The 57,001-nt window shown below is 56.8% G+C and carries 55 protein-coding genes and 1 riboswitch (2 of these 56 cut by a window edge); of the genes, 29 read left to right on the plus strand and 26 right to left on the minus strand.

The features are described from left to right. From CDH48_RS03885 to CDH48_RS03900, 4 genes are all read left to right on the plus strand, one after another. Positions 1-174, plus strand: the final stretch of a protein-coding gene (locus tag CDH48_RS03885) for a PEP/pyruvate-binding domain-containing protein (RefSeq protein WP_100687415.1). It extends 2,403 nt beyond the left edge of the window; the window shows 174 of its 2,577 coding nt (coding positions 2,404-2,577); the start codon falls outside the window, past its left edge; it ends in the stop codon at positions 172-174. Positions 175-258: 84 nt separating this feature from the next. Continuing rightward, positions 259-1,527, plus strand: a complete 1,269-nt coding sequence (locus tag CDH48_RS03890) for a sensor histidine kinase (RefSeq protein WP_100687416.1) — start codon at positions 259-261, stop codon at positions 1,525-1,527. Beyond that, positions 1,524-2,054: a response regulator transcription factor gene (locus CDH48_RS03895; RefSeq protein WP_100687417.1), complete on the plus strand. Its 531-nt coding sequence runs from the start codon at positions 1,524-1,526 to the stop codon at positions 2,052-2,054. The genes CDH48_RS03890 and CDH48_RS03895 overlap by 4 nt, the downstream gene beginning before the upstream one ends. A gap of 55 nt (positions 2,055-2,109) precedes the next feature. Beyond that, a complete protein-coding gene (locus CDH48_RS03900) occupies positions 2,110-4,275 on the plus strand; it encodes a putative bifunctional diguanylate cyclase/phosphodiesterase (protein WP_100687418.1) in 2,166 nt (721 codons plus the stop codon). On the opposite strand, the gene CDH48_RS03905 is transcribed toward CDH48_RS03900, so the two are convergent. The 4 genes from CDH48_RS03905 to CDH48_RS03920 all read right to left on the minus strand — a co-directional run bounded on the left by CDH48_RS03905 (position 4,266) and on the right by CDH48_RS03920 (position 9,243). Continuing rightward, positions 4,266-4,925, minus strand: coding sequence for an energy-coupling factor ABC transporter permease (locus CDH48_RS03905; RefSeq protein ID WP_100687419.1), 660 nt, complete (start codon positions 4,923-4,925; stop codon positions 4,266-4,268). The genes CDH48_RS03900 and CDH48_RS03905 overlap by 10 nt on opposite strands. A 108-nt stretch (positions 4,926-5,033) precedes the next feature. After that, positions 5,034-6,776, minus strand: a complete 1,743-nt coding sequence (locus CDH48_RS03910; protein ID WP_100687420.1) for a SulP family inorganic anion transporter — start codon at positions 6,774-6,776, stop codon at positions 5,034-5,036. A gap of 7 nt (positions 6,777-6,783) precedes the next feature. After that, the gene (locus CDH48_RS03915) at positions 6,784-7,650 is read right to left on the minus strand and encodes an MBL fold metallo-hydrolase (protein ID WP_100687421.1); all 867 of its coding nucleotides are present in this window, start codon (positions 7,648-7,650) and stop codon (positions 6,784-6,786) included. An 84-nt stretch (positions 7,651-7,734) separates the two neighbouring features. After that, complete coding sequence (locus tag CDH48_RS03920; RefSeq protein WP_100687422.1) at positions 7,735-9,243, minus strand: sensor domain-containing diguanylate cyclase; 1,509 nt, start codon at positions 9,241-9,243, stop codon at positions 7,735-7,737. 236 nt (positions 9,244-9,479) lie between these two features. On the opposite strand from CDH48_RS03920, the gene cobS reads away from it, so the two are divergent. Then, the gene (cobS, locus tag CDH48_RS03925) at positions 9,480-10,256 is read left to right on the plus strand and encodes an adenosylcobinamide-GDP ribazoletransferase (RefSeq protein ID WP_227520930.1); all 777 of its coding nucleotides are present in this window, start codon (positions 9,480-9,482) and stop codon (positions 10,254-10,256) included. Between the two features lie 25 nt (positions 10,257-10,281). Here the strand turns inward: cobS and CDH48_RS03930 are convergent, their stop codons facing one another. Both CDH48_RS03930 and CDH48_RS03935 read right to left on the minus strand, forming a co-directional pair. Further along, positions 10,282-10,842: a lipid-binding SYLF domain-containing protein gene (locus tag CDH48_RS03930; RefSeq protein ID WP_100687423.1), complete on the minus strand. Its 561-nt coding sequence runs from the start codon at positions 10,840-10,842 to the stop codon at positions 10,282-10,284. 85 nt (positions 10,843-10,927) lie between these two features. After that, a complete protein-coding gene (locus CDH48_RS03935) occupies positions 10,928-11,596 on the minus strand; it encodes a DNA-3-methyladenine glycosylase I (protein WP_100687424.1) in 669 nt (222 codons plus the stop codon). Between the two features lie 226 nt (positions 11,597-11,822). Between CDH48_RS03935 and CDH48_RS03940 the strand changes: the two genes are divergently transcribed. From CDH48_RS03940 to CDH48_RS04000, 13 genes are read left to right on the plus strand one after another with little or no spacing between them, the layout of a single operon-like run. Further along, entirely contained in the window at positions 11,823-13,307 is a 1,485-nt protein-coding gene (locus CDH48_RS03940) for a YfcC family protein (RefSeq protein WP_227520931.1), read from the plus strand. A gap of 14 nt (positions 13,308-13,321) precedes the next feature. Then, positions 13,322-14,551 (plus strand): arginine deiminase, encoded by a 1,230-nt coding sequence (locus CDH48_RS03945; RefSeq protein WP_100687425.1) that lies wholly within the window; start codon positions 13,322-13,324, stop codon positions 14,549-14,551. Positions 14,552-14,569: 18 nt separating this feature from the next. Further along, complete coding sequence (locus tag CDH48_RS03950; RefSeq protein ID WP_100687426.1) at positions 14,570-15,571, plus strand: ornithine carbamoyltransferase; 1,002 nt, start codon at positions 14,570-14,572, stop codon at positions 15,569-15,571. Between the two features lie 34 nt (positions 15,572-15,605). Then, positions 15,606-16,529, plus strand: coding sequence for a carbamate kinase (gene arcC, locus CDH48_RS03955; RefSeq protein ID WP_100687427.1), 924 nt, complete (start codon positions 15,606-15,608; stop codon positions 16,527-16,529). Between the two features lie 19 nt (positions 16,530-16,548). Then, positions 16,549-17,925 carry a F0F1 ATP synthase subunit beta gene (atpD, locus tag CDH48_RS03960; RefSeq protein ID WP_100687428.1) on the plus strand — a complete coding sequence of 459 codons (1,377 nt, stop codon included), beginning with the start codon at positions 16,549-16,551 and terminating at the stop codon, positions 17,923-17,925. Further along, a complete protein-coding gene (locus CDH48_RS03965) occupies positions 17,922-18,332 on the plus strand; it encodes an ATPase (RefSeq protein WP_100687429.1) in 411 nt (136 codons plus the stop codon). The genes atpD and CDH48_RS03965 overlap by 4 nt, the downstream gene beginning before the upstream one ends. Continuing rightward, positions 18,329-18,631, plus strand: coding sequence for an AtpZ/AtpI family protein (locus CDH48_RS03970; RefSeq protein WP_100687430.1), 303 nt, complete (start codon positions 18,329-18,331; stop codon positions 18,629-18,631). Before CDH48_RS03965 ends, CDH48_RS03970 begins: the two co-directional genes overlap by 4 nt. Next, the gene (locus CDH48_RS03975; protein ID WP_227520932.1) at positions 18,628-18,942 is read left to right on the plus strand and encodes an ATP synthase subunit I; all 315 of its coding nucleotides are present in this window, start codon (positions 18,628-18,630) and stop codon (positions 18,940-18,942) included. The genes CDH48_RS03970 and CDH48_RS03975 overlap by 4 nt, the downstream gene beginning before the upstream one ends. Beyond that, entirely contained in the window at positions 18,942-19,640 is a 699-nt protein-coding gene (locus CDH48_RS03980; protein WP_100687431.1) for a F0F1 ATP synthase subunit A, read from the plus strand. The genes CDH48_RS03975 and CDH48_RS03980 overlap by 1 nt, the downstream gene beginning before the upstream one ends. Continuing rightward, positions 19,637-19,915 (plus strand): F0F1 ATP synthase subunit C, encoded by a 279-nt coding sequence (locus CDH48_RS03985; protein ID WP_022990721.1) that lies wholly within the window; start codon positions 19,637-19,639, stop codon positions 19,913-19,915. The genes CDH48_RS03980 and CDH48_RS03985 overlap by 4 nt, the downstream gene beginning before the upstream one ends. A gap of 8 nt (positions 19,916-19,923) precedes the next feature. After that, positions 19,924-20,694 (plus strand): F0F1 ATP synthase subunit B family protein, encoded by a 771-nt coding sequence (locus CDH48_RS03990; protein ID WP_100687432.1) that lies wholly within the window; start codon positions 19,924-19,926, stop codon positions 20,692-20,694. A 36-nt stretch (positions 20,695-20,730) separates the two neighbouring features. Further along, positions 20,731-22,323, plus strand: coding sequence for a F0F1 ATP synthase subunit alpha (locus CDH48_RS03995; RefSeq protein ID WP_100687433.1), 1,593 nt, complete (start codon positions 20,731-20,733; stop codon positions 22,321-22,323). After that, positions 22,307-23,224: a F0F1 ATP synthase subunit gamma gene (locus tag CDH48_RS04000; RefSeq protein WP_100687434.1), complete on the plus strand. Its 918-nt coding sequence runs from the start codon at positions 22,307-22,309 to the stop codon at positions 23,222-23,224. Before CDH48_RS03995 ends, CDH48_RS04000 begins: the two co-directional genes overlap by 17 nt. Before the next feature lie 19 nt (positions 23,225-23,243). On the opposite strand, the gene CDH48_RS04005 is transcribed toward CDH48_RS04000, so the two are convergent. The 6 genes from CDH48_RS04005 to CDH48_RS04030 are packed head-to-tail and all read right to left on the minus strand — an operon-like array spanning position 23,244 to position 28,290. Next, a complete protein-coding gene (locus CDH48_RS04005) occupies positions 23,244-24,227 on the minus strand; it encodes a hypothetical protein (protein WP_100687435.1) in 984 nt (327 codons plus the stop codon). 47 nt (positions 24,228-24,274) lie between these two features. Beyond that, positions 24,275-25,273 carry an LPP20 family lipoprotein gene (locus CDH48_RS04010; RefSeq protein WP_157807795.1) on the minus strand — a complete coding sequence of 333 codons (999 nt, stop codon included), beginning with the start codon at positions 25,271-25,273 and terminating at the stop codon, positions 24,275-24,277. Between the two features lies 1 nt (position 25,274). Further along, the gene (locus CDH48_RS04015) at positions 25,275-26,681 is read right to left on the minus strand and encodes a transglycosylase SLT domain-containing protein (protein ID WP_100687437.1); all 1,407 of its coding nucleotides are present in this window, start codon (positions 26,679-26,681) and stop codon (positions 25,275-25,277) included. Positions 26,682-26,684: 3 nt separating this feature from the next. After that, positions 26,685-27,272 carry a hypothetical protein gene (locus CDH48_RS04020; RefSeq protein ID WP_100687438.1) on the minus strand — a complete coding sequence of 196 codons (588 nt, stop codon included), beginning with the start codon at positions 27,270-27,272 and terminating at the stop codon, positions 26,685-26,687. Between the two features lie 25 nt (positions 27,273-27,297). Beyond that, entirely contained in the window at positions 27,298-28,056 is a 759-nt protein-coding gene (locus CDH48_RS04025; RefSeq protein ID WP_100687439.1) for an ETEC_3214 domain-containing protein, read from the minus strand. A 3-nt stretch (positions 28,057-28,059) separates the two neighbouring features. After that, entirely contained in the window at positions 28,060-28,290 is a 231-nt protein-coding gene (locus CDH48_RS04030; protein ID WP_100687440.1) for a hypothetical protein, read from the minus strand. A gap of 320 nt (positions 28,291-28,610) precedes the next feature. On the opposite strand from CDH48_RS04030, the gene CDH48_RS04040 reads away from it, so the two are divergent. Both CDH48_RS04040 and CDH48_RS04045 read left to right on the plus strand, forming a co-directional pair. Next, the gene (locus tag CDH48_RS04040) at positions 28,611-29,297 is read left to right on the plus strand and encodes a response regulator (RefSeq protein ID WP_100687442.1); all 687 of its coding nucleotides are present in this window, start codon (positions 28,611-28,613) and stop codon (positions 29,295-29,297) included. Beyond that, entirely contained in the window at positions 29,288-30,709 is a 1,422-nt protein-coding gene (locus CDH48_RS04045; protein ID WP_100687443.1) for an ATP-binding protein, read from the plus strand. Before CDH48_RS04040 ends, CDH48_RS04045 begins: the two co-directional genes overlap by 10 nt. Here the strand turns inward: CDH48_RS04045 and CDH48_RS04050 are convergent. The 4 genes from CDH48_RS04050 to CDH48_RS04065 are packed head-to-tail and all read right to left on the minus strand — an operon-like array spanning position 30,683 to position 35,101. Further along, positions 30,683-31,450: an ABC transporter ATP-binding protein gene (locus CDH48_RS04050; RefSeq protein ID WP_100687444.1), complete on the minus strand. Its 768-nt coding sequence runs from the start codon at positions 31,448-31,450 to the stop codon at positions 30,683-30,685. The two genes, CDH48_RS04045 and CDH48_RS04050, sit on opposite strands and share 27 nt — an antisense overlap. Then, positions 31,450-32,409 (minus strand): FecCD family ABC transporter permease, encoded by a 960-nt coding sequence (locus CDH48_RS04055; protein ID WP_100687445.1) that lies wholly within the window; start codon positions 32,407-32,409, stop codon positions 31,450-31,452. Before CDH48_RS04055 ends, CDH48_RS04050 begins: the two co-directional genes overlap by 1 nt. A gap of 36 nt (positions 32,410-32,445) precedes the next feature. After that, a complete protein-coding gene (locus tag CDH48_RS04060; protein ID WP_227520933.1) occupies positions 32,446-33,357 on the minus strand; it encodes a cobalamin-binding protein in 912 nt (303 codons plus the stop codon). 37 nt (positions 33,358-33,394) lie between these two features. Continuing rightward, entirely contained in the window at positions 33,395-35,101 is a 1,707-nt protein-coding gene (locus tag CDH48_RS04065) for a TonB-dependent receptor domain-containing protein (protein ID WP_227520934.1), read from the minus strand. Positions 35,102-35,355: 254 nt separating this feature from the next. Further along, a riboswitch (cobalamin riboswitch) is annotated at positions 35,356-35,563 on the minus strand. Positions 35,564-35,764: 201 nt separating this feature from the next. Between CDH48_RS04065 and cobT the strand changes: the two genes are divergently transcribed. After that, positions 35,765-36,832, plus strand: coding sequence for a nicotinate-nucleotide--dimethylbenzimidazole phosphoribosyltransferase (gene cobT, locus CDH48_RS04070; protein WP_100687448.1), 1,068 nt, complete (start codon positions 35,765-35,767; stop codon positions 36,830-36,832). Positions 36,833-36,846: 14 nt separating this feature from the next. Then, positions 36,847-37,473: a histidine phosphatase family protein gene (locus CDH48_RS04075; RefSeq protein WP_227520935.1), complete on the plus strand. Its 627-nt coding sequence runs from the start codon at positions 36,847-36,849 to the stop codon at positions 37,471-37,473. Here CDH48_RS04075 and CDH48_RS04080 read toward each other — a convergent pair. Further along, positions 37,463-38,581 (minus strand): porin, encoded by a 1,119-nt coding sequence (locus tag CDH48_RS04080; RefSeq protein WP_157807796.1) that lies wholly within the window; start codon positions 38,579-38,581, stop codon positions 37,463-37,465. The genes CDH48_RS04075 and CDH48_RS04080 overlap by 11 nt on opposite strands. A 269-nt stretch (positions 38,582-38,850) precedes the next feature. On the opposite strand from CDH48_RS04080, the gene CDH48_RS04085 reads away from it, so the two are divergent. Further along, a complete protein-coding gene (locus tag CDH48_RS04085; RefSeq protein WP_100687450.1) occupies positions 38,851-40,737 on the plus strand; it encodes a putative nucleotidyltransferase substrate binding domain-containing protein in 1,887 nt (628 codons plus the stop codon). Further along, entirely contained in the window at positions 40,730-41,467 is a 738-nt protein-coding gene (locus tag CDH48_RS04090; protein ID WP_100687451.1) for a 3'-5' exonuclease, read from the plus strand. The genes CDH48_RS04085 and CDH48_RS04090 overlap by 8 nt, the downstream gene beginning before the upstream one ends. A gap of 22 nt (positions 41,468-41,489) precedes the next feature. On the opposite strand, the gene msrB is transcribed toward CDH48_RS04090, so the two are convergent. Then, positions 41,490-42,659 carry a peptide-methionine (R)-S-oxide reductase MsrB gene (msrB, locus tag CDH48_RS04095; protein WP_100687452.1) on the minus strand — a complete coding sequence of 390 codons (1,170 nt, stop codon included), beginning with the start codon at positions 42,657-42,659 and terminating at the stop codon, positions 41,490-41,492. Between the two features lie 325 nt (positions 42,660-42,984). Between msrB and CDH48_RS04100 the strand changes: the two genes are divergently transcribed. Beyond that, the gene (locus tag CDH48_RS04100) at positions 42,985-43,584 is read left to right on the plus strand and encodes a hypothetical protein (RefSeq protein WP_100687453.1); all 600 of its coding nucleotides are present in this window, start codon (positions 42,985-42,987) and stop codon (positions 43,582-43,584) included. A gap of 65 nt (positions 43,585-43,649) precedes the next feature. Here CDH48_RS04100 and CDH48_RS04105 read toward each other — a convergent pair whose 3' ends face one another. The 3 genes from CDH48_RS04105 to CDH48_RS04115 all read right to left on the minus strand — a co-directional run bounded on the left by CDH48_RS04105 (position 43,650) and on the right by CDH48_RS04115 (position 47,784). After that, positions 43,650-45,047 (minus strand): sodium-dependent transporter, encoded by a 1,398-nt coding sequence (locus CDH48_RS04105; protein WP_100687454.1) that lies wholly within the window; start codon positions 45,045-45,047, stop codon positions 43,650-43,652. A gap of 143 nt (positions 45,048-45,190) precedes the next feature. Continuing rightward, positions 45,191-46,765 (minus strand): methyl-accepting chemotaxis protein, encoded by a 1,575-nt coding sequence (locus CDH48_RS04110; RefSeq protein ID WP_100687455.1) that lies wholly within the window; start codon positions 46,763-46,765, stop codon positions 45,191-45,193. A gap of 146 nt (positions 46,766-46,911) precedes the next feature. After that, positions 46,912-47,784, minus strand: a complete 873-nt coding sequence (locus tag CDH48_RS04115) for a carboxylate/amino acid/amine transporter (RefSeq protein ID WP_100687456.1) — start codon at positions 47,782-47,784, stop codon at positions 46,912-46,914. Positions 47,785-47,957: 173 nt separating this feature from the next. Between CDH48_RS04115 and CDH48_RS04120 the strand changes: the two genes are divergently transcribed. Beyond that, positions 47,958-49,361: an MATE family efflux transporter gene (locus CDH48_RS04120; protein WP_100687457.1), complete on the plus strand. Its 1,404-nt coding sequence runs from the start codon at positions 47,958-47,960 to the stop codon at positions 49,359-49,361. On the opposite strand, the gene CDH48_RS04125 is transcribed toward CDH48_RS04120, so the two are convergent. After that, complete coding sequence (locus CDH48_RS04125; protein WP_100687458.1) at positions 49,358-50,377, minus strand: GGDEF domain-containing protein; 1,020 nt, start codon at positions 50,375-50,377, stop codon at positions 49,358-49,360. The genes CDH48_RS04120 and CDH48_RS04125 overlap by 4 nt on opposite strands. A gap of 227 nt (positions 50,378-50,604) precedes the next feature. Between CDH48_RS04125 and CDH48_RS04130 the strand changes: the two genes are divergently transcribed. Next, positions 50,605-51,735: an HD-GYP domain-containing protein gene (locus tag CDH48_RS04130; protein ID WP_100687459.1), complete on the plus strand. Its 1,131-nt coding sequence runs from the start codon at positions 50,605-50,607 to the stop codon at positions 51,733-51,735. An 8-nt stretch (positions 51,736-51,743) separates the two neighbouring features. On the opposite strand, the gene CDH48_RS04135 is transcribed toward CDH48_RS04130, so the two are convergent. Beyond that, complete coding sequence (locus tag CDH48_RS04135; protein ID WP_100687460.1) at positions 51,744-52,175, minus strand: CBS domain-containing protein; 432 nt, start codon at positions 52,173-52,175, stop codon at positions 51,744-51,746. A 211-nt stretch (positions 52,176-52,386) separates the two neighbouring features. Here CDH48_RS04135 and CDH48_RS04140 point away from each other — a divergent pair, with 211 nt between their 5' ends. Together CDH48_RS04140 and CDH48_RS04145 are read left to right on the plus strand one after the other, a co-directional pair. Continuing rightward, positions 52,387-53,748, plus strand: a complete 1,362-nt coding sequence (locus CDH48_RS04140) for an alanine/glycine:cation symporter family protein (protein ID WP_100687461.1) — start codon at positions 52,387-52,389, stop codon at positions 53,746-53,748. Positions 53,749-53,964: 216 nt separating this feature from the next. Continuing rightward, complete coding sequence (locus CDH48_RS04145) at positions 53,965-54,618, plus strand: peroxiredoxin (RefSeq protein WP_100687462.1); 654 nt, start codon at positions 53,965-53,967, stop codon at positions 54,616-54,618. Between the two features lie 108 nt (positions 54,619-54,726). Here the strand turns inward: CDH48_RS04145 and CDH48_RS04150 are convergent, their stop codons facing one another. The 3 genes from CDH48_RS04150 to CDH48_RS04160 all read right to left on the minus strand — a co-directional run. Next, positions 54,727-55,509, minus strand: a complete 783-nt coding sequence (locus tag CDH48_RS04150) for a MetQ/NlpA family ABC transporter substrate-binding protein (RefSeq protein WP_100687463.1) — start codon at positions 55,507-55,509, stop codon at positions 54,727-54,729. A 167-nt stretch (positions 55,510-55,676) separates the two neighbouring features. Further along, positions 55,677-56,342: a methionine ABC transporter permease gene (locus tag CDH48_RS04155; protein ID WP_100687464.1), complete on the minus strand. Its 666-nt coding sequence runs from the start codon at positions 56,340-56,342 to the stop codon at positions 55,677-55,679. Then, a protein-coding gene (locus CDH48_RS04160) for a methionine ABC transporter ATP-binding protein (RefSeq protein ID WP_100687465.1) crosses the window boundary here: on the minus strand, positions 56,342-57,001 show its 3' portion. 348 nt of this gene lie beyond the right edge of the window; 660 of the gene's 1,008 nt are visible here — the last part of the coding sequence; its start codon lies beyond the right edge, outside the window — the gene reads right to left on this strand; it ends in the stop codon at positions 56,342-56,344. Before CDH48_RS04160 ends, CDH48_RS04155 begins: the two co-directional genes overlap by 1 nt.

Consider the following 57,001-nt stretch of genomic DNA (forward strand, 5'->3'; position numbering starts at 1 on the left):
TTCCCCAATGGCAGGAACTGCACCTATCAACCGCAACGGCTCCCCGGCATAAACACAAACACGACTCAGGCCTCTCCTGAGCAGGCAATACAGACCTTTGACCTGCGCGCAAAACCGCTGCAACTGACCGGCGATGTAATCAGCCAGGATCTGGCTTGCTACTATCCGGATTGATATCCGACAACTATTTCACCAAAAGCCGTCAAAAGCGGCTGGCTGCTGCACCGCTACAGGCTCAGCCCTGCTAGAATCCGGGCCATGGAATGGCTCACTCAGTCTCAAACCGGATTTCAACAGGCGGCCCGCTATCTGCTGGGTATGCGCCTGGCCATCGCTGCCCTCCAGCTTACCGCGCTGGCGGTGGCGGAGACCGTGGTAACGCTTGCCCACCGTGCTGAAGCCGTGGCGCTGTGTTTGCTCTATGCTGTTCTCGCGACGCTGGGCTGGCTCTGGTTTACCCGAAGGCCGCCACGCTCTCCTACCAGTGTCAGCGCCGGCCTCGCTCTTGACCTCGCTTTAATAGGTGGCTGGCTGTTTTTGACGGGAGGTTACACCAACCCCCTGGTGTCCCTGTTATTACTGCCAATTGCCGTGGCCATCATTCTGGTGCCACTGAGCCAGAGTATTGCCCTGACCGTCTCCGGCATCGCTGTCTACACAGCCCTGGTCGTATGGCATACGCCCATCACCAATGAACATCACAATGCCAACCTGGCGCAATTGCACCTGGCCGGCATGTGGGTCACCTTTGCCATGACGGCAGCCATCCTGCTTCTGGTGGTGGGCGCGCTGGCCAGGCGGTTGCGCCAGCAGCAGGAGCAACTGGCGACCATCCGGGAGACACGCCTGCGCGATGAACAGATCATCGCCCTGGGGCTTTCGGCAGCCGCTGTGGCCCACAGGCTGGGCACGCCGCTGAATACCATGACCCTGCTGGTTGATGAAATCCGGGCGGCTTTTCCCGACCCGGATCTCGCGGGGGACCTTGAACTGCTGGAAAACCAGCTTGCGGTCTGTGGAGACCACCTGCAACAACTCTCCAGCGCGGCGGTGCAGGCAAAAACAGCACAACTGGAAACACTGGACGCCCGGAGCTGGATGGCAAGACTGAGAGAGTCCGCAACGCTTTTGTGGCCGGCGGCGCCCATTGAGTGGCCGGTAATCGTTCCGGACTGTCGGGTTGCCGTGGATGCCACCCTGGATCAGGCCATTCTGAACCTACTTGCCAATGCGCTGACCGCCAGCCCCTCCTGGGTAGCCATCAGCATGCGACACGCCGAACACAACCGGATTGAGCTGGTTGTGGAAGATCATGGTGACGGGCTGGAAGATGCCTTTCAGAACACGCCCGGCGAGAACATTGTCGGTTCGGAAAATGGCATGGGTGTCGGCCTTTTTCTCTCCAATGCAACTATCCAGCGCCTGGGCGGCACGCTGAAGGCGCGCGTAGACCAACAGGGTACAACCATGATCATCGATTTACCCGTGGCAGAATCGCCACAGGCGCACACCGGAGGCCATCAATGAATCCCGAAAGCTGGCTGCTTATTGATGACGACACCGCCTTCCTGGAGGTACTCAAGCGCTCCTTGGCGCGCCATGGTATCGAGGCATCGGGCGTCCATTCCCACGCTGAAGCCCTGGCTACCCTGGACGGCGGAGAGTTTCAGAAATGTGTGCTGGACCTGAACCTGGCCGGCGAAAGCGGCCTGCAGCTGCTACCCGAACTGCTTGCCCGCCAGCCCGGCCTGGAAATCCTGGTACTCACGGGCTATGGCAGTATTGCCACAGCGGTGGAAGCCATGCGGCGGGGCGCGGTGAATTATCTGTGCAAACCGGTTAGCATCAGCCAACTCATGCGCGGCTTTGAAGCCCTGGCTTCAACCCCCGAACTGCGCCCAGAGCCGCCGTCTGTGGAAGAGATGGAATGGGAACACATCCAGCGGATACTCAACGAACATGAGGGCAATGTATCGGCGACCGCCAGAGCCCTGAACATGCACCGCCGAACTCTGCAACGCAAGCTGCAAAAACATTCCCGCTGGCGCAGCTGATAAATTCGGTGAATGAGGAAAACGAACTTTTCGTAACCGGAGTACAGAATCCACTATGTCAGACACCCCTCATCCGGAACACGGAAAGATTCCTTCGATCGGCCTGGAGCGGCTGTCACTGGTCGCCAGAGCCACTCGCAGTATGATTCTGATCCTTGATGCCTGCGGTTCGGTCCAGTGGGCCAACACCGGTTTCGAGCAGCAGACCGGCTATTTACTGCAGGATATGTCCGGTAAGCGCCCGAGAGACCTGCTGAGCGGCCCGGGTACCGATGCCGAGACCCTGAGGCGCATCACCCGCAGGCTCTATCAGGCTCAACCGTTTGACGAAAAAGTACTGATTTACACCCGTGGCGGAGAACCCTTCTGGGTTCATCTTGATTGCGTGCCGTTTGGAACGGAACAGAGCGTCGAGCCGGGATTTATCATTATCATGACAAATATCTCGGACAACAGGGAAAGCGAACGGAATTTACGCATAGCCGCCAGCGTATTTGACCGCAGCCATGAAGCTATCCTCATAACGGATCGGAACAACCGTATACTGGATGTAAATCCGGCTTTCTCCCGCATCACCGGTTACAACCGCAGTGACGTACTCGGGCTCAACCCCTCCATCCTCAGTTCCGGGCGCCATTCGCCAGCGTACTACCGCGCTATGTGGCAAAGCATTCAAGAGTCCAATTTCTGGCGTGGTGAAATCTGGAATCGTCGAAAAAACGGAGAAGAGTACATTGAGATGCAATCCATTACCCGGGTGCATCTGGACGAGCCGGGGGATTACTACCACGTTGCCACTTTCACTGACATAACAGAACTGAAGAACCATGCAAAAGAACTGGACCGTGCGGCCCACTTCGACCTACTCACAGGCCTACCGAATCGCCAACTGCTAGAAGAACGTTTACGCTCGGCACTGGCGCACGCCAACCGGAACCAGACAAGCCTGTCGGTGGGTTATCTGGATCTCGATGGTTTCAGATCCATCAATGAGCGTTATGGGCATGATGCGGGCAACAGAATGCTGCGGGTTCTGGCCGGGCGCCTGGCACAAGGCCTGCGCAGTGGCGATACTGTGGCACGGATAGGCGGTGACGAGTTTGGCCTGATTCTGCAGAGTGACAGTCATGAAAGCGCCTACGAACGGATTTTGTCCATCATCAACAAGCCTGTTGATCCGGGCACCGGTGCCGATCCGGTTAATCTGACAGCCTGCCTGGGTATTACCCGTTATCCCGATGATAACGCCGAGGCCGAAAGCCTGATCCGCCACGCAGACCAGGCCATGTACGCAGCCAAGGAAAAAGGCCGCAACCTGCTACACTTTTTTGATCCGGAGCTGGATGCTCATCGGCGCCAGAGGCGCGAGCAACTGACCGAAATCACCCGCGCACTGGAAAACGAGGAATTTGAGCTTCATTTCCAGCCCCAGGTGCGAATAGCGGACCGTCAGGTAACCGGTTTCGAAGCGCTTATTCGCTGGAATCATCCAGAAAAAGGCCTGCTTTACCCCGATTCCTTCCTGCCAACACTGGAAAACAGCCACCTGGAAGTACCTCTGGGCCAGTGGGTACTCAAAGAAGCGATTTACCAGATGAACCTCTGGCACGAAGCCGGGGAAAATCTGTCTGTCAGCATCAATATCAGCGCCCGGCACCTGATGGACAGGAGCTTCACGCGTTACCTTGAAAGCTACCTGCACAGCCATCCAAGGGTAAAGCCCGACAGGATTACCCTTGAAGTGCTCGAATCAACAGCTCTGGAGGATACCTGCCGGGCCAGAAACGTGCTTGCACGATGCCGGAAACTGGGGCTTCATATCGCCCTGGACGATTTCGGCACGGGTTTTTCCTCACTGACTTACCTGCGCACCCTGCCTGTGGATCTGGTGAAGATTGACAAAAGTTTCGTGATTAACATGCTGAACAATGTCAGTGACCGGGCCATTGTGGAGAGTGTCATTTTTCTCGGCCAGAGGTTTGCCCACCCGATTCTCGCCGAAGGCGTTGAAACCATGGCGCACGCCAGCGCCCTGCGCGATCTGGGCTGTGAGTACATTCAGGGTTACGGAGTGGCCCGCCCCATGCAGGCACATAAAATAGAAGGCTGGTTGCAGGAGTGGCGCAGACATACGGCCAGAAAACAAAGCCGTGAACGCCCTGCATCCACCAGACGGGGTCAAAAGCCAAGAGGCGTCCGCGCCGGGCGGAATCAACGATAACGGCGCTGATCCAGTGTTGTCAGCCTGTCCGGGTGGAACACCATCATGCCGGTGATGAAAGCGCCGTTCACAAAGCCCTCCGGTAACATGAACAATGGAAGGTACCTCAGGTAATCGTGGACCAGCTCTGAAAACTCGTACACCCCGCTGAACCAGAGCATCAGGCACATAACCAGGCCGGCAACAGCCACTGAAATACCGGCCCCGAAAAAGCCGCAGAAGAAGATATAGGCAAAGAAATTGCTGAAATTCCGGCGCCTTTCCCAGAGCATAATGGCCTGAGTCACAAGGGCTGGAATCATAACGGTCACCAGCCCGTTAGCAGCAAACATGGTGACCGGCTCACGGCCGGTGATGACCGTCAGAATCAGAGCCAGAAGCCCGGCGAATACAGCCAGGCCCCAGCCCAGCATCAATGTTGCTGCAGTAATGCCGAAGATATGAATGGCGAGGCCGGGATAGATGCCCGCACGCAACTGCCAGATGAACCCCAGCACCACAGCCGCGCCGAAAAACGAATGCTGCAACGCGTTGTCTGCACGCAAGGCACGCCAACGCACGGAGCGCGCTGCCTGCAAAAGAATGAGCAGAAACAAAGCCAGCGTTACCAGCCACTGCCCGGTGGATAGCAGATTATCGGTCATACCCATAGTGAAAACTACTCGCTGAAACCCGGAACCGCCCCATGATAACGGTGTTAGCGGCCCCTTAACCAATGCCCTTCAGTATACGCAGCATGATCGGGGCGGAGGCTTGCCTCAAGCGGTTTTTTTCAGTACGGGCCGGCTACCACCAATGCCAGTGAGCGCCTGCCAGGCCTCATAAGTGCTGAGAAACACCCGGCCACCTAGATGTGACAGCAGCTCAGTACTCTTCAGGCGATCCATAACGGGCCCTTTGACTTCAGAGAGGTGCAAGCGCACACCGGCATCCCGCAGGCGCTCGTTGATGGCTTCCAGGCTTTCCAGCGCGGAGGCGTCCACCAGGTTGACCGCCGGGCATACCAGCACCAGGTCTTTCAGTTCCGGCTCACTGATAGCCAGGTCCATCACTGTCTCCTCCAGAAAGCGTGCATTGGCAAAATACAGGCTTTCGTCAACACGCAAAAACGTGACCCTCGGGCACACTTCAACGTCGTGCCGCAGCACGTTACGAAAGTGTTCGGTTCCCGGAACCCGGCCCACAACGGCGCTGTGGGGCCGGCTGGTGCGGTACAGGAAGAGCCCGATGGAGAGGGCGACACCGGCAATAATGCCCGCCTCCACGCTGTGCCCGAGAGTCAGAATGATGGTGGCCAGCATGGCACCGAAATCTGTCCGTGAATAACGCCAGGTGCGACCCAGTGCCGGCAAATCAATCAGTGTTGCCACCGCAACAATAATGGTCGCTGCAAGTGTTGCCTGCGGGAGATAGGCAATGGCCGGAGTCAGGAACAGGGTTGCCAGGGCAATTCCGACCGCGGTATAGGCGCCTGCTGCCGGGGTTTCCGCACCGGCATCAAAGTTGACCACCGAGCGCGAGAAACCTCCGGTTACCGGCATGCCACCGGAAAAACCGGCGCCAAGGTTGGCGGTTCCCAGGCCGATCAGTTCCTGGTCCGGATCTATGCGCTGGCGCCGTTTGGCTGCCAGAGTCTGGCCCACGGAAACGGACTCGACAAAACCCACAATGCTGATCAGCAAGGCGCTCACCGCCAGTTGCTGCCAAAGCTCCCAATCGAGTGCGGGCATAGTCAGTTCAGGAAGCCCCCGGGGCACCACCCCCACCAGGCGCACACCTTGGGTGTCGAGCCGCAGCTGCCAGGCAATCAGGGTAGTCACCAGCACAGCAAGTATTGGCGCCGTTTTAGTGATGATATCCGCAGAACGGGCGCCCAGGCCCCAGCGCATCATGAGGGATTTCAAATACTTCCGGGAAAACACCAGGAACAGAAGTGCACCTGTGCCAATTGCCAGGGTCGGCAGGTTGGTGTCACCAATCGACTGCAGCAGGGACTGGCCGATGGTCAGAAGGTTATGCCCGGAAGCCTGCACGCCAAAAATATGCTTGAGCTGGCTGGCGGCAATCACAATTCCGGAAGCAGTAATAAAGCCGGAAATCACCGGGTGGCTGAGAAAGTTGGCGAGAAACCCCAGCCGCAGAATACCCATCAGGGTGAGCATAAGCCCCGACATAATTGCCAGCAGCACGGCTCCGGCGATGTATTCGGAACTTCCAGCCTCCGCCAGCGGCGCCAGTGCGGCAGCGGTCATCAGCGACGCCACCGCCACCGGGCCAACCGAAAGCGTTCTGCTGGTGCCAAAAATGGCGTAAATCACCAGGGGCAGAATACTGGCGTACAGCCCCACGTGCGCAGGCAGGCCCGCCAGCAGCGCGTAGGCCAGGGATTGCGGAATGAGCATCACGGTTACTATAACCGCAGCCACCAGATCGCTGGTGGCCTGGCTACGGCTGTACTGTGGCGCCCACTGGAGAACAGGCAAATAACGCTTGAGGTTCATCCGGCACTCAGAACAGGTTGACCGGAATTTTCAGATAAACCTGGCCATTGTCCTCAGCCGGCGGCATCTCCCCTGCCCGCATGTTTACCTGTACAGATGGCAGAATCAGCCGGGGCATGTCCAGGGTTGCGTCGCGCTCGGTGCGCATCTTTACAAACTCTTCTTCGCTAACGCCATCGTGCACATGGATATTGGCCTCACGCTGCTCCGCCACGGTTGTCTGGTGCACATACTTATCCCGGCCCGGCGCCTTGTAGTCGTGGCACAGGAAAATACGGGTTTGCGCAGGCAGCGACAGCACCTTGCGGATCGACCGGTAGAGCTCACGGGCATCGCCACCCGGGAAATCACAGCGTGCGGTTCCGTAATCCGGCATAAACAGGGTGTCGCCCACAAAGGCCGCATCACCGATCACATAGGTCAAACAGGCGGGAGTGTGGCCCGGCGTGTGCATTACACGGCATTCCAGGCCACCTATGGCAAAGGCATCGCCATCCTGGAAAAGGCGGTCAAACTGGCTGCCATCACGGGCAAATTCAGTACCCGCATTAAACGCTTTACCAAAAATCTCCTGGACATCCCGGATGTGTGCTCCAATCCCGGTTTTGCCTCCGAGTTTTTCATGGAGATAAGGCGCTGCGGACAAGTGATCCGCATGCACATGGGTTTCCAGAATCCACTCAACGTCCAGATTGTGTGACCGGACGTATTCGATGATCTCATCAGCCGAGCGCACATCGGTCCTGCCTGCGGCGTAGTCAAAATCAAGCACCGAATCGAGAATGGCGCAGGCCTTGCTCTGTGGATCACGGACCACATAACTGAACGTATTGGTGGGCTCGTCAAAAAAATGCTGAACGATGGGGTTGAGCATGATCGTCACCTCCGTCAGAGTGGAGCCTTAAAAATTAATTCTAAGGATATACCAAAACGGAATATTAGGTGAAATTCTCTTTATTTATATGCGCGATACCCCTGATGCATCCACAAGACAGTCACGCCCTTCCTGTTTTGCCTGGTACAGCCGGTCATCCGCCAACCGGATAAGCAGGTCCGGTGAGGACGGAACATCACCCAGTTCCGCGATCGCGGCAATGCCCGCACTGACCGTCAGTGGCAAAGTAGTGCCTTCAAAAATAAAACCCTGGTCGCGTACTGCGCGGATAATACGCCCGACCGTACATTTTACATCCGCCTGGCTGACACCACTGAATGCAACCACAAACTCCTCACCGCCGAATCGCGCCACCACATCGGTCTCTCGGGTTTGCTCCAGAAGAATGTCGGCAAACTTGCGCAGGCAGACATCCCCTCCAAGGTGTCCTATGGAGTCGTTAATGCGCTTGAACCGATCCAGATCGAACATCGCCAGCGTAAAATTTTCGCCGTAACGGCTGGCGCGGCCCAGCATCTCATCGAGCCGTGGCATCAGATAGCGGCGGTTGTGCAGAGTGGTCAAAGGATCGCGGATGGACTGGTTAAGAAGCTCCGTCTCCAGCCGGTTACGCTCAAAAGCTCCGGAGAGCAGGCCGGATACGATAATCAGAAGATCTGCCTGATCCTCACGCCAGGTGCGTTTGCGGTTCGAGTCCACTCCAAAGAAACCGGTAACCTTGCCTCTGACACGCACCGGCACACAGCACATGGAACAGACACCCTGCTGCTCCAGCATGCTACGCTCCGGGCCCGCAGGTATCTGTTCGATTTCTTCAATAAAAATGACCCGGTTGCCGATCACCATCTCATCGATCTTGCCTTGCCACCACTCGAAATCGTCCGTTGGTATGTCGCGCTGACTTTCGATAAGAGATGGCACACCGTCTGCGCACCATTCGTGGGTGTTATCCATAACACGACCGTCCGCTGAAAACTCATACAGGTAGGCGCGATCGACCCCGAAAAAGCTGCCAATCGCCCTCAGCAACTCGTTAATACTCTGGTCCATGGTGCCAAAACCCAGGTTGATAAACCCGGTAGAAAGCCTGGCGATCAGTTTCTGGAAATCTGCCTGGAAAGCCGACTCAGCCTCACGCTCTCTGAGCGTGTTTTCAAGTTCTTTGTAGTGCTGGATACTGTGAAACTGGCCATACCAGATGGTGCTTCCATCGGCCTGACGCTCGGGCGTAGCGTTGACTTCAAACCACTCATAATGACCGGCGCTCACTCGCAGTCTTGCCTGATATTGCCAGGATTTCAGCGATTGAACGGATTCTTCAATACTGGAGCCAACACCGTTGCTGTCCTCCGGGTGTACCGTTGCAAACAGCGCATCGGCGTTTTTGTGCAAAGTATCGGGATCTAACCCCAGAATGCCATGCACCTGCTCGCTGACAAACAGAAACCTGTGGGTCTCTCTGTCGGCGCTCAACCAATAGATGTAGAGAACACCGGAAATGCCCGAAGCCAGCTTTCTGAAAAAGTAATCAGAGCCGGTAAAACTTGGCCCCAGACCGGACTTTTTTGTCATGAACTGTTCCCCTTCCGGGCATGTATCATGTGTGCTCAACAAAAGTGTAGCCCACCGGGCCATGTGCAGCTATTTCCCGGCCTTCTGTGTTCATTCGCATCAGAGCGGCATTTGGATGAACCTCTGTAGGTAACTGATTAAGCCGGACTATAGTCTTAATTAGAATATGCTTATTTCATTAAGTGAATTACGCAACTACAGGGTAGAGTTGTCAGTAACCTCAAAGGAGCTCCACCATGAACCCGGACACCATGCATTCCGGCAACAGAATCACCCGTGAATGGCAGGCTTTCTGGCTGGCCGTTGGCTTTCTCACCCGCATCCCCATGCTGGTGCGCATCGACTACTCCCAGAAGTTGATGAACCAGTGCAGCATGTACTTTCCACTCGTAGGCCTGCTGCTGGGTGCCCTGTATGCCGGGCTGTTCGCCCTTCTCAGCCTGGCCTGGAGCCCGCTGGTCTGTGTCCTGCTGGTTATGTGTTTTCACCTGTTCATTACCGGCGCTTTTCATGAAGACGGTCTTGCCGACAGCGTGGATGCACTGGGTGGTGGCTATACCGTTGAGAAGCGTCTGGAAATCATGAAGGACAGCCGCATCGGTACCTACGGCACTGTGGCACTGGTGCTGGCTCTCGGCCTGAAAGCAGCGCTGTTGGTGGATGCCCGGAGTATCTGGCTGGCGCTGCTGCTTGCCCCTGCCCTCAGCCGCCTGGCACCGCTTCTGCTAATGGCCTGGCTGCCCTATGTGACCGATCCGGACAAAAGCAAAAGCAAGCCGGTGGCAGACGGCTTCTCGCGCAAGCGCCTGCTTGTCAGCATTGCGTTTAGTGCCGCAACAGCCCTGGTTTTCAGCCCCTGGCTGCCGGGATTGTTGCCGGTTGCCGTAATGGCAACTGTGGCGGTAGTACTGATTTGGGGCTGGTATCTGAGAAAAAACCTGAATGGCTACACCGGTGACACCTTGGGTGCCAGTGTGGTGTTTTGTGAGCTGGCCCTGCTGCTGGGAATGTAAGTGCCCGGCAGCAGGTTGCGATAGTTCAGCGGTTGATGCGGGATATTTTGGTGCCTTCAATACTCAACCCGGCCATCAGACCCTGCTGGCTGAAGATAAACGCATAGGCATCGTTTTTAAGCGAGGAGGTTGACAGGTTTTTCGCCACGCCTTCGTCAACCAGCACCACCGTCGGGCCGACACCAATTTCCCAGCCTTTCGATTTTTCCAGGTAGGACACCGCCTCATCCGTCATCAGAAAGACTGCGTAGGCATAGGACTGAGCCCCTGCCTGCAACCCCCAGGAGCCAGTGACAGAATTGTAGTAGTCCGTCACTTCCGAGTCTTTCAGCAAAACGCCTTCGCCGTAGCTGCCGCCAAATACCAGTCCGGCTTTAACAATATTGGGGAACACCAGTATGGCCTTGGCATCGCGGGACAACGTTTCTGCAACGGGATGGGATTTGTAGAGAGTGTCCAGCGCTTGCCTGGCATTGCGTTCGAGATCTTCCGCGCTTGCAGCCATTGCCTGGCTTGTGCCTGTGATCGCCAGAATCGACGTCAGCGCAAGTACAACTCCGAGAAACCTGTTATGTAGTGCGTTCATGACACAGCCCTCCTGCTCGTTCACCCGACTATAAATCAGCTGGGCAAAAAATGACCATTACGTCTATGACATGCAGCGTTCAGGTTCAACTGTCCGCCGCGCAAGAGACAATCCGCGAAAGATGACTGTAGGGCATACCCGTTTCCTTATGCCAGGTGTTGAACGCGTCTTGCGCCTGCTGCAGGCCCCTTTTGCTGCCTGGGGCTGCATCCAGCAGTTCTGCATGGCGCAAAACCGCTACCACGTCGCCCGACAGAATAAACCCGTCCCAGCCCACACGGCGCAGGAAGTACTGCGCGCTGGTACCACCCAGCCGTGACCCGTTGCGCTTGAGCCAAAGCAACAGGCCCGCCTGATCCTCGTACGGCCACTGTTTCAGGAAAGCGCCAAAGCTGCCGTATTCCCGCGCCGCATCCATAATCATACGGGCGTTGTCAGGTACCGTGCGGATTTTCTGCATGTTACGAACAATGCGCTCATCCTGGGCCAGTGCCTCCAGAACCTCCGGCGATACCTGCTGCCAGTAGGCGGGCACAAACCCGTGGAACGCAGCTTCGAAACCCGGCCATTTATTGTCAATAACCCGCCACACAAAGCCCGCCTTGAACACGCAGCGGGTGATTTCCGAAAGGTAGCGGTCGTCCGTTAACGCCGCCAGCGCATCGGAAGGAGGCAATGTGGGCAAGAGGGCGTTCAGCCCTTCAACGCCGCCTTTACGGGCAATGGCACGTTCGTGAATCTTTGAAAAACTCATAGCTTCTCATCGCTGACTTAGTAAGGGATAGCCGAAGTTTTATATCGCTTTCGTATTAATAGTGACCTGACTCAAACATTCTTCTCACATCTCTACTACCTTGGGGGTTAACGATCCGGAAATCGTGCTCACTCCTGGCTGGTCACGAACAAATTGTTCTCAGCCGGAGCCGAGTCCCTTAATTAGGTCTGCATACACTGCCTGTGCGGATAAAAGGAGATGCGCTGTGAATGATAAAACCCCATCCCCGGAAACCTCTTCTGGCAATACGCCAGAGAACTCACACAATGATCCGGAACAGGATCTGGCAACGCGGTTCCCCACCGCCTATACCATTCTGTTTCTGCTGATTATCCTGGTTGCAGCCCTGACCTGGATTATACCAGCCGGCCAGTACGACCGCGCCATGAACGAGGAAGTCGGGCGTGAGGTGGCCGTGCCTGGCACCTACCAGACGGTTGACCCCAACCCTCAGGGTTTCATGGAGATTATGCTGGCGCCCACGGCCGGATTTTATGATCCGGACAGTTATGTGGCCAACGCCATTGATGTTGCCCTGTTCGTGCTTTTCCTGGGTGGCTTTCTCGGCGTAATGAACGCTACGGGGGCCATTGATACCGGGATACGCAGCGCCATGCGGCACCTCAAGGGCCATGAAATCTGGATGATCCCGATACTGATGTCCCTGTTTGCCATTGGCGGCACAACCTATGGCATGGCCGAGGAGACCCTGGCTTTCTATGCCATTCTGATCCCCGTTATGATGGCCGCGGGATACGATGTCATTACCGGGGTAGCCATTATCCTGATCGGAGCCGGCATTGGTGTTCTGGGCTCCACCATCAATCCGTTTGCCACGGTTATTGCTGCCAACGCGGCTCAAATCCCGTTTACGGACGGTATTGTGGTGCGCTTTATCCTGCTCATTGGCGGCCTATTAATCTGCTCTGCCTACGTTATGCGTTACGCCGTTCGTGTAAAAGCGGACCCCTCCCGCTCCGTTGTCTCCAAACAGTGGGATGCGCACCGCAGGCTCTTCCTGGGTAAACATGCCGATGAAGTCGAGGCTTCTACTCTCAACAGAACGCAGATTGTTGCCCTTCTGATCTTCGCTGTCACCTTTGCGGTCATGATCTGGGGCGTTTCGTCACAGGGCTGGTGGATGGCTCGCATGGGCGCGCTGTTTTTTGGTGCGGCTATTGTGATCGGTATCATTGCCCGCCTTGGCGAGAAAAAGCTCACCGGCAGCTTTGTAGATGGCGCCAGGGATCTCCTCGGCGTTGCTCTGGTCGTTGGGCTGGCCCGGGGCATTGTGGTGATCATGGATCAGGGCATGATTGCAGACACCATTCTGCACAGTGCCGAAACATCCCTCGGTGGCCTGCCCGAACTGGCGTTTATCAACCTGATGTTCTGGATTGAGGTAGGCATGAGCTTCTTTGTGCCATCGTCATCCGGGCTGGCGGTTCTGTCCATGCCGATTCTCGCCCCCCTTGCCGATTTCGCCAACGTAGGGCGCGACCTTGTGGTTACCGCCTACCAGTCTGCCAACGGCCTGGTGAACCTGATCAACCCGACCTTTGCCGTAGTGGTCGGTGGCCTGGCGATTGGCCGGGTTTCATACGACCGCTGGATCGCGTTCATCTGGCCTTTGCTGCTGATCCTCACCATCTTCATTTCCGTGGTTATCAGCGCAGCTGCACTTATTTAACGGAGGATTGAACCATGTCTGAACACAAGCTTGGAGTACATTCCGAAACCGGAAAACTGCGGCAAGTGGTTGTATGCCGCCCTGGCCTTGCTCACCGCAGGCTGACCCCGTCCAACTGTGACGCCCTGTTATTTGACGACGTATTCTGGGTCAAACAGGCCCAGAAAGATCACGATGTGTTTGTGAACGTGATGCGGGACCGGGGTGTCGAGGTGCTGGATGTCAACGAGCTATTGGCTGAAACCCTGGACATTCCGCAAGCCCGCAAGTGGATTCTTGATCACCGGATTACCTGGAACGACATTGGTGTCGGCATGATTTCCGACCTTCGTGCCTGGATGGACGAACTGCCGGGCAGCAAGCTCTCGGAATACCTGATTGGCGGCCTTGAAGTGGGTGATCTGCCATTTGACCCAACCGGACTTTTCGGCAACCACCTTGGCCACTATGGATTTGTGCTGCCGCCACTACCAAACTATCTGTTCACCCGGGACAACAGCTCCTGGATCTACGAAGGCGTTACCCTGAACCCCATGTACTGGGCGGCACGCCAGCCGGAAACCCTGCTGATGGCCGGCGTCTACAAATACCACCCGAAATTCGCTGGCAAGGTGGATGTGCTCTGGGGTGACCCCACCCAGAACCACGGCCTTGCCACGCTTGAAGGCGGCGATGTCATGCCCGTAGGCAACGGCACTGTGCTTGTGGGCATGGGCGAGCGCTCATCACCCCAGGCCGTCGGGCAGTTGGCTAACGCCCTATTCGAAAAAGGCACTGCGGAACGGGTCATCGCCTGCCAGATCCCCAAAACCCGTGCAGCCATGCATCTGGACACCATCTTTACTTTCTGCGGCGGCAACGTGGTTACCGCCTTTAAAGAAATGGCCGACGAGCTGATTTGCTACGACTTGCGCCCCGGTGAAGGCAAAAAGCACCTGTCTTTCCGCCAGGACCCCCGGCCCTTTTTTAATGTGGTGGCTGACGTTCTTGGCTACAAATCCCTCGAGGTTGTACCGACCGGCGGTGATAACCCGGCCGAGCGGGAACGGGAGCAGTGGAACGATGGCAACAACGTGCTGGCTTTGAGCCCCGGGGTGGTCATCGGTTACGACCGCAACGACGACACCAACGCCGCACTGGAAGCAGCAGGCATTGAAGTGCTGGCCATTCCCGGCGCCGAACTGGGCCGTGGCCGTGGCGGCGGGCGTTGCATGAGCTGCCCCACAATGCGTGACCCCGTCTGACCGGAGAGGATAAAGACCATGGCTTTTAATCTGAAAAATCGTCATTTCCTCACCTTGCGGGACTTTTCCCCGCAAGAGATCAGCTTTCTGCTGAAGCTGGCCAAAGACCTGAAGGCGGCCAAATACGCCGGCACTGAAGTGCCCCAACTGACCGGCAAGGAACTTGCGCTGATCTTCGAAAAGAACTCCACGCGAACCCGGGTGGGGTTCGAGGTGGCCGCTTACGATCAGGGTGCCAGGGTGACCTATCTCGGTCCTTCAGGCACCCATATCGGTCACAAGGAATCGGTAAAAGATACCGCCCGGGTGCTGGGCCGCGTTTATGACGGTATCGAGTACCGGGGCTTCGGCCAGAAGATAGTTGAAGAGCTGGCAGAGTATGCAGGGGTGCCGGTGTTTAACGGCCTGACCGACGAGTTCCACCCAACCCAGATTCTTGCGGATTTTCTAACCATGCAGGAACACGTTGAAAAACCCCTGCATGAGGTGGCGTATGTATTTATCGGCGACACAGCCAATAACATGGGCGACAGCCTGCTGATTGGCGGTGCCAAAATGGGCATGGATGTGCGCCTGTGCGCGCCAGAAGCCTGTTGGCCAAAGCCGTCTATACAAGACGAAGCCCGGGCCATCGCTCAGGAAACCGGCGCCCGGATCACCATTACTGAAGACATCGACGCCGCCGTGGCAGGCGTCGATTTTGTATACACTGACGTATGGGTATCCATGGGTGAGCCGAAAGAAAAGTGGGGGGAGCGGATCAAGCTGCTGATGCCCTACCAGGTGAACACCGCCCTGATGGAAAAAACCGGCAACCCGCGAGCCCGTTTTATGCATTGCCTGCCCGCGTTTCACAACACCGAAACCACGGTGGGCAAGGAAATAGAAGCCGAATTTGGCATCAGCGCCATGGAGGTGACGGACGAGGTTTTCGAGAGCCCCGCATCCATTGTGTTTGATCAGGCGGAAAATCGCATGCACACCATCAAGGCGGTGCTGGTAGCCACACTCGGAGCCTGATGCTGGGCCCGACAGCTGAAAAAGGATGCACAGGATGCTGATTGTTGCAGCTCTGGGCGGTAACGCCCTGTTGAAGCGCGGCGAGCCATTAACCGCAGAAACCCAACGCACCAATGTGAAAATTGCCGCACAATCACTGGCGAAACTGGTACGTGCCGGGCATGATCTGGTGATTACCCACGGTAACGGACCTCAGGTGGGGTTACTGGCATTGCAGGGTGCGGCCTACAAACCTGAGGAAGCGTATCCGCTGGATGTGCTGGGGGCGGAAACCGGCGGTATGATCGGTTACATGATTGAGCAGGAGATGGAAAACGCCCTGGGTCATGATCGCCCTGTGGCAACCCTGCTCACCCAGGTGGTGGTTGACCGGGACGATCCTGCCTTCAAAAACCCCACCAAGTTTATTGGCCCGGTCTATGATAAGGCAGAAGCAGAATCCCGGGCTGCGGCAGCCGGCTGGCACATTGCCGCCGATGGCGACAAGTGGCGCAGAGTAGTCCCCTCACCTGCGCCCAGGGAAATACCGGATATGCGGGTACTGAAGCTGCTGCTGGACCAGGGCGTGGTTGTTATCTGTACCGGGGGCGGTGGCATCCCGGTGCTGCGCCGTAATGACGGCAGCATGACCGGCGTCGAAGCAGTGATCGACAAGGACGCCGCCAGTGCCTTACTTGCAAGGGAGCTCAATGCCGACGCACTGTTGCTTCTGACCGATGTGGATGCAGTGTATCGTGACTTTGGCACTCCTGAAGCCGAGCCAGTCCGCAACGTGACTCCTGCGCAGGCCAGAACGCTGGACGTACCGGCGGGCTCCATGGGGCCAAAGGTGGCGGCGGCGTGCGATTTCGCCGACACTGGTGGTATCAGCGGAATCGGCCGCCTGGAGGATGCCCTCGACATTCTCGATGGACGAGCAGGTACACTGGTCTCCAAAGATGCCATCCATAACGCTTAATCGCTCGGGCTCGTGAAACATGTTGGATCAGATTGATGATGTTGGGCAGATTGTCGGGATTCGCGGTGGCGTTGTCGACGTGAAGTTTCCGGCAGCCTCGCCCCGCATTCAGGATCTGGTTTACGCCGGCAGCCTGGCGATGGAGGTAACCTCACTCCTGGAGAACGGCGCTGTACGCTGTATGGCGCTGGCGCCCGTGCGCGGGCTGGGGCTGGGAATGCCGGTAACGGCCACAGGTGCGCCCATTCAGGTTCCGGTAGGCGATACCGTGCTGGGGCGCATGCTCAATGTGTTTGGCGAGCCGATTGATGACAAGCCTGCCCCTGCCGCCACCGTGCGCCGCTCCATTCACCAGCCACCTCCGGCCCTGGAAGACCGCGTAATACACAGCGACATTCTGGAAACCGGCATCAAGGCCATTGATCTGCTGTCCCCCATTGAGCGCGGTGGCAAAACCGGCCTGTTCGGCGGTGCCGGCGTAGGTAAAACCGTGCTGATTACCGAACTGATCAACAACACGGTTCAGCACTACCAGGGCGTGAGCCTGTTTTGCGGCATCGGCGAACGCTCGCGAGAGGCGGAGGAACTCTACCGCGAGATGGGCGACGCCGGGGTTCGGGATAAAACCGTGATGCTGTTCGGGCAAATGAACGAAGCCCCGGGGGTACGGTTTCTGGTAGGCAAATCGGCGCTCACCATGGCGGAGTATTTCCGCGACGACCAGAAGCAGGATGTGCTGCTGCTTATCGACAATATTTTCCGCTTTGTGCAAGCCGGCTCCGAAGTCTCCGGGCTGATGGGTCGCATGCCCTCCCGGGTGGGTTACCAGCCCACGCTGGCCACTGAACTGGCCACGCTGCAGGAGCGCATCACCTCTACCCGTAACGGCGCCATCACCTCCATTCAGGCGGTTTACGTGCCGGCGGATGATTTTACCGATCCGGCAGCGGCGCACATTTTCTCGCACCTTTCTGCCTCGGTGGTGCTGTCACGCAAACGCGCCAGTGAAGGACTCTACCCGGCTGTGGACCCCCTTGGCTCCGCCTCCGTTATGCTGACGCCCGCCATTGTTGGCCAGCGCCATTACGACATTGCCCGGGCAGTAAGGCGCACCCTGGCCGAGTACGAAGACCTGCGCGACATCATTGCCATGCTGGGTATGGAAGAACTCTCAGCCGCAGACCGGGCCACGGTAGCGCGGGCGCGGCGGCTTGAACGCTTTCTTACACAACCGTTTTTCACCGTTGGCGCCCTGACCGGCGACAGCGGCAGGCGCGTATCCATCAAAGACACCCTGAACGGCTGCGAAACCATCCTGAACCAGACCGAATTTCATGATAACGAAACCGACTACTACATGATCGGCTCCCTGAAGGATCTGGAGACCAAATCATGAGCCTTGCCGAATCCATGCAGGTAACGCTGCGACTGCCCACCCGAACGCTGTTCGAAGGCCGTGTGCAGCGGCTGTTTGCCACCGCACAAAACGGGGCTTTCGGCATGCTGCCAAACCATACGGATTTCGTTACTGCCGTGGTGCCCTCGGTATTGATTCTCACCTCAACCGATGGCACCGAGATGTTTTTTGGCATTGATGAGGGCGTGCTGATGAAAAAAGGCCACCGGGTAGACATTGCCATACGCCGCGGCGTTCAGGGCAAGGATCTTGAATCCCTGCACGAAACCATACAGGCCACGTTTATCGAAGTGGACGAAGAAGAACGGGTGGCGCGTTCAGCCCTGTCCCGGCTGGAAGCGGGCATAGTGCGGCGCTTTGGCGACCTTCGGAAACCCACGGTATGAGCAGCAAAGACGATCGCTCGGCAGAAGACATACGGCGCAGTGCCGAACGCATGAAGCGCGCACGCGAAGAGCCAGGGATAAGCCCTCTGCGCGGGCTGGGTGCGTTCGGGATCATCGGCTGGTCGATCGCGGTGCCCACAGTGGGTGGCGCCTTCCTGGGATTATGGCTGAACAAAGTGGCACCCCAGAACTTTTCATGGCCCATTGCACTGATCCTGGGTGGCGTGGTTGTTGGCGGCATTATTGCCTGGGGCTGGATCGAAAAAGAAGGGCCGGATCACAAGGGAGACAAACGGTGATAACGGTAGACTGGCAAGCGGTACTGCTGGGGTTTTCTGTTGGTTTACCCCTCAGTGCACTGTTCTTCATAGGGCTGGCGTGGGGTATGCGCCGCGCCCTGGGCTCTGACCGGCCCGGGCTCTGGCTGATGGCAAGTTCGTTCTGCCGGATTGCAGTGCTGCTTGGCCTTGGCGTTCTGGTAACCGCTTACGCCGGCAGCAACTGGGCCATAGCCGGCTACACACTGGCGTTTTTCATGGCGCGCATTGTAGCCGTGCTCTGGGCCAGGGTTGGCAAGGCACACACAACGGCCACACAGGAGGGCGCGTAATGCAGCTTACCCCCGATGACATTGTTGTTTTCACACTGGCAGGCTGGAAGGTTAACGCCACCATCGTCAACACCTGGATTGTAATGGCGCTGCTGGTGGGAATTTCCATGCTGATCACCCGCAATCTGCGCCCAGATGTACCACCCAACCGCTGGCGCACAACACTGGAAGTGATCGTGAAATTGATTCAGGGCCAGATTGAAGAAGTCACCCGCAACTCGGCGCGCCACGTCATGTACTTTGCCGGTACCCTGTTCCTGTTCATCGCCTTGTCGAACCTGATGCTGGTGATACCCGGGTTTTCGCCGCCCACATCGTCGCTATCCACCACGGCGGCACTGGCCTTGTCTGTGCTGGTTGCGGTGCCGGTTTTCGGCATAGCCAGCGGCGGCGTCGGGCACTACCTCAAAACCTTTATCGAACCCTCGATCATCATGTTGCCTTTCAACATTATCGGTGAGTTCTCCCGGGGCATTTCACTGGCCATCCGCCTTTACGGCAACGTGATGAGTGGCGCCGTCATTGCGGCCATCCTGCTGACGGTCGCGCCGTTTTTCTTCCCGGTGATCATGGACATGCTCGGCTTGTTAACCGGCATGATCCAGGCCTACATATTCGCCATTCTTGCCACCGTCTATATTTCATCTGCCACCGCAGAGCCAGACCATCCAGCGCTCAAGAAAGAGGATAAATCATGACCGATCTTGCCATTATTGCGGCCATTTCCATATTTACCGCCGGCCTGACCATCGCCATCGGGGCCATCGGCCCGGCACTGGGCGAAGGCCGGGCCGCCGCAGCGGCGATTGCCGCGATCGCACAGCAACCGGATGCAGCGCCAACCCTGTCACGAACCCTGTTTGTGAGCCTGGCGATGATTGAATCCACCGCTATTTACTGCTTCGTGGTGGCGATGATTCTGATTTTCGCCAACCCGTTCTGGGATGCCATGCAGGTTGCCGCAGGAGGCTAGAGCCGATCATGTCCATTGACTGGGTTACCGTTATTGCGCAGGTCGCCAACTTCCTGGTGCTGGTGTGGCTGCTGAAGCGCTTTCTCTACCGCCCCATCCTTGACGGCATTGATGCCCGTGAGGCGGAAATAACCCGCCGCATGGCCGAAGCCGGGGAGGCCGAGAAAAAAGCCCAGGCCGCCGAAGCGGAATTTCGCCAGCAGAAAAAACAGCTGTTGTCTGACCAGGATGCCGTGGTCAAGCAGGCGTTAAGGGAATCGGAAGACCAGCGTGACAGCATTCTGGCCGAGGCCCGTGCCAGGCTGGAGCAGGAACAGCAAGACTGGCACAAACACCTTGAGCGTGAGCGCCAGAAGTTCACCGCGCAACTGCAGCGGGCCGGCGAAGAAACCCTGCTGGAGCTCACGCGCAAAGCCCTGCGGGATCTCGCGGATGAATCCCTGGAAGAGGCCATCGTTCGCCACGTCAGCGCGCGCTTGCGGCCGATTGCCAGCGAGCTTTCCGATGCAGCGGGGGCCAGCAGGGAAGCGATAGCAACCACCCGAGATCCCCTGCCCGAAGCAGCTCAGGCGCTGATGCAGGCCGACATAAAAGATATGCTGCCTGACATTAGCCTGCGCTTTGAAACCGACCCAGAACAGGCGCCGGGGCTGGTTCTGCGGGTTGGCGGCGCCCAGGTGGCCTGGACTGTAGACAGCTACACTGAAGAATTCGATGCGCTGTTAAGCGAGCGCATGGCGGCCGGTGCATCCGGGCGGGTTCAGCCCGCTGGTACATAAACCCGGTTGTGCATACATAAGGATAGATAAAAGGCTATGGCCGACACAGATCACAGGGCTCCGGAAAAGCATTCAGAACTTCACTCCGCCCAGCAGTTCGAGGCATGGCAGGAATCCCTGCTGGCAACGCCCGCCCCTGCTCCGGTAATAACCGAAGTCGGCAGGGTAACCGAAGTGGGCGACGGTGTGGCGGTGGTGACCGGTCTCGCCCGTGCCCTGGCGGATGAATTGCTGGTATTCCAGAGCGGTGTGCGTGGCATAGTGCTGGATCTGGAACCTGGCAGGCTCGGGGTGATTCTGCTCGGACCCTCGGAGCTTATTTCCCTGGGCGAAGATGTGCGCCGCACCCGCAAGGTGGTGAGCGTGCCCGTTGGCCCGGGTTTGCTCGGGCGCGTGGTGGATGCCATGGGCCGCCCGAGAGACGGCCTGGGGGAAATCGCCGCGGTGGCAGAAACCCCCATTGAAGCAGAAGCACCGGGTGTTCTCAGCCGCTCAGCCATTTTCCGGCCCCTGGCTACCGGCCTCAAGGCCATCGACGCCGCCGTACCCGTGGGTCTGGGCCAACGGGAGCTGATTATCGGTGACCGGCAAACCGGCAAAACCTCCATCGCCATAGATACCATGCTCAATCAGGCACGATCAGACGTGACCTGTATCTATTGCGCCATTGGCCAGCGTGGTGATGCCGTCTCGCGAGTTATCGATGCCCTGAAAAAAGGCGACATGCTGGCCCGCAGCATTGTTATGTCGGCGGGTGACGAAGAAACTCCGGGGCTGGCCTACATTGCGCCTTATGCCGCTATGGCCATGGCAGAGTATTTTTCCGATCAGGGCCAGGATGTGCTGGTAATTTTTGACGATCTTACCCACCACGCCCGCTCTTACCGGGAATTGTCGCTGCTGTTGCGCCGCCCGCCGGGGCGGGAAGCCTTTCCCGGGGATATTTTCTACGTGCACGCCCGCCTGCTGGAGCGGGCCGGCCAGTTTACCCGGGAAGCCGGTGGCGGTTCGATTACCGCCCTGCCGGTGGTGGAAACCCAGGCGGAGAACCTGTCGGCCTATATCCCCACCAACCTGATTTCCATTACCGACGGGCAAATCTACCTGTCACCAAGGCTGGTACGCCGGAACCAGTTCCCCGCCGTTGATCTGGGCCTGTCGGTTTCCCGGGTGGGCGGCAAAGCCCAAAGCCGCACTCTGCGGGAAGTGGCCGGCAACCTGCGGGTTACCCTGTCGCAGTTCGAAGAACTGGAAGACTTCGCCCGCTTCGGCACGCGGCTGGACGACACCACCCGCGCCCGGCTCACCCGTGGTGCCGCTGTTCGCAACGCCCTGCGCCAGGCCGAGCGCGACCCCATGCCCGCCGCCGAGCAACTGGCGGTTCTGATTTCTGCAATGGAAGGCCTTTTCGATGCCTTCCCTGAAGATCAGCTCAGCAATGCCATGGCCCGCATCCGTGCCGAGGCGCAGAAGCATTTCCAGTTCATTGACGAGCGCATCAGCGAAAACAAAGGGTTGAGCGAGGAAGACCGCGAACGGATTATCACAACCGCGCGTAAGGCGCTGGCCGGGAACCGGACAGACCAGACAACCCGTGCAGACGAGAGCAGCCATGGCCCAGACGCTTGAAACGCTCACCCGGCACAGTGCTACCCTCACCAGTATTCGCGGCATCGTTCACACCATGAAAACCCTGTCGGCGATTAACGCGGCACCCTATGAGCACGCGGCCCGCTCAATCGAGGCCTATCACCAGACCATACTCCAGGGCTTTGCGGCCTTCGCTTTCCGAACCGGCGGTATCAGGCTGCGCCAGGACGATGCTCTGGAGCATCTGGTGATCGTATTCGGCTCCGACCATGGCCTCTGTGGTAACTACAATGAAGTGCTCGCCGAAGTGGTGCAGCAACACTGTGGCAGCCAAACCTTCAGCAAGCAGCGCCTGCTTTGCATCGGCGCGCAAATGAACGATGCCCTGGATGATCAGGGCCTGGCGCCGGAAGTGGTTCTCCTGCCACCGGCCTCTGCAGAGGGAATCGGCCGTCTCGCCGGCGATATTGTTACCCGTATCGATCGTTTCAGCCGGGGCCAGCCGCTGCATCATCTGGCCGTCACCCTGGCGTTTACCCAGCGCGGGGAGCACGGCATGCGGGAGCCGACAATACAGAGCCTTCTTCCGCTATCGCCTTCTCTGCTGCAGCCTGAAAAACAATGGAATTCACGCTCGCTTCCGGATTACACCATGGAGGCGGACGCGCTGCTGTCCTCCCTGATTCGCAGCCACATCTTCGCCAGTGTGTTTCGTGCCTCCGCAGAAGCCATGGTGACCGAAAACTCCGCCCGGCTGGCCCTGATGCAGCAGGCAGAGCAGTCGGTGGATGAGCGCATTGAGGCGGTAGAAGGGGAGCTGCGCTCGGTGCGGCAAACGGAAATTACCAACGAACTGATGGATGTGATTATTGGTTTTGAAGCATTGAAGAAAAAAAAGAAACCGCAGCCTCTCGACTGCGGTTCAAAAAACTCTCTATAAAGAATATCTGATTGCGCCCTCAGTTCAGCCCGAGCGTTGAATCCATATTGCAGCCAAGGAACGAGCAACTATGATCGATGCGCACTTCATCGCCGATGCGGACCCTGGAGATCACCTCATCGTCCACAACCACAAAAGCACCACTTCGAACAACGGGGTCGCCAATTTTCCCTTCACCAACAGGATAGCGATCGCCATCTTCCGTTACATTAATCAGGCGAACGCTGCGACCAGGCTTTGCACCCAGATCTGACGTCAGAGATGTTTTCAATACATATTTGCCTTCAGATGTTTCATAGCCGTCCAGAACGTATCCAGTGGGAGCGAAAAAGGCCTTCAGTTCTTCCTGAACTTCATAAACCGAATCTATAGCTGCCGCGCGGACCAGGTTGCCACCATTAGCGGTGCAGTTTGAATTACGCGTTTCTTCGGAGGCACTGTCACTGCCCAGGCCACGGAACGACTTGACGCGATTTAACTGCGGAACAGTGTAAACGTCTATACTGATTTCAACTTTGCTTGAGTAGTTACATTTGGGCGGGGTAGTGTGCCGCTTGCCTTTATTATCAACCCAGCTACTGGCCTCGCTGAAGCTTGAACCAAAGCTTGCCTGTGTCACCGTGGTTTTAATCGCGTAGTCTGCAACCGGTGCACCTTTATAGGCCCCTGCACCACCCATTTCCGCTCGGAGCACTTCATCTTTCAGCTCTGCCGCCAGGCTACGATCAACCATTTCTGCACCGGCGTCGTTAAGGTAACCGTCAATTGCGAAACGAATCGGTTCCCCTGCCTGAGCATTGTCAGCGGTTACTGCTTTCGATGTGTCGACATCAAAAATAACGACCTTACTGACATCGGCACCGCGCGGTGAAGGATTTGATGCAGAAACAGGCAACTGCATTACATTCGTCAGATGCTCTGGCGAAACCTTTGGTGTTGTAGAGCAGCCCGCAGCCAACAAACCAGCTATAACCGCACCCAGCGCCAGGGTATTTCTCATCATGGAACTAACTCCTTTATTATCGATAGTTTTAAGCACAGGCCCTGTGTTCAGGGCTCTTTATGCATATTCAGAGCTCGCCAAAGGCCTTGCTCATGAATTTCATCGGCAATTAATCGGTTTGTTGTTTTCAATGCCATATCAAAGTCGGTCAGCGAACTGGCAGCCGCTTGGTAACGGGCAGATGAGATCTCACTGCCCTTGTCATCATTAAGCGCTATCTTTGCTTTCAGCTGAACGTGGTACTCATCGAATATTTCCCGACTGGACGTATCGCCTCTTACCGCTATCGCGCCATCATAATGCTGGCCCGGGCCGGCAACCTCCGCACGCAACCCCAACTCGAGCAACATTGTTAAAAGTTTTTCGCCAACATCCGAAGTGAAAGGATCCCAAGTAACGGCCAGCGTCAGTGACTGCTGCAGGCGATCTCCCTCATCCAGCAATGACTGGTATCGAGACAAAGCCGCCTGCCTCAGGCCACTATCCTGTCCGGCTGATTGCGCCAGCAGGATCTTATCGACAGCCTCTGAAATCAGGGGCCGGGCAAGGGTAAGGCGATACAGATATTTCAGGCGGGTACTGCCTTCCACGTCAGCAAGACGGGCTTCAATTTCCCGGCCCAAGCGGTCAACATCCTCAAGCATGGAGTCAACCAGGGTCTGACGGTCAACTGACAGCAACACGAACAATCGATTGCCTGCCTGGGCGCTGTTGACGGTCCGAAACTCTGTCAGTTTTAGCGATTCCGTGGTGGTGCGAACACGGTTTCGGGTTTTTGAGGTCTCCTGGCCATCCGCCAGCACTGTCTCCGTTTGAACATCGGAAGTAACGTGGGTTTCCAGCTTCCCTGCGATCACTGCCAGCGCGTCGTCGCGGGCTCCGCGTAAGGCAATCCCTTCACCAACTCCGTAAATTGTTGACGAGGTATCTACTGGCGGGCTGAGCACCCATTCCGGCAAAGCACCCGGGCCGCCTTTGCTCGCGCACCCACCCAAAACAAGGCTGACAAACGAAATAATCAGCAGTACAGGGTTCTGAACACGCATCTCATTCACCCGACAGTACCTCTTCATATTTGGCCAAATGACTGGTCACTTTGCGCAAATAGTTCACCGTTTCCTCATAGGGCAAATTGCTCATCAAATGGGCATGAACCTCTGAGGGAGACATAGTATTGGCAATACGCGTAGCCGGACGGAGTGCCATGGAACCACCGGTTAAGGCCCTGGATACGTTGCCTGGCCCGGTGTTATAGGCTGCAATCGCACAGTACAGGCGGGAAAGCGGATCATCGATATCCCGGAAATACCGGTAGTACAGAATATTGAAATAGGCTGCGCCGACCTGAATATTGTTTTCGGGGTTGTAAAGATAAGAAGGCGCAAGCAATCTTGGTTTGCCAAACAACTTCTCGGTGGCGTCTTGTCCAGCGCTGGCTGGCACTATTTGCATAAGACCAAAGGCAGGAATCGGTGACTTTGCCATCGGGTTAAAGGCCGACTCTGTTTCCATTATGGCCAGCAACAACTCTGCTGAAAGCTCGAACTTTTCGTTTTCACGATTGATGGATGAGACAAAAGGCCGGGCACGCGCAGGAAGGCGTTCAAGCCGGTCAGCTTCAATAGATTTTGTCTTCCACACATCGCCTGAAACCACCACGGGGATGGAGACTGCCTCACGCTCACGCTCGGACTTGGGCTCGGGCTCGGGCTCAGGTTTGGGTTTGGGTGTGGGCTCAGGCTGAGGCACAGTGACCGCTGGCGTATCGGCTGAGCCTTCATCAATAGTCATCGGGAAAGTCCAAACCACAACCGATTGCCCCTGCTGGCTTAGCTGGACCTTCTCAGCGGAGGCAAGCATGGCGTCAATCGCCTTATCAACCCGTGGCTGGTCCACCGAAGTATCACCAAACAGGTAGGCGGGCAACACAGGTTTGTTGTCCAGTGTCGCTGTTTCCAGATGGTTGAACTGGCCGCGACTCCTCGATTCAACTTCGCTGGCCACCTCATCCTGTTCGAACGCTTGCCGGCGCGTGAGGGACATCATTTCCGCAAGCATTTTGCCAGCGTCTGCCAGAGCAAAGCCGGAATCTGCATAACGCTCAGGCGTCGACCAGATAATCAGGCCCTTCTCGAAATCGACCACACGCTTACGTATATAGCCGTCTTCGTAGAGCACCCAGCGGGTTTTGGACGACTGCTCGGGATCGGCCCAGATATTGGCAATTCGGTTCTCGTAACCTGCTGATATCTGCATATGCAGCGCCGCGAACTCCCGCGCCTCTTTCTGCACCTGATCCCGATAGGAGGTATAACCCTGCCGCAGCTCCTGTTTGAATGCGGCGAAACCCGGGTCGCCGGACGTGTAACCGGATTCCGCGGCAACGTTATGGCCGGCCAGGGTAAGTGGGCAACCAATCAGCAGCACAGTCACGGCTCTGCGAAGACGGCTCATTACTTATCCTTCCAGGGCCTGGTCCAGCTCTTCAGCTGCACGCTTGGCACGATATTCCTGATACAGCAGGGCTTCGTTATTGGGGGTCAATTGACGGTTGGACTTGTCGATTATCTGGTCGAAAATCTTGCGGTTCTGTTCCGGCGCCAGCACCACCATGCTGCAGAAAAGCATCTTGCCACCGGGGCCTTCGAGATAATCCATTCGTTGCGGAATTGCTCCGTTGAGCATCTGCTCGGTTACCTGTCTCGAAATGCTCTCGAAGGTGGAACCTGAGCCGCTCTCGTCACCATTCTCGGTCAATGTCTGGTAGGTTTTGTCCATTGCCTGGACATTCACCCGGATCTGCTGCGCCAATGTCGCCCGAGCCAAAGCCACAGACTTGGCTTTGAGAATGCTCATGTTGGCGTTATCAGGAATGCATTCTGTGGCTGCCAGGGCGCCTTCTCCTGCCACACTGGCGGGCATTACAACCCAGTTCGGCAGGCCGCTGCTGGCACTTTTCTGTTCAGACGGCGGAGTACTGGCGCAGCCTGCCATCAACCCTGCTGCCAACACCGCGGTTACCAGTTTAAGCTCTGAATGAATCATTACATGCTCCTTGATTGTCGTTTTATTACTGATAAGCCGAGAGATAATGGCCCAGATCTACCGGGCTCAGGATGGAAGCTGTCAGGTCGCCAAGGGAAATATCGCCCCAGCCATAAACGTTTGGTTTGGTCGATTCGCGCAAGGCCTTGCGCGAGGCTTCGGAATCACTATCCAGCAAGACGCTCTGGTAAAGCTCTGCCAGCCCCTGAACGCTGCTGCCGTCACCATAATTGACCCAGCCGGCAAAGGCTTTTTGATTCAACGACCCTCCGCCGAGGTTGACGGATTCCAGATAAGAGGCTGTGTTTTTTGTCCAGTCCGCAACGAATTCACCGGGCATGCCTTTAAGTTCCGCAAAAGTGAATTCGCCAAGATTGCCTCCCCACTCGCCGAACACTGGCGGAGCGAAGCCCTCCTGAAGGCTGATCACGATATACCCGGAAACTTCGCCTGATTTGACTAGCAATGTCAGGAGATACTTTTCATCAAAAAAATATTCCGCGCTTAATTCCCCCGCCAGCTTGCGCCTAACCTGCGGCGTACCGAATATTTCTCTGGCGTAGCCAAGATCTATGCCAGACCGGAGATAACTCAGGTCTTTGTATTCCGGAATATTGGTAAAGGTCGATACAGCCCGGTCGATGGCGTTTTCAACAATCATGAGCGCTTCAGAAAAGTTGCCAAGCGCAATAACCGGCAGTGTTAAGGTCGCCACCCAGCTCAGAGCTTTCTGGCGAAAGCCAGCACCCGACACAGCTTTATCCTGATAATTGGTGTCGCTCATGTTTTACTGCTCGCGAAGTGTTTCAAAGGATTCACGGAGTTTCCCGGATGCCTTTTCCCTGGCAGCGCCAATGTCCTCAGTCATTCGCTCCGCAGCATCCCGGGAAATATCCCGAGCACTCTGGATAAGCTCTTTACTTTTGTCGGCCATATCATCGATGGTGGACTCGGCAGTCTCGGAACAACCAAGCAATAACAGCAAGGCCGTGAGGGCAAGCAGGCGAAAACAGGTCATGGGACTTCCTTATCACGAGAGAAAAATCCGTGGGTGAGATAAACGGAGCTTTGCTTTCTTTATGATTGAAAGTAATAGGAAATTCGCGGGGAATAGTGTCAGCATTAACGACTGTTAACAATCCTGACTTTGTAAAAGTTGGTAAATTCAACCGGAAGGTAAATCATTAGCGCTGCCGGCGACTTACGGGCATCTTTGGCAAGCCCGCAAGCGCCTTCCCTGTTTGGCTTCCGGGTGTGGATGTCGTCCTTATCGGCACCGCAGTCTTGCAATTTAACGAATGCGAGCCTGAAGATCTTCCCCAACATGGATCCCGTTTAATGCGCATATTACTGGTAGAAGACGATCATCTGCTGGGCAGAACCATGCTGGACATGCTGCGGGCAGACCAGCATACCGTAGACTGGGTGGATGATGGCCAGCAGGCGCTCAATGCGCTGATGAATGAGCACTTTGATCTGGCCATACTGGATTTGACTCTGCCCCGGGTAGATGGCCTTGATATCGTCCGGCACATCCGGCAAGAGGGCAATCGACTGCCTGTTATCATTCTGACCGCCAGGGCAGAACTGGAGGAGAAGCTGCAGGGCCTGGATGCGGGCGCCGACGATTACCTGACCAAACCCTTTGCCATGGCCGAACTCAAGGCCCGGATCCGGGCCGTCACCCGGCGCACATCATCAACGAGTCGCGATGAGCTGATTGTAGGCCGGCTGGCACTGGACACGGCTTCCGGCAGGCTGACCGTAGGCACCGAATCCGTCACCCTGGCTCGCAGTGAATTCCAGATTCTCCAATACATGATGCGCCACCCAGACCAGGTTGCCACCCGCAGGCGGCTGGAAGAACAGCTCTATGGCTGGGAGCCGGGTGCGGAGAGCAATGCCCTGGAAGTACACATTCATCATCTGCGGCGCCGGGTAGGCAAGGCGACCATTCGAACCATCCGCGGGGTGGGTTACCTGCTGGACAGCCAGGCCGCGTGCGGAGTGCCGGAATGTCCCTGACCCGCACACTGACGCTGCTTGTTACCTCCACGGTACTGCTGATTGCCCTTGGCGCCGCTGCCTGGAGTTACATTGAGAGCAATCACGAACTGGAAGAACTGTTCGACGCCGAACTGGCACAAAGTACACGAATTGTGCAGGGACTGGTTCGCCATCTGGCTGACACCCAATCCCTGGAGCAGTTACCGCAAACTCTCCGCGAAACGCTCACACTGCCCTTTGCCGGCAACATCGACCTGGAAGTCGATGAAAACGAAATTCTGCCCGATGGTGCCGGGCACAAATACGAGAAAAAGCTGGCCTTTGAAGTCTGGACTCCTGACCGCACACCCCTGCTCGATACCCTGCAGGCTGATGACTCTGAAGGCCTTGCCCCGGGCTATTCGTGGGCTGAATCACAGGGGTATCGCTGGCGCGTGTTCACACTCAGGGACCCGGCCACAGGCTTCTGGATCCGCACCGCCCAGCGCGAGGAAATTCGTAAGGAGCTGAGTCAGGAACTGGCCCTGGGTAACGTACTGCCCTTGCTCGTTGCGTTACCGCTGTTGCTACTGGCCGCCAGCGCCGCCATTCAGGTCGGGTTTCGCCCGCTACGCCGGCTGGAACACCCCATCCGTAACATGGCTCCGGAACGTATCCATCCGCTTGATGACAGGCAGGCGCCGAAGGAAGTTGCAGGCCTGGTGCAGGCGGTAAACAGCCTGCTCAAGCGGCTGAATCAGGCTCTGGAACGGGAACGGCGTTTTTCTTCCGATGCCGCTCATGAACTGCGAACACCGCTGGCGGCCCTGCGCCTGAATCTTGAAAAAGCCTGTGAAGACAACCCGCAGCAATTCCGGAGCCTGATCCGTTCGGTTGACCGTATGACACATCTGGTGGAGCAAATGCTGCTGCTGAACCGGGTCGACGCCGGGGCAGGCTTTCCCAAGCACGACCATGACCTGTCCGCGATACTCGAACAGAGCATTGCAGATGTGGCGCCCCTGGCGCTGAAAAAAAATATTGAACCGGTTTTGTACGACGATGCCGGCCGGGCCCTGGTGTGTTGCAACGACGCCCTGATCAACACTCTGATGCGCTCGCTGCTGGCCAACGCCATTCAATACAGCCCCGACAACACTGTTGTGGAAACCCGCCTGGCGCCTTCCGCAAACGGCTATTCCATCACTGTGTGTGACCAAGGACCGGGCATTGCACCAGAATCCCGGGAACGGGCCCTCAGCCGCTTTGTACGTCTCGACCAGCGGCTTGGTGATGGTGCCGGGCTGGGGCTGGCGATTGCGCGCCGAATTGCGGAACTCCACGGCGGCCAGCTTACGCTGAACGCGCGGCCCGACGGGCAGGCCGGGCTCTGTGTCAGCCTGTGGTTACCCGCCCACCAGCCATCAGACGGTAGGCACGAACAACAGTGAGCCATCCACCTCCACGGTAGTCAGGCGCTGGTTGTAGAGCTTCTCAAGCGCATCCGGCACCAGCATATTTTCCACCGGTCCCCAGCAGGCATCACCGCTGGTGTAGAGCAGCAGAACATGGCTGCACCAGCGCGCGGCCAGGTTCAGATCATGCACGCACAGGAAAACGGCTTTGCCGGCAGACGCCTGATCGCGAAGCAGGCTCATCACCTTGACCTGGTGATGCAGATCCAGATGGTTGGTGGGCTCATCCAGCAACCAGATTTCAGGGTTCTGGGTCATCAGGGTGGCGATGGCGACACGCTGGCGCTCACCACCAGACAAGGTGTTCAGCAGCCGCTCAGATAACTGAGCCACATCCAGAGCTGCCAGTGCCTGATTCGCCCGGGCCTGATCCTCACCTTGCTCGTGCTCCCATGGCGACAACCAGGGGTGACGACCAATCAGCGCGGTTTCCATAACCGTTGCGGGAAAGCTGTCCTGGCGCTCCTGGAACACCAGGCCCAGTTGCCGGGCAATTTCACGGCGCTTCAGTTCTTTTAACGAAGTGCCATTCAGCATGACCTGGCCGGCGCGGGCAGGCAGTAAACCGGCGAGCGTGTGGATCAGCGTGGTTTTGCCGGCGCCATTGGGCCCAAGTACACCCCATACCTGGCCCGGCTCAATGCTCAAATCCAGAGCAGAACCGTCAGGCCTTCCGGGTATGTTAATGATCAGCTCGCGGGTGCCTAAAACGCTCATCAGCGGCTCCGGTGCAACAGATACAGAAACATGGGCACGCCCAACAAGGCAGTAATCACACCAACCGGTAACTGCTCCGGCGCAATCACCGTGCGTGCCAGGGTGTCCGCCAGCACCAGCAAGGTGCCGCCCGCCAAAGCGCTGGCAGGCAGTATAATGCGCTGATCGTTACCCAGAACCAGCCGCAGCATGTGGGGCACGATCAGGCCAACAAAACCGATACTGCCCGCCGTGGTGACTGCGGTGGCGGTCAGCAAACTGGCAAACAGGTAAATCGTCCATTCCAGCGGCCGCACCGAGACACCCAGTGCCGCTGCCTGCAGCGGCCCGCGGGCCAGCACATTCAGGTTGCGGGCTACAGGCATGGTCAACAGCAATGCCAGCACCAGCACCGCCATTGCCGGCCAGGGTGTCCGGGCGTAGGAAACGTCGCCCATCAGCCAGTACAGCATACCGGGGAGTTTGTAGGAGGGGGTTATGGCCAGCATCAGGGTAATCACCGCCCCCCAACCTGCGGCTACCACCACGCCCGTCAGCAGCAGGCGCGAAGGTGTCCAGCTGCCGGTGCCGTGGGCGATACCGAACACCAGCATGGTCGCCAGCATGGCCCCGGCGAAAGCCGAGCCCGAAACCAGCAAGGTACCCAGCCCTGCCAGCATGGCCAGCAGCGCGCCCACAGCCGCACCGCCGGACAACCCCAGCACGTAAGGGTCGGCAAGGGGGTTGCGCAGCAACACCTGCATAAGGGCACCCGCCACCGCCAGCAGACCTCCTGTGGCAAAGGCCGCCAGGGTGCGAGGCAACCGCAAATCCAGTATCAGGGTGCTGTTGAGGGCACTACCCTGGCCCTGAATAACCTGCCAAAGATCAGGCGCCCCAACGTTTACACTGCCCAGAGACAGGGCCAGAAGCACGGATGCAACAGCCAGCCCACCGAGACTGAACAGCGGGCGGATCATCGGTCGCTGACCTGACGCTTGTTTCCGGAACCGGAATTAATCGTGATCACGGGCAATATCCAGCTTTTCACAAACCAGCCGGGCCGCTTCCAGCAACCTGGGGGTGGGGCGCGAAATAAGGGCCGAGGGCACGTAAAACAGATTGTTTCCGGCAACTGCATCGAGCCCGGGATAGCGCTTCCAGTGCTCAAGCTGGTCATTGCTGTCGCCATCGACGCTTCCGGCAAGAATAGCGCCGGGGTCTGCTTTCAATACGGCCTCGGCGCTGATTCGGGGCACCAGGTTCGGCATAGCGCCAAACACATTCACCCCGCCACACAACTGAATGACTTTTCCGATCAGATGATCGTTGTTAATGGTCATCAAGGGCTGCTCCCAGACCTGATAGAAAACCGACACCGGGCCGGCGTTGCGGTATTGCTCTGAGAGCTCAGTCATACCGGCACGAAAACGCCCGGCTTCGGCAAAGCCTAGCGGCTCGGTTCCAGCCAACGTTGAAAGCCGCTCAATAGCGCTGGAAACCCCTTCAAACGTGCGGGGCTCAATGGCAAACGTGGTTAATCCCAGATCTTGCAACAACTCGACCTGTGCCGGCGGATTGCCCGTTACCCAGGTGACCACAAGGTCCGGGTCGAGGGCCAGCAGGGCTTCCATATCAATGCGGGTGTTACTGCCTACTGACGGCAGTTTCTGTGCAGCAGGCGGGTAATCACTGTATTCCACCACCGCAACGACCTGATCGCCGGCACCGGCTGAGTACAGGAGCTCAGTGGCGCCCGGGGAGAGTGCCACGATTTTCCGGGCCGGTTGATCAAGACAAACATTGGCTTTCAAATCATCCGGGGCGCAGAGCTCCGCGCTACCCTCTCTGCTGATTAATGCGAGACAAGCAAAGACCACAACAGCCAGAAGCGGCCAGATATTGGTTCTATAGATTCGTTTGCTCACATTAATTTCCCGGCTGGTGTTCCAGTTATCACCGCTTTCACTGCCCAAAGTCATACCTTACAGCGAGAAATACGGTACGACCGGCGCTGATATAGTCCGTATTATCGAATCGCTTGGCCGTCGCATACTCCTTATCCAGAACGTTTCCGATGGTCAGGGAAGCCGCCCAGCCGGGGGCCATCTCCTTGCGGGCCCGGAGATCCCATATGCCATACCCGGCAATACGCTCGCGGCCAATCATAAACAGATCATCGTAACGATGGCTTTCGGCACGAACGGTTGTCCCAAACACCCAGGTCCCTGTCTCTTTATCGAGATCCACGCGAATTGTGTTCTCGGCCCTTCGGATCAATTGCCTTCCATCTTCTTTATTTTCGTAGTCACCCGCACTGGCAGCTGCCTGCAGGCTCCAGCCATTCTGACTCCAGCCACTGCTGAACTCGACACCTCGCAATCGTGCTTCCGGTACACTGCCGGCTGCATCCTGAGATGGAAGGGAAAGGTCTTCTACATCGGAATGGAATACAGCGACATCCCAGAACCATCGCACATAACGACCTTCTATCCCAAGCTCATAACTCGTTGCTTCTTCTGGCTGAAGGTCAGGATTGCCGAAGCCCGGATAATAGAGATCGTTAAAAGACGGTGCCTTGAACGACGTACCGACACTGGCGCGTACCCGGTGGTTTCTGTTGAGTGCATAGCCAACGCCAGCGCCCCAGGTTTGCTCGGTACCGTATGCTTCATTATCATCGTTCCGTGCACTCATATGGATATCCAGTGCACCAAAGTTCAACAATGCCTGCCCGAAAAAAGCACTGTTGGAACGGCTGCGCTCGTCGTAAACCACGGAGCTGTCTACCTGATCCACCGTATACTCCGCACCCAATACAAATTCATGGGTGCCCGAGGTCAGCCAGTTTTCAATCCGGGAGTTCCGGGTTTGGGTATTGAATACCCCGGGAAAGGAACTGAAATCTTCCAACTCATCTCTGGCATCAGAAAACTGCAGTGATGTGCGCCAGCTTTCGGTAATCGGAACATCCAGACTCACACCCGCAACCTGGAATACGAAGTCCTCTTCTCCGCCCTCGTATTCGCTATCGCCTTGAGCGTTAAGGAATGTGAAGCCAGTACGGACACCATTATCGAATTGATGAGAGCCGCTCGCGACACCCGACGTATTGTTATAGCTTTTGTCATCCCCACCCCTGATAACCGGCGCACCGTCTGTCCGAAATTGGTTCATGCCGATACTTAACTTTGATGCCTGGTTCGAAAATGCGGCGCCAGCGGCGTATTGCTGGCTGTCAAAGTTCCCGCCACCGGCTTCTAACCAAGCGCTTCTGCCCTCCTGTTGAGGCAAAGTAAAAGCCTGTATCACCCCGCCAACCGCGTCCGAGCCATAAAGACTGCTCCGGCTTCCCCGGACGATCTCAACGCGGTTGATCAGCTGGGGCGGAAGGTGCTGCCACGCAGCGCCGCCGACTGTAGCCGAGCGAATCCGAATGCCATCAACCAGAAGTATGGAAGCGTCCGAAGCCTGCCCCCGGACAAAAACACTGGTTTGCTTGCCAAACGATCCGCTCCGGGATACAGATACGCCGGGCCGGGATTCGAGGAGCTCCCGGAACTCTTTGGGCTGCTGGAGCCGGAGATCTTTATCGTCAATAACGGTTACCGACGAGAGACTCTCTCCTGTCGTTTTCGGGCCCAGGGTTGCAGTAACAACGATAGGATCCATCAGAGAATCCGCTGATTCCTGTGAGATCGCAGTTGAAAAAGGATTAAGTGAAAAAGGCAAAACAAGACTGCCCAAAGCTAGCCGGGAAACCTTCATGACATACACTCACTGACACACCACGCGCACCCGCATGATTGATTGTTTAAGTGCTGCACAAGGAGGGGGCCGGCTGCTTGCCAGCCTGGAGCATTGCAAAAGGTGGGGAAATTCCGTCGGACGCGCCGGTGTTTACCCACCGCAACTGCCCTCCGCAGCGTTCGGTGTGTTTACAGGCCGGTCTCCGGACTTGTGAGCACATTAACGATCGGCATAAGCCTTCCCATGCTTGCGCACAGTGGCATCTCTCTTCGCCGACCACTCACTTACCGTTGCGGGGGCAGTGCCGGACTTTAACCGGCTTCCCGTTTCACTGTTGTAGCGATGATGATTACGCCAAACAGCACCTGCGAACTCGGGGAAAGGCTAACAACGCGTTAATGGTTGGTCAATGACTAATCACAAATTGGCCCGGCCTGGCCCTCGCAAACAAAAGCTGAGGCCCTCAAACCTACCTGATTCCATCCAGTCAGAGTATGATCCCGCCCAATACTGTATTGAACACAATCTCCATTCTCCGTAATGAGAATCTGCTTTACGGCATATGGATTTCTGAAGGTATGTGAAATGTCTTTTCCCAGCAGTTGGACCACCGCACCCCAGCAACCGGACGCACGTTTTTTTGAACAGGCCGCGCAGCGGCAGAGTGCGCTCACCAAGCCCTCAGGTTCTCTGGGCCGCCTTGAAAACGTTGCTGTTCAGCTTGCCGGGCTGCAGGGTACGAAAACACCAGCCGTTGATCAGATCCAGATCAGCGTATTCGTGGGTGATCATGGCATTTGTGAGGAAGGCGTGTCAGCTTACCCGCAGGCGGTTACGGCCCAGATGATTGCCAACTTCGCCAATGGAGGCGCTGCCATAAGCGTGCTGGCGAAATCCCTGGGCGCGGATCTGGAGGTTGTGAACCTTGGCACGGTATCGGATGTTGCACCGGGCCTGCCCGGGGTTATAGACGCCCGCATCGCCCCCTGCACCCGCAACTTTGCGGCAACCGACGCCATGACCACCGAGCAGGTGTGCGCCGCCCTGAACCACGGGGATGCAGCAGCACAGCGGGCCGCAGACAAGGGCAGCCAATTGTTTATCGGTGGTGATATGGGCATAGGCAACACCACCTCGGCAACCGCCATTGCCAGTTCACTGATGGGCAAAAACCCCATGAAGCTGACCGGGCCGGGCACAGGGCTGGACCTGGCCGGCGTGCGCCATAAAGCGGAAGTTATCATCAGTGCCATTCAGCGCCACGATAACGATGATGATGGTCAGGATGCCATGGCCGTGCTCAAAGCCTTCGGTGGCTTCGAGATTGCGGCATTGGCAGGCGCTATTGCCGGCTGCGCCGCCCGTACCATACCGGTTCTGATTGACGGCTATATTGTTTCGGTTGCTGCCCTGGTTGCGGTAAGCCACCAACCGGACATCCGCCCCTGGCTGCTGTTCGCCCACCGTTCTGCCGAGCCGGGCCATCAGGCCATTCTCGATGCACTGAACGCAGAGCCGCTGCTTGATCTTGGCATGCACCTCGGCGAGGGTAGTGGTGCTGCTGCAGCCGTTCCACTACTCAGGATTGCCTGCGAACTGCACAACGGCATGGCCAGTTTTGAAGACGCCGGCGTCAGCACCAAAAAGCAATAAGACAGAGGGCGGCAATGATGGCCGAAAGCACAACCGTATTTGATCTCATCCGCCACGGCGAGCCCGAAGGTGGCCCCATGTACCGCGGCAGCAGGGACGATCCCCTGAGCACAACCGGCTGGCAGCAGATGCGCGCTGCCATTACCGAAGCCGATCACTGGGATGCCATTGTCAGCTCCCCCATGCGGCGTTGTGTTCACTTTGCCCGCGAGCTGGCTGACCGTTACCAAATCCACCTGCACACAGACGAGCGCCTGCGGGAGATCAATTTCGGCGAGTGGGAAGGGCGAACAGCGGAGGAAGTGATGGCCAGCGATGGCGAAAGACTCAGCCGGTTCTGGGCCGACCCGGTGGGCAATTCACCCCCGGGCGGTGAAACAACCGCCGATTTCAACCGCCGTGTGGTAGAAAGCTGGCACCACTGGCAGCAGGAGCTTGCAGGCACGAAGATACTGATTGTCTGCCACGGTGGTGTGATCAGGATGATCGTTGCCGATACCATGAACATCCCGCTGGAACATGCGTTTTCCGGGCTGACGACGCCCTATGCATGTCGCAGCAGGATTCAGGTAAACATCTCAGACCATGGCCGCTTTCAGAGCCTTGTGGCGCACGGCCGTTTTGACGCTATCAGAACTTGACCCGGGCCCCTGTCATCGCAATGTTGATGTCGTCATAGCTACGCTCCCTGGCGCTCAGCTGGTAATTGTTGAAGGAAGCGTACATGTCCAGCCATTTCGCCGGAGCGTATACATAACTGATACCGTAGGCCTTCACTTCACTGTCGCTCACCGGCGCAGGTGTGTACTCCGTGCGGTCCTCGCCCATGGCATGATGAATAGCCACTGAATGCTTGCCGGTTTTATAACCGGTTTTCACCATGTAGAAATCCGATGCGGTTTTCACGCTGTCGTCCTGCCTGGAATACACACCGGTCAGGTTGAAGCCACTGGTATGCAGCCAGGAAGCCGAGCCACCGTAAACCTCCACTTTATCCGCGGCGCCACCCACATCTTTGCGGGAGTAGCCAACACCGGCAGCAAGTTTGCCCGCCAGCGGGAAAGTGAAGTTGGCGGCCAGCTCGGTGACATCGTCACTGCCGGAACCGCCTTTTTTATTTTTATACCCCTGGCTGACGGAAACCGTAACAGGGCCGAACGAGGGGCTGTCGTAGCGAACACGGTCGTAGCGCGCTTCAAAGTCCTGGTTGTGCAGTGCATCAATCAGTTTTACATCGTTGGTGGAGCCATCTTTTGCGACAAAAGGAATCGAGCCACCCACCAGACCCAGGTTGGAAAACGCGGCCACCTTGGTGCCGGAGAGATCAATCTCGGTATTGGTGTCGGCGGCGCCAGAACCCTGGCCGAGGGAAACCTGACCAAAATCACCGGCAACAAACAGGTTGATATGGCGCTCTTCCAGTTCACCACTTATTGAACGCTTGTCTGGCGTGACTTTACTTGAATCATTGTGCTGATACTCAAACTCCAGGTGTGTACCGAACCGTACGCCCAGATCTTCCACTTCCTTGCTGATCTTCGCGCCAAAACGGCTGGAGGCATACTTGTTGTCCACAATGTAGGTTTCCGAATCACGCTGGTTATCAGCGTACATGAGCGCCATGTTCACCCAGCCGTAGGTTTCAATATCCAGATCCGGTACTTCCACGGTTTTTGCGGATACGGAGGTGGCCGCCAGACTGCTGCTGGCCAGGGCGATGGCCAGGTAAAGTTTGCGTTGCTGCTTCATACTTGTTCTCCTGCATATCAATTGCGTGAAATCGGAAATCCACGAAAATAGTGGGCTAACTATAGCCAGATCACGCAATTTCCGTTTGACCCTTATCAAATTGATGCAGCTAAGCGATGCGTTCCAGGGACAACAATCCGGCAACATTCTGCGTCTGTTGTGGCGTTGGATGGTATCGATACAGCCTTTTGGCACCGGCCCTGCTGCCCAGGCGCCGGCGTCTGCTATAGTTTTGCCCAGGCGCTATCAAATTCCATCCGGGAGACAGCATGCAGGCCGAACTGATCGACATCCGTAACCATCTTGTCCAGCATGCGCCGTTTGACGACATGCCGGAGGAGCTGATCAATGAGCTCACGGCCAGTATTGAAATAAGCTATGTGCGTGCAGGAACCCCGATACTGGAAACCGGACAAACCAGCACCCACATGTACTATGTGCGCAGCGGTGCCGTGGAGATCTTCCGCCGCTCCGGGGAACTCTACAACCGCATCAGTGAAGGCGAGATTTTCGGCCAGTTCGGCCTGCTGATGCGGGGGCAGGTGCGGTTTCCGGCTACAGCACTGGAAGACAGCCTGCTGTATCGCGTTCCCGCTGATACTTTCAATTTCCTGTTTGAAAACGACGAGAACTTTGCCGACTTTGTGGAGATAGAGGATCGCAGCCGTTTGCGCTCTGCTGTTTCCCGCCGGGAAAAATCCAACGCGCTGATGACCTCCCGTGTCAGCCGCCTGATTTCCCGGGAAACCGTTTCCGCACCCACCACCGTACGCCTGCAGGAGGCTGCACGCATCATGACGGATCAGGGGGTATCAGCTCTGCTGCTGATGGACGAGGCATGCGGGGACAAGTGCGACAGCGACCGCCTCACCGGTATTATCACCGACCGGGACCTGCGTACCCGGGCGGTGACCGAAGCCCTGCCCTCCGAAACCCCGGTGAGCGAAATCATGACCACCGGGCTGATCAAGATCCGCGCCAGCAGCTATGTCTTCGAGGCCATGCTCACCATGCTGCACAACAATGTGCATCACTTGCCGGTAATAGACGGCGACGAAGTCCGGGGCGTCATCGCCCTTGCCGACATTGTGCGCTACGAAAGCCAGAGCAGCCTGTACCTGGTGAGCAACATTTTCCACCAGCAGGACGTAAAAGGCCTGAAAAAAATCAGCCGGGACGTGCGCGACAGCTTTGTGCGCATGGTCAATGAAGACGCCAATTCGCACATGATAGGCAGTGCCATGGCCGGTATTGGCCGCAGCTTTACCCAGCGCCTGCTGGAGCTGGGCGAAGAGAAGCTGGGGCCGCCGCCGGTGCCCTACTGCTTCATGGCACTGGGCTCCATGGCCCGGGACGAGCAACTGGTGGTAACCGACCAGGACAACGCCATGATTCTGGATGACAGCTTCGTGCCGGAAGAACACGATGAATACTTTATGGCACTGGCAAAGTTTGTGTCCGACGGCCTGGCCCAGTGCGGCTATAGCTACTGTACCGGGGATATCATGGCCACGAATCCTAAATGGCGGCAACCCTTGAAGGTATGGCGAGGCTACTTCACCGACTGGATAGAGAACCCCAAAGCCGTAGCGCTTCTGAACAGCAACATCTTCTTCGACCTCGATGGCATCCACGGCTGCACAGAGTTTGCCGAAGAGCTCAAAACCCTGGTGGCTGAGAAAGCCAGCAGCAGCCAGCTGTTCCTGACCCTGATGGCACGCAATGCGCTCAATCGCACGCCACCTTTAGGATTCTTCCGCACGTTTGTGCTGGAAGAAGATGGCAAGCACCAGAAAACCTTTAACCTGAAGCGTCGCGGTACCGCACCACTGTCTGATCTGATCCGCGTTCATGCGCTGGCGTGTGGCTCACGGGCGCAGAACTCCTTTGAGCGCCTCAAAAGTATCGGTAAAACCAAGCTGATTATGGAGGACGACCTCAGCAACCTCAGAGACGCGCTGGAATTCATTTCCATTGTGCGTATCCGCCATCAGGCGCTGTCTCTGGAGGCCGGAGAAGAGCCGGACAACAATGTAAGGCCGGAAGACCTTTCTCCTTTCGAGCGCAGTCATCTGAAGGACGCCTTTCAGGTGGTCAGCAATGCCCAGAAGTTCCTGAGGTTCAGATACCACACACAGGCAACCCGGAATGTCTGATCACTCTGAAAACCCAACCGCCCCGGAAGCCCTCAAACAGCTGCCCTGGCCCGATCAGTACCGGGTCCTTGCAAAGAATGCCAGGGCCCCGGTCCTGAAACGCTTTTACGAAGCCGGCTGCCCTGATCCGAAAACCCCGATATCTGAGGTTCCCCTGGTGGCACTGGACTTTGAAACCACCGGCCTGGATGCCGAGGCTCACTCGATTGTAAGCATCGGGCTGGTGCCCTTTACCCTGGATGCCATTCACCTCAGCCAGGCAAAACACTGGGTTGTTCGCCCACCGCTGCCGCTGCACCAGACCTCTGTGACCTTTCATGGCATTACCCACAGCGATATCGACAAGGCTCCGGATCTTGCCGACATCCTGGAAGAGGTTTTTGCCAGCCTGAACGGGCGGATTCCGGTGGTGCATTTCAGGAACATTGAACGGCCTTTCCTGAACGTGGCATTGCAGTGGCGGCTTGATGAGGGCATTCGCTTCCCGGTGATCGACACCATGGCTATTGAAGCCCACCTGCACCCGGACCGGAACCCCTCCTTCCTGGGGCGGCTGATAGGCAAAACTCCGGTCTCCATCCGCCTGGCAGACAGCCGGACACGCTATGGGCTGCCGCACTACAGCGCCCATAACGCGCTGATTGATGCCATTGCCACTGCGGAACTGCTTCAGGCCCAGATTTACCATCACTTCAGCCCTGAAACCCCGATTGGTGATTTGTGGCTCTGACAACCTTCCATATTCTGGTGATTTACTGGGCCTCCTTCACATCCGCAATCCAGTCGCCGTAGCCGGCGGCCTCCATTTCTTCCAGCGGGATGAATCGGAGCGCCGCTGAGTTCATGCAGTACCGCAAACCCGTGGGCGCCGGGCCATCGTTAAAGACATGCCCCAGATGCGAATCCGCGTATCGGCTGCGAATCTCGGTACGGGTCATAAAAAAGCCTCTGTCCTCTTTTTCCACAACAAGGTCGGAGCCCAGTGGCCGGGTAAAGCTCGGCCAGCCGGTTCCGGATTTGTACTTGTCGCGGGACGAGAACAGAGGTTCGCCCGACACAACATCCACGTATATGCCAGGGCGCTTATTGTCCCAATAGGGGTTGTTGAACGCCCGCTCGGTGCCGTCATTCTGAGTAACCTCATATTGCACGCTGGTGAGGCGTTGCTTCAGGGTTTCTGCATCGGGCTGCACAAAGGCCTCCGGGTCAAACCCCTTGCCGGCATTCTCCGCTGCCTCGGTATCCGGTTTGAACTGGCTGAAATCCAGCTCATAATCATCGCCATAGACCTTCTCGATGAACTGGTAACGGCCGGAATTGAAGGTGTAGAAGTTATAGCGCACAGGATTCTTCTTATAGTAATCCTGATGGTACTTCTCAGCGGCGTAAAATTTGCCCAGCGGTGTGATCTCGATCACCACCGGCTTCTCGTAGATACCCGAAGCTTGCAGCTCGTTTTTGGCGGCTTGTGCCAGGCGCTTCTGTTCTGCGTTGTGGTAGAAAATCGCAGGGCGATACTGCTTGCCGCGGTCGACAAACTGGCCGTTGGCATCCGTCGGGTCCATCATGCGCCAAAGGCCCTGCAACAGGCCCTCGTAGGTGATTTCGTCCGGATCGTAATAAACCTGAACCGCTTCGGTATGCCCGGTTTTGCCTGAGGCTACCTGCTGGTAAGTGGGATTGGCCTCGTCTCCGCCCGCATAACCGGAAACAGCCTCCACAACGCCCGGGATCTTTTCGTAACCCGCTTCCACACACCAGAAACAGCCTCCGGCGAAGGTGGCAACCTCAAGGCCTGGTTCTGATGGCGCGTATTCACTGGTCCCAGCCGTCGCCTTTTCAGCCGTGGCAACGGTGGCAAAGAGAAAACCGGTGGTCGCTGCAAGCATTACGAGCACCAGTGCCAGTACTTTTCGGTTCATAACAACTCTCCCGGGAGCAATCTCAGTGACCATGGTATCGATGCGGGTTCACTCGAACATTCCCTCAGTGATACGAATTTATAACATCCTGGATTGTTCCTTCCTTGCATCGACCGCCGTTAGCCAGAAACGAAACACTGCACGCCCCCCCCATCATGCTGATAATAATGCCTGCAGTCTAACGCAAAAGCTTCACGTATCTGGCGCGCCGGGCCCGGCCCTGGGAAAAGCCAATATTCAATGCTTGGCAGTACGCACATGTGGATCTAAGCTAAGGGATATTCCGGGCGGATGGAACCGGAAACACGCCACCAGGGAGAGCCCTATGACCCCCCGACACCAGTACTCTTATGCCCGCCAGCTGGCGGCAGTGCTCGCGCTTTTATTCAGCCTGCTGCCCCTGAACGCCCATGCAGAGAAGCTGACGGATAGCACTATCCGTGCTTTCATAACGACCCTTGAAAAAGCCCAGGCTCTGGAACCGGAATTCGAAGATCTGGATGATGAAGAGGATAATGAAACGCTTCAGGACAATGAAGCACCTGATTTTTCAAGAATCTTCTCGTCGTCCATTGAAGAACTGAAAGGCGAAGACGCGTACGATCGTCTGCAAGACCTGGTTCAGGGTCACGGCTTCAAGAACCTGGACGAATGGGCGAGCACCGGCGATCGCATTTACAGCGCCTGGATGGCGATTGAAATGCAGGCCCAGAATCCTGCCATCCAGAAGGAAATGGAAAGCGCGATGGCGGAGATCGAGAACAACCCTCACATGAGCGCGCAACAGAAGGCCCAGATGCGTGCGTCGATGCAAGCCGCCATGGGCTTCACGCAACAGGCCAGTTCTGCTCCCTCAGCCGACATTGAAGCCGTCAAACCTCACCTTCAGGCCCTGCGAGCTATCGCAGAAGACGACGAAGACTGATCCCTGCTACACGAAAAAGCCCGGAGAGCATCGCTGCCTTCCGGGCTTTTTCCTTTTTCGCTGCCTTACGCAAGCAGGTTATAAACAAACACAATTACAACCGCCACCGGCGTCACGAAGCGCAGCAGATTCAGCCACAGGGTGAACATGCCGCTGCTCAGGTTCAGATCCGCCTTCAAAGACTCTTTGGCAACAAACCAGCCCACAAAGATCGCCGTCAGCAAGCCGGACAAGGGCAGCAGGATGTTGGCGGTAAAGAAATCAAGCAGATCAAAGATCGTCTTGCCCTCAAAACGCTCGAACATGGCCAGTGGCGTAACATCTGCCCATACGTTCAGTGACAGAATAGAGGCAATGCCCAGCAACCAGCACAGAACGCCAACAACAATGGCACTGCCGGAACGGCCCATATTGGAATTTTCTTCTACCCACTCAACCACCGGCTCCAGCAGGGAGATGCCGGATGTCCAGGCGGCAAACAACAGGAGAATGAAGAACAGGGCCCCGAACAAACTACCCATGGGCATATTGCCAAAAGCCAGCGGCAGGGTCTGGAAGATCAGGCCGGGGCCGGCGCCGGCTTCAAGCCCGTTGGCAAACACCACAGGGAAAATGGCCAGCCCGGCAAGCAGTGCAACCATGGTATCCATCAATGCAATACTGACAGCCGTGCGCCCGACAGCCACATCCTTTCCCAGATAGGAACCGTAGGCCATCATGATGGCCATACCCAGGCTCAGTGTGAAAAACGCGTGGCCCAGTGCAATCAGCACACCGTTAATGGTGAGCGCACTGAAATTCGGAGTAAACAGGAAGCTGACCGCCTCCCCAAAATGGCCGGTGGTCGTCGCGTAACCCACTGCAACCAGCAGCAGCAAGAAAAGTGCCGGCATCAGAATGGTTACAGCTCGCTCCAGGCCGCCTTTCAGGCCACGGGATACCACCAGGATAACCAGCGCCATAAACAGCGTATGCCAGGCCAGAAGTTGCTTGGGGCTGCCGAGCAGGCCACTGAAAAGGTTACCGATGGAGTCGGCAGTACCGCCGGTGAAGTCACCCATGGCCGCATGGCCGATGTAAGAGGCAGCCCAACCGCCAATAACCGAGTAAAACGACAGAATCGCAAAGGCCGCGATCATGCCGATAACCGCAGAAATCCGCCACGCCGGCGAACTGAGGTTGCGCTCGGCCACCAGGCGCATACTGCCAATGGGGTTATGGCGGCCACTTCGGCCAATAAACACTTCCGCCATCATGATAGGCACACCAATGATGGCGATGCATAGAAGATAAACCAGAACGAACGCGCCACCGCCATTCTCACCGGTGACATAGGGAAATTTCCAGACATTGCCAAGGCCCACAGCAGAACCTGTGGCGGCAAGAATAAATGCAAAACGGGAAGACCAGAGGCCGCGAGAAACTCCGGAATCACTGCCCGAGGCTGAACTGAGCTGAGTCATGTCATGTTCCTGTGCTTTTGGCTAAGGAATCGCAAAAAGATGCCACCGGTTGCGCCGGGGCGACAGGGGGAGGATTCTGCCAGCACTTGCCCGGGGATGCCAGTGCTGGCAACAGGTTCACACCCGATTACCAGGCACAGAACCTAGGCGGCTTTTCCGAGAAAGCGCGCAACCAGATCTTTTAGCCCCCGGGACATGGCACTCAGGCTATCACTGCTTTCTCTGGCCAAGGACGCCTGCTCTTCACTGTGGTCTGCCAGTTCTGCGATATTGATAATCTGGCTATTGATTTCTTCAGACACCTGGCTCTGCTCCTCGAATGCAGCCGACATGCTGATAAAACTGTCAGAGATCGTTTTGATGGACTTCACGATATCACGCAGGGAGTTCTCGGCCTCCCGCACTTTTTCCAGCCCCTGACCCGCAACAGCCTCACCATCCCGAGTTGCCTGAACCGTGGACTCGACTTGCAGCCGGAAGTCATCAATAACATCCTGAATGCGCACCGTGGATTCCCGGGTACGACTTGCCAACGAACGCACTTCATCGGCGACCACGGCAAACCCGCGCCCCTGCTCACCCGCACGGGCTGCTTCGATTGCCGCGTTCAGAGCCAGCAAGTTAGTCTGCTCGGCAATCTCGGAAATCAGGCTTGCTGCCTCACCAATGCTTCTGGTGGATTCGCCCAGTTTACCTATTGCCTGGCCAATGCCATTGACCCGGGTAACCAGTTTTTCAATTGCCACCAGTGCTTCCGAGCTTCGTTCACTGCCTATTGCCGCCAGGCGGTCGGCTGCCTCAGCCTCGCGGGCATTGCCCAGCAGGGACTCTGTCACTTCCTGAATAGACGCCGTCATCTCGGTAATGGCGGAGGCGGTTTGATCCGTTTCAGCACGCTGGCGGCCAATGGCTCCCGCGCCACTGCTTATGTAGTCATAGGAAGCACGGGCCTGTTCATAAAGCAGTTCAGCCTGATCATCTATACGGGCCAGAGCCGTGCGAATACGCGCGTCCTCACTGATCAACAGCAGCGCCAATTGCGAGAAAACCCCGGGCTCCTCACTGTATGTACGAGCTACCACGGGGTCGTAGAAGGCGCCCGGGCGAAGCTCCATTAGGCGTTTGATCCGGCCCTGCAGTGATGACAGTAACAGCATGGCCCCCAACAGATGGCCGAGAACAATCACCCCCGCCGCCAACCCGCCTTTCTCAAAACCGAGGGCAGCAAGGCTCAGTATCAGTGAAAGAACCAGGGGCCATCCGGTTTTCAACAGCGAGAGGATCCGGCTCTGGACGTTAGTGGCTGATTTACCCGCAGCAATGCGCTGATAGAGTGTCTCGGCCCGTGCTATGTCTTCCCGGGCCGGTTCTACACGAACCGACTCATAGCCAACCATCCGGTCGTTTTCCCGGATTGGCGTAACATATGCGCTCACCCAGTAGTGATCACCGTTTTTTGCACGATTTTTGACCACCCCCATCCAGGGTTTCCCGGCGTTCAGGTATCGCCACATGTCTTGAAATACCGCCTGCGGCATATCCGGGTGGCGAATAATGTTGTGTGCCTGGCCAATCAGCTCCGCCTCGGAGAAGCCGCTGATCTCTGTAAACTCTTCGTTGCAGTAGGTGATAACACCTTTGAGATCGGTAGTGGTGATCAACCTGCCACCTTTGCGCATTTTGATTTCATGCTGGGTGACGGGTAGGTTCTTGCGCATAATATTGCCTGTTACTCATTGTGGGCAGACGTACATAAATTTGCGGCACACAATATCGGCTAAGCTGTACTTTTGATATTCGTCAAAAGTAAAACTAAGTAACAGGATTTATCGACACCCTGTATTCCTGAGGCGGTTGCGCGGCCTCAGGCCGCACCAACCAGGCGGGCACGGGGGTGAAGGCGGGCGTTCACCCAGAGAGAAAAGGCTATAACGCCGCCACCGATGGCTAACCTCAGCAGGTCCGCGTCCCGGTTCCAGATCAGCAGATTTACCAGCAGCCCGGCGGGCACCAGCACGTTATTCATGATGGCCAGCGTGCCAGCGTCCACACGGCAGGCGCCCCGGTTCCACAGGAACAAACCAAGCCCGGAGGCAGCCACACCTAACCATGTCAGAATGCCCCATTGCAGGGCCGTTGTCGGCAAACGCTCAGCATTGCCGAATATCATGAACGAGGGTAGGGCAATAATCAGGGCCCCTATAAAGAAGTAGCCGAAGGTGCGGTAAGCCGGAATCCCAAGCGGATAACGCTGCATAACGTGTTTGTACCCCACCTGGCCTGCTGCAAAGGTGAAGTTTGCCACCTGCAGTAACAGGAAACCGGTAACGAAATCCTCGCTCAGGCCATCGTAGCGGATGATGCCGGCACCGAACGTGGCTATTGCTGCCGCCAGAAGCGCCACCGGGGAAAAGCGCCGGAACAGGGCATCATCAATCAGGGTAACGTAGAGTGGCGTGAATATGGTAAATAACAAAACTTCCGGTACCGACAGGTAGCTGAAGGAACGGTACAGGCACAGGTAGGTAATGCCAAACTGCAACATGCCCGTTATCAGGATACCCAGCTGCAGCCCTCCGGGCAGGCCACGCCAGCGGGTAAAGGGCAGGAATATCAGCGTTGCCAGCAACACCCGGCTGAGCACCGCAAAATCACTGTCTACCTGGCCGGCGAGAAATTCGCCAATCAGGCTGAAAGAAAAGGCCCAGAGTACCGTTACGAAAACCAGTAGTCCCATTTTCACTGCCACCCGCAAGAATTGGATGTGTACTTTAACGGGTTTTAACGTGCGTTTCAGCGTCTTTTCGCGGCAACTCCCTATGACACCGCCTTCCACAATCCAGTAGCATATGGCGCCCGCAAATCAGCCACAAACGACCCGGTGGCTCCAGCATTTCGGATCAGCACACTATGGATGAAGCCCATCAGCCACTGCCGGAGGCACGCAAGCCTCTCATCTCGCGAACACTGACGGAGTGGAAAACCCTGGCCATTCTCGGCGGGCCGATCCTGATTGCCCAGATAGCTCAGATGGCCAACGGCGTAATCGATACGGTTATGGCTGGCCATGCCAGTGCGGAAGATCTTGCAGGCGTGGGTATTGGCAGTAGTCTCTGGGCACCGCTGTTCCTGTTCTTTATGGGTATGCTCGGGGCGCTGCAGCCTATTATTTCCGGTTACAACGGCGCCCGCACACTGAAAAAAATAATGCCGGTTACATGGCAAGGCATCTACCTGGCCGGCGTTGGCGCTGTCATCATGATCCTGTTGCTCACCAACGTGCATCCGGTTCTTGACGGGCTGAACCTCGAAGCCAACACCGCACGCATCACCCAGGGCTACCTGGACGCGTTTGTCTGGGGAATTCCCGCTCTGCTTTTAATGGCTGCCCTGAGGGGTCTGACAGACGGTTTAGGCCACACCCGCGTGATCATGGCGTTCTCGCTGCTGAGTACATTAATTAACCTGCCACTCAATTATATTTTCATCTACGGCAAACTCGGCCTGCCTGCCATGGGCGGCATTGGCTGCGGCTGGGCAACTTCTCTTTCCAATGGGGCCGCTGCCATTGCACTGCTTGCCTACCTGAACCGGAGCAAACTCTACCGCCAATTCCATCTGGTTGCCGACTGGGCCAAACCCGATGCTGCCCTGATTCGCTATATCCTGAGTATTGGCCTACCCATCGGGTTCACTATTTTTGTGGAAGTCAGCATGTTCTCTGTGATTGCACTGTTTCTTGCGCCCCTGGGCCCGGTTGTGGTGGCGGGGCACCAGATTGCACTGAACGTTGTCTCCCTCCTGTTCATGTTGCCCCTGAGCATAGGGATGGCACTCACGCTGAGAGTCAGCTTCCTTATGGGTGCAGGGGCGCCAGACACCGCCCGTCTGATTGCCCGCAGTTCGCTGGTACTTGCCGCGTCCACAGCACTGGTGTTCGCCATTCTCCTGTTTGTTTTTTCACGGGGAATCTCAGCACTCTACACCAGTGAGGCAGAAGTTCAGGCGGTTACCGTGCGGCTGTTAATGTTTGCGGCTATTTTCCAGGTGGCTGATGTTATTCAGGTTACCTGCATCAGTGCCCTGAGAGGCTATAAAGACACGGGCATTCCCATGCTGATCATGCTGTTCTCGTTCTGGGGTGTGGGATTGCCTCTGGGCTATACCCTGACGTTTACCGATCTGCTTGTGCCCGCCATGGGAGCGGCGGGGTTCTGGGTAGGGCTGACCGGAGGGCTGGCCTCCGCCAGTCTACTGCTGGGATGGCGGCTGTTTCACTATCGCCCGCAAATCAATGCACAAGCAGCAGGCTAACCCGGGGATGCCATCAGTAAACCCGGGCTACTTGAGGATTTGGCTTCCGCAAACACAACCTGATCACGACCGGCTTCTTTCGCTCTGTACAGTGCCGTATCAGCCCGCTCAATCCAGTTTTCCACTGGCTCACCGGCGCTCAGCAGAGCTACTCCGAAGGAGACGGTGGCAGCGCCCCCCGGGTGCTTGAGTTTTGTCCGCAAGCTATGCTGGAGGTTGTTCATCACCGCCGTCAAGCCGGCACCATCAACACCGGGCAAAAGAAGAACAAATTCCTCGCCACCGTAACGAAAAAGCTGATCGGATTGACGGGTGTGTTGCTGCACCAGGCTTACCAGATCAACAAGAACACCGTCTCCCACACCATGACCGTATTCATCGTTTACCGTCTTGAAATGATCTATGTCCAGCATAACCAGAGCATAAGGCAAGCCTGTGCGCGTCGCATGAGCCGCAGCCAGAATCAGTTCCTCATCCATGGCGCGCCGGTTTTTTACGCCGGTCAGTGGATCTATCGTTGCTAACTGCTCCAGGCGCTCACGCTGATTGTCGGTACGCTGCGCAAAGGCAAAGGCGGTGGCGCTGACCACCAGGGCCGTTGCCGCAAATGTCCACATCTGAACCTGGGTCTGAAAAACTTCACGCTGGGCCATCATCGCGGCAATTGAGCACAGGTTAAGAACGGTTGCAATTCTTGGCTTAACAAGGAAAAACGTTGTCACCAGGCAGGGATATAACCAGAATAACCCCACTTCGCCAACCGTAGCCGCAACTGCGACCGCCCCGGAGCATGCAATAAAGGCAAGTACCATTCCGCTGCGCCGCGTATCGCCGGTTATCCACGCATATGCCATACCACCGAATATGGTGACCAGAATTGCGGTATCGATAGCTCCCGCGACAAGATTGCCCTGCACAAAGCGCATGATCGCAAACGGGGTAATACCCAGGAAAGCACTGGTACCCAGAATGGTAATAATCGACAGTCGAAAATCGGTTTTCAGGCGCTTCAGCATGCTTGTCGCCTTCCCCTCAGAGTGGGCTCACTTGTCAAGCATAATCCAGTGCGTCACAGTTCGCGCCAAATTCTGCAATTTTTTACAAAATGACCGTAAAATGTCATAAAAAGGGACTGTTTTTGGGGCAATTTGACCCTTAGCCGGGTAGCTCTGGCCATTCAATTGCCTTTACTATAATGCAACTGCCTTCAAACTCGACACGTTTTACAGGAATCTGCGGAATTGTGAGTAATCTCGTCCGAATAGCACCTGGCGCATTAACCATTGGTCGCCCCTTGCCATGGGACGTTTTCGACGCAGACGGCAACAGACTGCTGTGCCAGGGCTACGTGATCCAGACGGATACGCAGCTGGAACAGCTGTTCGAGCGCGGTCGCTTCAAACCGCGGGTTATTGATGTTCCACAGGAAGACAGTGAGGCATCCGGGGGCGAGGCGCGATGCAATCCCTTCACCCGTTATCCGGATTATCTGCACGCCCTGGAGGCAGCTCTGGCGGCAATCGCCAAAGGCCAGCCCGACGCCCGTAAACGCCTGCAGGACCTCGCCCACGCTCTGGAGCAGGCCTGTTCAAGCTCACCGGATTCCAGCCTGGCGCTTGTACACCTGTACTCCGTTGGCCCCACCATCCACGAACAGATTATTTTTTACGGCATTCTATGCCAGCTCATTGCCCGGAAATTCGGCCTCGAAGAGCCGCGCATTTCGATACTGACACAGGCGGCCCTCAGTGCAAATCTTGCCCTGGTGTCTGTAGCCGACAAACTGAATGCACTCAACAAAGTACTCAACAGCGAGCAGAGACGTGTTATTCGCAAACATCCGCAACGCAGTATCCATGCCCTGAAAGCAACCGGTATTGATAACGAGCTGATGTTCACCATCATTGCGCAGCATCACGAGCAGGCAGACGGCAAGGGTTATCCGGATGGGCTGAGTGGTGCCGACATCCGCCCGGAGGCGGAAATCCTTGCGCTGGCGGAACGCTACGTTGCCATGATTACAAAACGTGCGTACCGCAAGCGCATGAACGTAACTGCCGCGCGCAAACTGATCGCCAATCTGGCAGACGGCAGCTTCAGGCCCGCCATACCCAAAGCCCTGCTTCAGGTTCTGGGGGAATATCCGCCAGGAACTCTGGTTCGGTTGGAAAATAACGAGGTTGGGGTCATCACCGGCAGGCCGGTACGCGCCCGTGGGCCTTTCGCACGCGTGGTATTCGATCCCTCGGGCAACAACTATGAAAACCCCGGGGAACGCGATACCAGCGAGCCAGGCTTCGGTATCCGGGCCCTGGAGGAACCCGACATCATGCCCTCCATGAATTTCAGCCGAATCTGGGGCTTCCCGGAGTGACGGATTAATCAGTCGTCGTCGCTTGTGTGTCGGGAAAGCTCAAGCCCGCAACCGATCCGGGCCAGTTCTGCGAGAACGGCCGTACGCGTGACTATGCCAATAAGTTTTCCGTGTTCAACCACAGGATACACTTTGGGCTTGCCGGAGCCGAGCTTCTGGGCAAGGTCGACAATCGCAGTACCCGGGGAAATCGACAGGGGCTCGCGGAACATAACATCATCCACTATCGGATCGCCTTCACAGTGGTAGTTACTCACCAGCAACGAGTGGATGCAATCCTGCTCGGAAACAAAGCCCAGCAGATGACGGTCCGCATCCACCACTGGCAACCCGGAAATGTGATTCTCCAGAAGCGTCTTGACCACTTCGGTCAGTGGCGTTCCGCACCGGATCGGCTCGATATGATTGGACATGACATTGGAAACTCTGAGCGCACACATGGTTAACTCCTCGTATTTCTGAATAATCCGGCAGCACCGACCGGGGCCGCACCCCTCTACTGTACTGTAAACATAGGCAATAGGCGCCTAATCCTCAATTTTCATTGTCCTATAGTTTACACAGGCGAATATCTGACTAAACTCAATCAGTTATACCCCTTGTGGGTAACATCACAACCTCAAGCCATGGCATATAACACGGAGATCCCCCATGGAAACAATTGAGAATATCTTTGGCGCCATCAACGGGCTGGTCTGGGGGCCGCCCATGTTGATAATGATCCTTGGTGCCGGGCTGTTTCTCAGCCTCGGTCTGAAGCTGATGCCCATACTTAAAATTGGCGCAGGCTTCCGTCTTTTGTGGAGCGGCCGCAGTGCCGGTGGTGCCGAGTCGGATGGTGAAATCCCGCCGTTCCAGGCGCTTATGACCGCCCTGTCTGCAACCGTCGGAACGGGCAATATTGCCGGCGTTGCAACCGCTGTTTTTCTCGGCGGGCCCGGCGCGCTGTTCTGGATGTGGCTGACCGCGCTTGTTGGCATGGCCACCAAGTACTCCGAGGCCGTACTTGCGGTGCGCTTCCGCGAGGTGGATGAGCGTGGCGCCCATGTTGGCGGGCCCATGTATTACATTCGCAACGGCCTTGGCAAAAAATGGGCCTGGATGGGGGTGCTGTTCGCGATCTTTGCAGCCATTGCCGGCTTTGGCATTGGCAATACCGTGCAGGCCAACTCCGTTGCAGACGTAATGGAAACGACATTTGGCCTGCCGCACTGGATCTCCGGTATTATTCTGATGGTGCTGGTTGGCCTGGTATTGATCGGCGGCATCAAGCGCATCGGGCGCGTGGCCAGTGCCCTTGTTCCCTTTATGGCGCTTTCGTATCTGGTCGCAGGCCTGGTTGTCCTGGCTGTCAATTACGCAGAAATTCCTGCCGCCTTCTCCATGATCTTCAAGCAAGCCTTCAGTCCGACAGCCGCAGAAGGCGGCTTCGCCGGGGCCGCTGTCTGGGCCGCTATCCGGTTTGGTGTTGCGCGAGGGATCTTCTCCAACGAAGCCGGCCTGGGCTCGGCCCCTATTGCCCACGCGGCGGCACAAACCAAGAACCCGATCCACCAGGGTATGGTGGCCATGCTGGGTACCTTTTTCGACACCATCATCATTTGTTCAATTACCGGCCTGGTAATCATCACGTCTGGCACCTGGACATCCGGTGAATCCGGCGCATCGCTCACGTCCATGGCCTTCTCCCATGCACTGCCCGGAATCGGCGATTATATCGTTGCCATTTCCCTTGCGATTTTTGCCTTCACCACCCTGCTTGGCTGGTCGTTCTACGGTGAGCGTAGCGTCGAGTTTCTGTTCGGAGTAAAGGCCATAGTGCCCTACCGGATTGCCTGGGTGCTTGCCATCCCCGTTGGCGCAACCGTAAATCTTGGCCTGATCTGGCTCATAGCCGACACACTGAACGCCATGATGGCATTGCCAAACCTGGTCGCCCTGCTGTTACTCAGCCCGGTAGTGTTCAAACTGACCAAAGAGTATTTTGAAAAAGAAAAGGCCGTAGGTCTCTGAGAAAAAAGAACCTTCGGCCACCAGTGAAACCTGGTACAAACATCAACGTGACGGCTGGCGAATACCGAAATGCAAGATGAGGTGAATCAACTGACCCTTGCAATACCGTCATCCGGCACCAATGATTGTCGTATACACTGAATAAATGGATCCGGTAGCCTCCCTGCCGGGATCCTGAACACCGCCACTACAATATGACATCCAAGGAGAGCGACTATGAGCATACGTTTAGGGGATACCGCACCGGACTTTGAACAGGACTCCAGTGAAGGCAGGATTTCATTCCATCAATGGCTGGGAGATAGCTGGGGCGTGCTCTTCTCTCACCCGGCAGACTTCACTCCGGTGTGCACCACCGAACTTGGCCTGACTGCCAAGCTCAAAGACGAGTTTGAAAAGCGTAACGTCAAGGCCATCGCACTGAGCGTGGACCCTGTTGACTCCCACCATGAGTGGATCAAGGACATCAACGAAACCCAGGGTTGCGCGGTGAACTTCCCGATCATTGCCGACCACGACGGTAAAGTTTCCGAGCTGTACGACATGATTCACCCCAATGCCGACAGCACGCTTACCGTGCGCTCGCTGTTCGTGATTGATCCGAACAAAAAAGTTCGCCTGATCATCACCTACCCGGCCAGCACCGGCCGCAACTTCAACGAAGTTCTGCGCGTCATTGATTCCCTGCAGCTGACCGACGATCACAAGGTCGCCACCCCGGGCAACTGGGAACGCGGCGGCGATGTGGTGATTGTGCCGTCACTTCAGGATGAGGAAGAAATCAAACAGCGCTTCCCCAAGGGCTACAAGAAGGTGAAGTCTTACCTGCGGATGACGCCGGACCCCACGGCTAACTGGAGCGGTGATTAATGCTCCGTGCCGGTAGCCGAATGTAGCAGCTACTGAGTGCAAAAAGCCGGACAGTTTTCACTGCCCGGCTTTTTTTGTGGTTTCTTTGGGTAATTGCCACCGTCTTGATCAAAACGCCGGAACAACAGCACCTTCGTATTTTTTCTTGATGAAATCGCGAACCTCGTCAGACTTCAGCGCCTTTGCCAGCTTTTGCATGGCTTCGCTGTCCTTGTTATCCGGGCGGGCTACAAGAATGTTCACGTAGGGAGACTCGGAACCTTCGATGATCAGCGCATCCTCAGACGGATTGAGGCCGGCTTCCAGCGCGTAGTTGGTGTTGATCAGGGCAACGTCCACCTGGCCAAGAATCCGGGGCAGGGTTGCGGCTTCCAGCTCCTTGAAGTCGAGATCTTTGGGATTATCGGCAATATCACGTGGGGTAGCAGTAATCTTGCTGCCTTCTTTCAGGGTGATCACGCCGGCTTTTTGCAGCAGCAAAAGTGCACGGCCACCGTTGGTAGGGTCGTTGGGAATGGCGATGACTGCGCCGTTTTTCAGATCGTCCAGGGAGTCGATTTTGTTGGAGTAGGCACCAAACGGCTCAACGTGAACCCCGGTAACGGTCACCAGATTCGTGCCACGACCGTCATTGAACTCATCCAGGTACGGCTGGTGCTGGAAGAAGTTGGCATCCATACGCTTCTGGTCGACCTGCACGTTTGGCTGGATGTAGTCGGTGAACACTTTTACATCCAGTTCCACGCCCTGTTCGGCCAGTTGCGGTTTCACAAATTCCAGCAGTTCAGCATGTGGAACGGGGGTTGCTGCAACGGAAAGTTTCTCAGCGGAGACCGCCGCAGAAAAAACGGATGCGGCAGCCAGGGCTACCAGGGCTTTTTTGAAGTTCATTAAGTACTCTCCTGTTAATTGATGTTAACTGTGAACTCGGGGCCGACGACTGCACCGCCCTTCCGAAAACGTGGAGCGCCAGGGATGGCGCGACCGAGCCCTACAGGGACGTATTTACGGGCGTTTTTCGGAAGGGCGGTGCAGTTGTCGGCTAACTCAAATCCAGATTACTTACGGCTGAAATACAAAACCAGACGATCACCCACCATCTGCAACACCTGTACGAAGATCACCAATAACGCCACAGTGATGACCATCACATCGGTCTGGAACCGCTGGTAGCCAAAACGAATGGCCAGATCACCCAGGCCGCCACCGCCGATAACGCCGGACATGGCCGCGTAGGACACCAGCGTAATGGCGGTGACCGTAATACCGGCGATGATGCCCGGCAAGGCTTCCGGCAGCAAGGCGCCGAAGATGATCTGGCGCACGTTGGCACCCATGGCCTGGGTGGCTTCGATGATGCCCCGATCAACTTCCCGCAACGAGGTTTCCACCAGCCGGGCGAAGAAGGGTGCGCCGCCTGCCACCAGTGGCGGAATAGCACCTGCCACGCCCAGAGAGGTACCGATCAGCATTACAGTGAACGGAATCATCACAATCAGCAGGATGATGAACGGTACGGAACGCAGCACGTTCACCACAAACGACAGCACAGCGTAAGCCACCGGTTGTTCCAGCAACTGGCGCTTGCCGGTGAGGAACAGCAGCACTCCAATGGGCAGGCCGGCCAGTACGCTGAACAGCAGCGACATGCCCACCATCACCAGTGTGTCCCAGCTGGCTATGCCAATTTCTGGCCAGTCTACGTTGCTTAGCAAGGCTTCCATCAGCGCACCACCTCCACATGGACATCTGCCGCTTCCAGTGCATTCATGGCAGCTCCCAGATCACCCCCAACCAAAGACAGCGTAAGTTGCCCGTAGGGAGTGTCCTTGATGTGATCGATACGGCCCGAGAGAATGCTGAAATCAACACCCGAGGCGCGCGCTACGCTGCCCAGTAACGGCTGATAGGTGGATTCGCCCTTGAAGGTGAGGCGCAGAATACGGCCACTGGCTTTTTGCAGATCCTCCTGCAGTTCCTGGCCGTCGATGTTTTCACTCTCAAACACGAAATCCCGGGTAGTGGGGTGTTTCGGGTGCAGGAAGACTTCACTTACCGGGCCCATCTCCACTACGCGACCGCCGTCCATTACCGCAACCCGGTCGCACACCCGCCGGACTACATCCATTTCATGGGTGATGAGTACGATGGTGAGGCCAAGCTCTTTATTGATCTCGGAAAGCAGGCGCAGCACCGACTGGGTTGTTTGGGGGTCCAGGGCACTGGTGGCTTCGTCGCACAGAAGAATTGTGGGGCGGCAAGCCAGGGCCCGGGCAATGCCCACTCGCTGCTTTTGACCACCCGACAATTGCGATGGGTATTTGGTGGCGTGATCGGTAAGGCTGACGCGCGCCAGCAGTTCCTGCACACGATCGCGGATTTC

This window comes from Marinobacter aromaticivorans (assembly GCF_002806975.1).
Lineage (GTDB): Bacteria > Pseudomonadota > Gammaproteobacteria > Pseudomonadales > Oleiphilaceae > Marinobacter > Marinobacter aromaticivorans.

Bases quoted from the DNA above. Each gene is read 5' to 3' on its own strand.
- CDH48_RS03890 (WP_100687416.1), top strand. From the start codon at position 259: ATGGAATGGCTCACTCAGTCTCAAACCGGATTTCAACAGGCGGCCCGC.
- CDH48_RS03895 (WP_100687417.1), top strand. From the start codon at position 1,524: ATGAATCCCGAAAGCTGGCTGCTTATTGATGACGACACCGCCTTCCTG.
- CDH48_RS03900 (WP_100687418.1), top strand. From the start codon at position 2,110: ATGTCAGACACCCCTCATCCGGAACACGGAAAGATTCCTTCGATCGGC.
- CDH48_RS03905 (WP_100687419.1), bottom strand. From the start codon at position 4,925: ATGGGTATGACCGATAATCTGCTATCCACCGGGCAGTGGCTGGTAACG.
- CDH48_RS03910 (WP_100687420.1), bottom strand. From the start codon at position 6,776: ATGAACCTCAAGCGTTATTTGCCTGTTCTCCAGTGGGCGCCACAGTAC.
- CDH48_RS03915 (WP_100687421.1), bottom strand. From the start codon at position 7,650: ATGCTCAACCCCATCGTTCAGCATTTTTTTGACGAGCCCACCAATACG.
- CDH48_RS03920 (WP_100687422.1), bottom strand. From the start codon at position 9,243: ATGACAAAAAAGTCCGGTCTGGGGCCAAGTTTTACCGGCTCTGATTAC.
- cobS (WP_227520930.1), top strand. From the start codon at position 9,480: ATGAACCCGGACACCATGCATTCCGGCAACAGAATCACCCGTGAATGG.
- CDH48_RS03930 (WP_100687423.1), bottom strand. From the start codon at position 10,842: ATGAACGCACTACATAACAGGTTTCTCGGAGTTGTACTTGCGCTGACG.
- CDH48_RS03935 (WP_100687424.1), bottom strand. From the start codon at position 11,596: ATGAGTTTTTCAAAGATTCACGAACGTGCCATTGCCCGTAAAGGCGGC.
- CDH48_RS03945 (WP_100687425.1), top strand. From the start codon at position 13,322: ATGTCTGAACACAAGCTTGGAGTACATTCCGAAACCGGAAAACTGCGG.
- CDH48_RS03950 (WP_100687426.1), top strand. From the start codon at position 14,570: ATGGCTTTTAATCTGAAAAATCGTCATTTCCTCACCTTGCGGGACTTT.
- arcC (WP_100687427.1), top strand. From the start codon at position 15,606: ATGCTGATTGTTGCAGCTCTGGGCGGTAACGCCCTGTTGAAGCGCGGC.
- atpD (WP_100687428.1), top strand. From the start codon at position 16,549: ATGTTGGATCAGATTGATGATGTTGGGCAGATTGTCGGGATTCGCGGT.
- CDH48_RS03965 (WP_100687429.1), top strand. From the start codon at position 17,922: ATGAGCCTTGCCGAATCCATGCAGGTAACGCTGCGACTGCCCACCCGA.
- CDH48_RS03970 (WP_100687430.1), top strand. From the start codon at position 18,329: ATGAGCAGCAAAGACGATCGCTCGGCAGAAGACATACGGCGCAGTGCC.
- CDH48_RS03980 (WP_100687431.1), top strand. From the start codon at position 18,942: ATGCAGCTTACCCCCGATGACATTGTTGTTTTCACACTGGCAGGCTGG.
- CDH48_RS03985 (WP_022990721.1), top strand. From the start codon at position 19,637: ATGACCGATCTTGCCATTATTGCGGCCATTTCCATATTTACCGCCGGC.
- CDH48_RS03990 (WP_100687432.1), top strand. From the start codon at position 19,924: ATGTCCATTGACTGGGTTACCGTTATTGCGCAGGTCGCCAACTTCCTG.
- CDH48_RS03995 (WP_100687433.1), top strand. From the start codon at position 20,731: ATGGCCGACACAGATCACAGGGCTCCGGAAAAGCATTCAGAACTTCAC.
- CDH48_RS04000 (WP_100687434.1), top strand. From the start codon at position 22,307: ATGGCCCAGACGCTTGAAACGCTCACCCGGCACAGTGCTACCCTCACC.
- CDH48_RS04005 (WP_100687435.1), bottom strand. From the start codon at position 24,227: ATGATGAGAAATACCCTGGCGCTGGGTGCGGTTATAGCTGGTTTGTTG.
- CDH48_RS04010 (WP_157807795.1), bottom strand. From the start codon at position 25,273: ATGCGTGTTCAGAACCCTGTACTGCTGATTATTTCGTTTGTCAGCCTT.
- CDH48_RS04015 (WP_100687437.1), bottom strand. From the start codon at position 26,681: ATGAGCCGTCTTCGCAGAGCCGTGACTGTGCTGCTGATTGGTTGCCCA.
- CDH48_RS04020 (WP_100687438.1), bottom strand. From the start codon at position 27,272: ATGATTCATTCAGAGCTTAAACTGGTAACCGCGGTGTTGGCAGCAGGG.
- CDH48_RS04025 (WP_100687439.1), bottom strand. From the start codon at position 28,056: ATGAGCGACACCAATTATCAGGATAAAGCTGTGTCGGGTGCTGGCTTT.
- CDH48_RS04030 (WP_100687440.1), bottom strand. From the start codon at position 28,290: ATGACCTGTTTTCGCCTGCTTGCCCTCACGGCCTTGCTGTTATTGCTT.
- CDH48_RS04040 (WP_100687442.1), top strand. From the start codon at position 28,611: ATGCGCATATTACTGGTAGAAGACGATCATCTGCTGGGCAGAACCATG.
- CDH48_RS04045 (WP_100687443.1), top strand. From the start codon at position 29,288: ATGTCCCTGACCCGCACACTGACGCTGCTTGTTACCTCCACGGTACTG.
- CDH48_RS04050 (WP_100687444.1), bottom strand. From the start codon at position 31,450: ATGAGCGTTTTAGGCACCCGCGAGCTGATCATTAACATACCCGGAAGG.
- CDH48_RS04055 (WP_100687445.1), bottom strand. From the start codon at position 32,409: ATGATCCGCCCGCTGTTCAGTCTCGGTGGGCTGGCTGTTGCATCCGTG.
- CDH48_RS04065 (WP_227520934.1), bottom strand. From the start codon at position 35,101: ATGGATCCTATCGTTGTTACTGCAACCCTGGGCCCGAAAACGACAGGA.
- cobT (WP_100687448.1), top strand. From the start codon at position 35,765: ATGTCTTTTCCCAGCAGTTGGACCACCGCACCCCAGCAACCGGACGCA.
- CDH48_RS04075 (WP_227520935.1), top strand. From the start codon at position 36,847: ATGATGGCCGAAAGCACAACCGTATTTGATCTCATCCGCCACGGCGAG.
- CDH48_RS04080 (WP_157807796.1), bottom strand. From the start codon at position 38,581: ATGAAGCAGCAACGCAAACTTTACCTGGCCATCGCCCTGGCCAGCAGC.
- CDH48_RS04085 (WP_100687450.1), top strand. From the start codon at position 38,851: ATGCAGGCCGAACTGATCGACATCCGTAACCATCTTGTCCAGCATGCG.
- CDH48_RS04090 (WP_100687451.1), top strand. From the start codon at position 40,730: ATGTCTGATCACTCTGAAAACCCAACCGCCCCGGAAGCCCTCAAACAG.
- msrB (WP_100687452.1), bottom strand. From the start codon at position 42,659: ATGAACCGAAAAGTACTGGCACTGGTGCTCGTAATGCTTGCAGCGACC.
- CDH48_RS04100 (WP_100687453.1), top strand. From the start codon at position 42,985: ATGACCCCCCGACACCAGTACTCTTATGCCCGCCAGCTGGCGGCAGTG.
- CDH48_RS04105 (WP_100687454.1), bottom strand. From the start codon at position 45,047: ATGACTCAGCTCAGTTCAGCCTCGGGCAGTGATTCCGGAGTTTCTCGC.
- CDH48_RS04110 (WP_100687455.1), bottom strand. From the start codon at position 46,765: ATGCGCAAGAACCTACCCGTCACCCAGCATGAAATCAAAATGCGCAAA.
- CDH48_RS04115 (WP_100687456.1), bottom strand. From the start codon at position 47,784: ATGGGACTACTGGTTTTCGTAACGGTACTCTGGGCCTTTTCTTTCAGC.
- CDH48_RS04120 (WP_100687457.1), top strand. From the start codon at position 47,958: ATGGATGAAGCCCATCAGCCACTGCCGGAGGCACGCAAGCCTCTCATC.
- CDH48_RS04125 (WP_100687458.1), bottom strand. From the start codon at position 50,377: ATGCTGAAGCGCCTGAAAACCGATTTTCGACTGTCGATTATTACCATT.
- CDH48_RS04135 (WP_100687460.1), bottom strand. From the start codon at position 52,175: ATGTGTGCGCTCAGAGTTTCCAATGTCATGTCCAATCATATCGAGCCG.
- CDH48_RS04140 (WP_100687461.1), top strand. From the start codon at position 52,387: ATGGAAACAATTGAGAATATCTTTGGCGCCATCAACGGGCTGGTCTGG.
- CDH48_RS04145 (WP_100687462.1), top strand. From the start codon at position 53,965: ATGAGCATACGTTTAGGGGATACCGCACCGGACTTTGAACAGGACTCC.
- CDH48_RS04150 (WP_100687463.1), bottom strand. From the start codon at position 55,509: ATGAACTTCAAAAAAGCCCTGGTAGCCCTGGCTGCCGCATCCGTTTTT.
- CDH48_RS04155 (WP_100687464.1), bottom strand. From the start codon at position 56,342: ATGGAAGCCTTGCTAAGCAACGTAGACTGGCCAGAAATTGGCATAGCC.